The sequence below is a fragment of the Ralstonia nicotianae genome (genome assembly GCF_018243235.1).
Taxonomy (GTDB): domain Bacteria; phylum Pseudomonadota; class Gammaproteobacteria; order Burkholderiales; family Burkholderiaceae; genus Ralstonia; species Ralstonia nicotianae.
Map to the genome: position 1 here is coordinate 633,244 of NZ_CP046675.1, position 57,671 is coordinate 690,914.

At 67.9% G+C, this 57,671-nt stretch carries 44 protein-coding genes (2 of these 44 only partly in view); 26 read left to right on the forward strand and 18 right to left on the reverse strand.

What is annotated here, in order from left to right; all coding sequences use genetic code 11:
- From wecC to GO999_RS24835, 6 genes are all read right to left on the reverse strand, one after another.
- Positions 1-972, reverse strand: the 5' portion of a protein-coding gene (wecC, locus tag GO999_RS19100) for a UDP-N-acetyl-D-mannosamine dehydrogenase (RefSeq protein WP_011004306.1). 300 nt of this gene lie to the left of the window's left edge; the window shows 972 of its 1,272 coding nt (coding positions 1-972); its start codon is at positions 970-972; the stop codon falls past the left edge of the window.
- Positions 973-998: 26 nt separating this feature from the next.
- Entirely contained in the window at positions 999-2,126 is a 1,128-nt protein-coding gene (gene wecB, locus GO999_RS19105; protein WP_016724775.1) for a non-hydrolyzing UDP-N-acetylglucosamine 2-epimerase, read from the reverse strand.
- 241 nt (positions 2,127-2,367) lie between these two features.
- Complete coding sequence (locus GO999_RS19110) at positions 2,368-4,623, reverse strand: succinoglycan biosynthesis protein ExoP (RefSeq protein WP_016724774.1); 2,256 nt, start codon at positions 4,621-4,623, stop codon at positions 2,368-2,370.
- Positions 4,624-4,661: 38 nt separating this feature from the next.
- Positions 4,662-5,099 (reverse strand): low molecular weight protein-tyrosine-phosphatase, encoded by a 438-nt coding sequence (locus GO999_RS19115; RefSeq protein ID WP_011004309.1) that lies wholly within the window; start codon positions 5,097-5,099, stop codon positions 4,662-4,664.
- Positions 5,096-6,241 (reverse strand): polysaccharide biosynthesis/export family protein, encoded by a 1,146-nt coding sequence (locus tag GO999_RS19120; RefSeq protein ID WP_011004310.1) that lies wholly within the window; start codon positions 6,239-6,241, stop codon positions 5,096-5,098. Before GO999_RS19120 ends, GO999_RS19115 begins: the two co-directional genes overlap by 4 nt.
- Before the next feature lie 799 nt (positions 6,242-7,040).
- Positions 7,041-7,748, reverse strand: coding sequence for a hypothetical protein (locus GO999_RS24835; protein WP_225891708.1), 708 nt, complete (start codon positions 7,746-7,748; stop codon positions 7,041-7,043).
- Between GO999_RS24835 and GO999_RS19130 the strand changes: the two genes are divergently transcribed.
- From GO999_RS19130 to GO999_RS19145, 4 genes are all read left to right on the forward strand, one after another.
- Positions 7,747-8,982, forward strand: coding sequence for a gamma-glutamylcyclotransferase (locus GO999_RS19130; RefSeq protein ID WP_249215117.1), 1,236 nt, complete (start codon positions 7,747-7,749; stop codon positions 8,980-8,982). The genes GO999_RS24835 and GO999_RS19130 overlap by 2 nt on opposite strands.
- Positions 8,983-9,802: 820 nt before the next feature.
- Positions 9,803-10,684 carry a response regulator transcription factor gene (locus GO999_RS19135; RefSeq protein ID WP_011004313.1) on the forward strand — a complete coding sequence of 294 codons (882 nt, stop codon included), beginning with the start codon at positions 9,803-9,805 and terminating at the stop codon, positions 10,682-10,684.
- Between the two features lie 528 nt (positions 10,685-11,212).
- A complete protein-coding gene (locus tag GO999_RS25115) occupies positions 11,213-11,557 on the forward strand; it encodes a T6SS amidase immunity protein Tai4 family protein (RefSeq protein ID WP_226951864.1) in 345 nt (114 codons plus the stop codon).
- Positions 11,558-12,185: 628 nt separating this feature from the next.
- On the forward strand, positions 12,186-15,656 hold the full coding sequence (locus tag GO999_RS19145; RefSeq protein ID WP_249215118.1) for a hypothetical protein: 3,471 nt from the start codon (positions 12,186-12,188) through the stop codon (positions 15,654-15,656).
- Positions 15,657-15,760: 104 nt separating this feature from the next.
- Here GO999_RS19145 and GO999_RS19150 read toward each other — a convergent pair whose 3' ends face one another.
- The 4 genes from GO999_RS19150 to GO999_RS19165 form a co-directional block, all read right to left on the reverse strand.
- Positions 15,761-16,384: a LysE family translocator gene (locus tag GO999_RS19150; protein ID WP_011004315.1), complete on the reverse strand. Its 624-nt coding sequence runs from the start codon at positions 16,382-16,384 to the stop codon at positions 15,761-15,763.
- Positions 16,385-16,454: 70 nt separating this feature from the next.
- On the reverse strand, positions 16,455-17,105 hold the full coding sequence (locus tag GO999_RS19155; protein WP_081263840.1) for an ATP-binding protein: 651 nt from the start codon (positions 17,103-17,105) through the stop codon (positions 16,455-16,457).
- 91 nt (positions 17,106-17,196) lie between these two features.
- Entirely contained in the window at positions 17,197-18,297 is a 1,101-nt protein-coding gene (locus tag GO999_RS19160; RefSeq protein ID WP_011004316.1) for an ABC transporter substrate-binding protein, read from the reverse strand.
- Positions 18,298-18,589: 292 nt separating this feature from the next.
- Entirely contained in the window at positions 18,590-20,164 is a 1,575-nt protein-coding gene (locus GO999_RS19165; protein WP_011004317.1) for a methyl-accepting chemotaxis protein, read from the reverse strand.
- Positions 20,165-20,631: 467 nt separating this feature from the next.
- Between GO999_RS19165 and GO999_RS19170 the strand changes: the two genes are divergently transcribed.
- The 11 genes from GO999_RS19170 (at position 20,632) to GO999_RS19220 (ending at position 33,016) form a co-directional block, all read left to right on the forward strand.
- A complete protein-coding gene (locus tag GO999_RS19170; RefSeq protein ID WP_011004318.1) occupies positions 20,632-21,363 on the forward strand; it encodes a hypothetical protein in 732 nt (243 codons plus the stop codon).
- 56 nt (positions 21,364-21,419) lie between these two features.
- Positions 21,420-22,286, forward strand: coding sequence for a fatty acid desaturase family protein (locus GO999_RS19175; RefSeq protein WP_249215119.1), 867 nt, complete (start codon positions 21,420-21,422; stop codon positions 22,284-22,286).
- Entirely contained in the window at positions 22,276-23,028 is a 753-nt protein-coding gene (locus tag GO999_RS19180) for a metal-dependent hydrolase (RefSeq protein ID WP_211907118.1), read from the forward strand. The genes GO999_RS19175 and GO999_RS19180 overlap by 11 nt, the downstream gene beginning before the upstream one ends.
- Before the next feature lie 284 nt (positions 23,029-23,312).
- Positions 23,313-27,407, forward strand: coding sequence for a type III effector protein (locus GO999_RS19185; protein ID WP_249215120.1), 4,095 nt, complete (start codon positions 23,313-23,315; stop codon positions 27,405-27,407).
- 477 nt (positions 27,408-27,884) lie between these two features.
- On the forward strand, positions 27,885-28,952 hold the full coding sequence (locus tag GO999_RS19190) for a zinc-binding metallopeptidase family protein (RefSeq protein WP_016724761.1): 1,068 nt from the start codon (positions 27,885-27,887) through the stop codon (positions 28,950-28,952).
- 347 nt (positions 28,953-29,299) lie between these two features.
- Entirely contained in the window at positions 29,300-29,551 is a 252-nt protein-coding gene (locus GO999_RS19195) for an H-NS histone family protein (RefSeq protein ID WP_011004323.1), read from the forward strand.
- A 531-nt stretch (positions 29,552-30,082) separates the two neighbouring features.
- Positions 30,083-30,352 carry a BufA1 family periplasmic bufferin-type metallophore gene (gene bufA1, locus GO999_RS19200; RefSeq protein ID WP_011004324.1) on the forward strand — a complete coding sequence of 90 codons (270 nt, stop codon included), beginning with the start codon at positions 30,083-30,085 and terminating at the stop codon, positions 30,350-30,352.
- Between the two features lie 21 nt (positions 30,353-30,373).
- Positions 30,374-31,252 (forward strand): MNIO family bufferin maturase, encoded by an 879-nt coding sequence (gene bufB / locus GO999_RS19205; protein WP_118872701.1) that lies wholly within the window; start codon positions 30,374-30,376, stop codon positions 31,250-31,252.
- Positions 31,239-32,009 (forward strand): HvfC/BufC N-terminal domain-containing protein, encoded by a 771-nt coding sequence (locus tag GO999_RS19210; protein ID WP_211907119.1) that lies wholly within the window; start codon positions 31,239-31,241, stop codon positions 32,007-32,009. The genes bufB and GO999_RS19210 overlap by 14 nt, the downstream gene beginning before the upstream one ends.
- Positions 32,006-32,494, forward strand: coding sequence for a DoxX family protein (locus tag GO999_RS19215; RefSeq protein ID WP_211907120.1), 489 nt, complete (start codon positions 32,006-32,008; stop codon positions 32,492-32,494). The genes GO999_RS19210 and GO999_RS19215 overlap by 4 nt, the downstream gene beginning before the upstream one ends.
- Positions 32,495-32,578: 84 nt before the next feature.
- The gene (locus GO999_RS19220) at positions 32,579-33,016 is read left to right on the forward strand and encodes a BON domain-containing protein (RefSeq protein ID WP_211907121.1); all 438 of its coding nucleotides are present in this window, start codon (positions 32,579-32,581) and stop codon (positions 33,014-33,016) included.
- A gap of 102 nt (positions 33,017-33,118) precedes the next feature.
- Here GO999_RS19220 and GO999_RS19225 read toward each other — a convergent pair whose 3' ends face one another.
- From GO999_RS19225 to GO999_RS19235, 3 genes are read right to left on the reverse strand one after another with little or no spacing between them, the layout of a single operon-like run.
- Complete coding sequence (locus tag GO999_RS19225) at positions 33,119-34,576, reverse strand: efflux transporter outer membrane subunit (RefSeq protein WP_211907192.1); 1,458 nt, start codon at positions 34,574-34,576, stop codon at positions 33,119-33,121.
- 17 nt (positions 34,577-34,593) lie between these two features.
- Positions 34,594-37,710 carry an efflux RND transporter permease subunit gene (locus GO999_RS19230; RefSeq protein WP_011004330.1) on the reverse strand — a complete coding sequence of 1,039 codons (3,117 nt, stop codon included), beginning with the start codon at positions 37,708-37,710 and terminating at the stop codon, positions 34,594-34,596.
- Positions 37,703-38,851 (reverse strand): efflux RND transporter periplasmic adaptor subunit, encoded by a 1,149-nt coding sequence (locus tag GO999_RS19235; protein ID WP_019719606.1) that lies wholly within the window; start codon positions 38,849-38,851, stop codon positions 37,703-37,705. Before GO999_RS19235 ends, GO999_RS19230 begins: the two co-directional genes overlap by 8 nt.
- Positions 38,852-39,009: 158 nt before the next feature.
- Here GO999_RS19235 and GO999_RS19240 point away from each other — a divergent pair, with 158 nt between their 5' ends.
- The 4 genes from GO999_RS19240 (at position 39,010) to GO999_RS19255 (ending at position 42,771) form a co-directional block, all read left to right on the forward strand.
- Positions 39,010-39,693, forward strand: a complete 684-nt coding sequence (locus GO999_RS19240; protein ID WP_011004332.1) for a response regulator transcription factor — start codon at positions 39,010-39,012, stop codon at positions 39,691-39,693.
- Positions 39,686-41,086 carry a sensor histidine kinase gene (locus tag GO999_RS19245; RefSeq protein WP_019719604.1) on the forward strand — a complete coding sequence of 467 codons (1,401 nt, stop codon included), beginning with the start codon at positions 39,686-39,688 and terminating at the stop codon, positions 41,084-41,086. Before GO999_RS19240 ends, GO999_RS19245 begins: the two co-directional genes overlap by 8 nt.
- A gap of 28 nt (positions 41,087-41,114) precedes the next feature.
- The gene (locus GO999_RS19250; RefSeq protein WP_071093185.1) at positions 41,115-42,173 is read left to right on the forward strand and encodes a DMT family transporter; all 1,059 of its coding nucleotides are present in this window, start codon (positions 41,115-41,117) and stop codon (positions 42,171-42,173) included.
- Between the two features lie 154 nt (positions 42,174-42,327).
- Positions 42,328-42,771, forward strand: a complete 444-nt coding sequence (locus tag GO999_RS19255; protein WP_028854417.1) for an Hpt domain-containing protein — start codon at positions 42,328-42,330, stop codon at positions 42,769-42,771.
- Here GO999_RS19255 and GO999_RS19260 read toward each other — a convergent pair.
- Positions 42,768-44,144 carry an APC family permease gene (locus tag GO999_RS19260; protein ID WP_211907122.1) on the reverse strand — a complete coding sequence of 459 codons (1,377 nt, stop codon included), beginning with the start codon at positions 44,142-44,144 and terminating at the stop codon, positions 42,768-42,770. The genes GO999_RS19255 and GO999_RS19260 overlap by 4 nt on opposite strands.
- A gap of 429 nt (positions 44,145-44,573) precedes the next feature.
- On the opposite strand from GO999_RS19260, the gene GO999_RS19265 reads away from it, so the two are divergent.
- Genes GO999_RS19265 through fdhD form a run of 4 tightly spaced genes read left to right on the forward strand, consistent with a single transcriptional unit; the run spans position 44,574 to position 49,663 of the window.
- Entirely contained in the window at positions 44,574-46,223 is a 1,650-nt protein-coding gene (locus tag GO999_RS19265; RefSeq protein WP_011004337.1) for an OFA family MFS transporter, read from the forward strand.
- A gap of 34 nt (positions 46,224-46,257) precedes the next feature.
- Entirely contained in the window at positions 46,258-48,597 is a 2,340-nt protein-coding gene (locus GO999_RS19270) for an FdhF/YdeP family oxidoreductase (RefSeq protein WP_020829957.1), read from the forward strand.
- The gene (locus GO999_RS19275; protein WP_011004339.1) at positions 48,597-48,845 is read left to right on the forward strand and encodes a MarR family winged helix-turn-helix transcriptional regulator; all 249 of its coding nucleotides are present in this window, start codon (positions 48,597-48,599) and stop codon (positions 48,843-48,845) included. The genes GO999_RS19270 and GO999_RS19275 overlap by 1 nt, the downstream gene beginning before the upstream one ends.
- Positions 48,842-49,663 (forward strand): formate dehydrogenase accessory sulfurtransferase FdhD, encoded by an 822-nt coding sequence (fdhD, locus tag GO999_RS19280; protein WP_016724750.1) that lies wholly within the window; start codon positions 48,842-48,844, stop codon positions 49,661-49,663. Before GO999_RS19275 ends, fdhD begins: the two co-directional genes overlap by 4 nt.
- 9 nt (positions 49,664-49,672) lie before the next feature.
- Here fdhD and GO999_RS19285 read toward each other — a convergent pair whose 3' ends face one another.
- Together GO999_RS19285 and GO999_RS19290 are read right to left on the reverse strand one after the other, a co-directional pair.
- Positions 49,673-51,268 carry a sensor domain-containing phosphodiesterase gene (locus GO999_RS19285; RefSeq protein ID WP_211907123.1) on the reverse strand — a complete coding sequence of 532 codons (1,596 nt, stop codon included), beginning with the start codon at positions 51,266-51,268 and terminating at the stop codon, positions 49,673-49,675.
- A gap of 148 nt (positions 51,269-51,416) precedes the next feature.
- Positions 51,417-53,312, reverse strand: coding sequence for a potassium transporter Kup (locus GO999_RS19290; protein WP_049800498.1), 1,896 nt, complete (start codon positions 53,310-53,312; stop codon positions 51,417-51,419).
- Positions 53,313-53,667: 355 nt separating this feature from the next.
- Between GO999_RS19290 and GO999_RS19295 the strand changes: the two genes are divergently transcribed.
- Together GO999_RS19295 and GO999_RS19300 are read left to right on the forward strand one after the other, a co-directional pair.
- Complete coding sequence (locus tag GO999_RS19295) at positions 53,668-53,871, forward strand: cold-shock protein (protein ID WP_003265287.1); 204 nt, start codon at positions 53,668-53,670, stop codon at positions 53,869-53,871.
- 203 nt (positions 53,872-54,074) lie between these two features.
- Positions 54,075-54,281: a cold-shock protein gene (locus tag GO999_RS19300; RefSeq protein ID WP_011004343.1), complete on the forward strand. Its 207-nt coding sequence runs from the start codon at positions 54,075-54,077 to the stop codon at positions 54,279-54,281.
- A gap of 75 nt (positions 54,282-54,356) precedes the next feature.
- On the opposite strand, the gene GO999_RS19305 is transcribed toward GO999_RS19300, so the two are convergent.
- Both GO999_RS19305 and aptA read right to left on the reverse strand, forming a co-directional pair.
- Positions 54,357-55,892 (reverse strand): CoA-acylating methylmalonate-semialdehyde dehydrogenase, encoded by a 1,536-nt coding sequence (locus tag GO999_RS19305; protein WP_211907124.1) that lies wholly within the window; start codon positions 55,890-55,892, stop codon positions 54,357-54,359.
- A gap of 1 nt (position 55,893) precedes the next feature.
- Complete coding sequence (aptA, locus tag GO999_RS19310) at positions 55,894-57,231, reverse strand: omega-aminotransferase AptA (RefSeq protein ID WP_071013072.1); 1,338 nt, start codon at positions 57,229-57,231, stop codon at positions 55,894-55,896.
- Positions 57,232-57,388: 157 nt separating this feature from the next.
- On the opposite strand from aptA, the gene GO999_RS19315 reads away from it, so the two are divergent.
- Positions 57,389-57,671 carry the 5' end (the start) of an aminotransferase-like domain-containing protein gene (locus GO999_RS19315; protein WP_058908114.1) on the forward strand. Its footprint extends 1,121 nt past the window's final position, so only the first 283 of its 1,404 coding nucleotides appear in the window; it begins with the start codon at positions 57,389-57,391; its stop codon lies beyond the right edge, outside the window.

Genomic DNA, 57,671 nt, shown 5'->3' on the forward strand with positions numbered 1-57,671 from the left:
GAAGCACGCGATGACCGGCTCCTTGAACCGGCGCGCCGCCTGCTTGACGCGGTCCAGCACATAGTGCGGCTTGGCATCGTTGACCTCGCGCGCGGTGCGGATCAGGCGCGCGCTCTCCGGCGCCGCATCGACAATGAACCAGGGGTCGACGGCGATGCAATGCCCGCCTACGCCGGGGCCCGGCTGCAGGATGTTGACGCGCGGATGGCGGTTCGCCACGCTGATCAGCTCCCACACGTTGACGCCGATCTCATCACAGATCATCGACAGCTCATTGGCGAAGGCAATGTTGACGTCGCGGAATGCGTTCTCCGTCAGCTTGCACATCTCGGCCGTGCGCGCATCGGTCACGATGCAGCGGCCGCGCACGAACAGCTCGTACAGCCGTTGCGCCGCTTCGCTGCACTTGGGCGTCATGCCGCCGATGATGCGGTCGTTCTCGACCAGCTCGCGCAACACATGCCCCGGCAGCACGCGCTCCGGGCAATGCGCCACGCGGATATCGGACTCTTCGCCCTGCTGATGCGGGAACGACAGGTCCGGCCGCTGCGCCGAGAGCCAGTCCGAGAGCTGCTCGGTGGCGCCCACCGGCGAAGTGGATTCCAGCACCACCAGGTCACCGCGCTTGAGCACCGGCGCGATGGCCCTGGCCGCGGCCTCGATGTACGACAGGTCGGGCTGCTTGTTGTCCAGAAACGGGGTCGGCACCGCGATCAGGAAGGCGTCCGCCGGCTCGGGCTCGGTGGTGGCGCGCAGGTAGCCCTGCGAGACCGCCGCGCGCACCAGCATGTCGAGGTCCGGCTCGACGATGTGGATGCGGCCCTGGTTGATGGTGTCCACGGCGTGCTGGTTGATGTCCACGCCGATCACCTCGCGCTGGCGCGAGGCGAGCACCGTCGCGGTCGGCAGGCCGATGTATCCCAGGCCCACCACGGAGATGGTGCGGAAGTCGATATCGATTGCTCTATCCATGTCGGTTGCTCTCGGTTCAGGCGGAATCAGGCGAAATAAGCTTGGATGGCGCGGGTGATGCGCGCACTGGCAGCACCATCGCCGTAAGGGTTGTGTGCGCGGCTCATGGCCTCGTAGGCGGAGTCGTCGTTCAGCAGCGTGGTCGCGCTGTCGACCAGCGCATCGACCGAGGTGCCGACCAGCCTGACGGTGCCGGCCTCGACGGCCTCGGGCCGCTCGGTGGTGTCGCGCATGACCAGCACGGGCTTGCCCAGCGACGGCGCTTCCTCCTGGATGCCGCCCGAATCGGTCAGGATGATGTGGGCCTTGTCCATCAGGTAGACGAACGGCAGGTAGTCCAGCGGCTCGATCAGGTGGATGTTGTCGATGCCCTTGAGCAGGCGGCCCACCGGCTCGCGCACATTGGGATTCAGGTGCACGGGATAGACGATGTCGACATCCGGATGCGCACGCGCGATGCTGGCCAGGGCCTCGCAGATGCGCTCGAAGCCGTCACCGAAGCTCTCGCGCCGGTGGCCGGTCACCAGCACGATGCGGCGCTCGCCGATGCGATACGGGATCAGGCTGGCGGTATGCCGGCACAGGGCGGTGTCGGTCTGCAGGCGCTGCCGCACCGACAGTAGCGCGTCGATGACGGTGTTGCCGGTCACGACCACCGCGTCGGCCGGCACGCCTTCATTGAGCAGGTTGCGGCGCGAGCGCTCGGTGGGCGCGAAGTGCAGGGCCGCCAACGACCCGGTGACCTTGCGGTTGGCCTCCTCCGGCCAGGGCGAGTAGAGGTTGCCGGTCCGCAGGCCGGCCTCGATATGCCCGACCGGCACCTGCTTGTAGTAGGCGGCGAGCGTGGTCGCCAGCGTCGTGCTGGTATCGCCGTGCACCAACACCAGATCGGGCGCGAACGACTCCAGCACGGACTTCACGCCCGTCAGGATATTGCTGGTGAGCTCGTACAGGTCCTGTCCCGGCTTCATGACGTTGAGGTCATAGTCCGGGCGGATGTCGAACAGGCGCAGCACCTGGTCGAGCATCTCCCGGTGCTGGGCCGTCACGCACACACCGCACTGCATCGACGTATCGGCCTGCAGCGCCTTGACCAGCGGCGCCATCTTGATGGCTTCCGGCCGCGTACCGAATACAACCAGGACTTTTTTCATAGTGTGATCCACCGACTCCGCGCTTGCGCCGGCCGCGGCCCGGATCGGCCCGCGCGCGGCGCGACTCTCCTTGCCTCCGGCCCATCGTTCTGCGGTACGGATGCGTGACTGAACTCACACACCAGCAGCGCTGCCCGATGTGGGCAGCGCTGCGGCGGCGACTTCAACCGGCGGCTGTCAACCGCCATTCCCCTCCTGATTCGCAATCCCTGGCGGCGATCGGTTCGCCGCGCTGCAGCCGCTACGCGGATTCGGCCTCGGCCTCCGCCGATGGCTTGCTCGTGTACCCGTACTGCACGTAGCGGTAGCGCCCGTAACGCGAGCCGTATCCATAGCGATAGGTATTGGGGTCGAGCGCGTTGAACACCACGCCCCGGACCTCGACATTGGCGTGCTGAAGCTGCTTGATCGTCTCGCGGATCTCGCCCAGCGTGCTGCGCTCGAAGCGGGTGACCATCAGCACCGTTCCGGCGCGCGCGGCCAGGATGGCGGTATCGGTCACGGCCAGCACCGGCGGCGTATCGATCAGCACCAGGTCGTACTGCGCGCGGAAGGTATCCATCAGCTCGACCATGCGCGGATTGAGCAGCAGCTCGGACGGGTTGTGCGGGAACAGGCCCGTCGCGATGAAGTCCAGCCCGGGGACGACCTCGCGATGCACCACCTGCTCGATCGAGCGGTCGCCCGCCAGCAGATCCAGCAGGCCGGGCTTGCGGTCCTTGCCGAAATACTGGTGCAGGTAGCCCTTGCGCATGTCGGCGTCCACCAGCAGGACCCGCTTGCCGCCGGTCGCGATGACCGCGGCCAGGTTGGCGGACACGAAGGACTTGCCCACCCCCGGGGTCGGCCCGGTCAGCACCACCAGGTTGTTGCCCGAGTCCTGCATCGCGAACTGCAGCGCGGTGCGCAGACTGCGCAGGCTTTCGATCGACGGGTCGTCAGGCACCCGTCTGGCCAGCAGGTACTGGCCGCGCTTGTGCGTCGTCAGCTGGCTGCTCAGGTCGATCTGCACATCCGACAGCGGCACGGTGGCATAGACGCTCAGCCCGGTGTGCTCCTCGATGTCCTGCGGGTCAGTGATGCCGCCGAACAGCGTATTGCGCACGAACGCCGCCACCACGCCCAGCACCACCCCCAGCACGCCGGCCAGCGCCGTCACCGTCAGCTTCTTGGGCTTCACCGGCTCTTCCGGCACCGCGGCGCCGTCGACCAGGCGCACGTTGCCCACCTTGCCGGCCTTGACCAGCTTGAGCTGCTGCATGTCGTTGAGCAAGCTCACGTAAAGATCGTTGTCGACCTGGACGTCGCGCATCAGCCGCACGGTGTCCTGCTCGATGTTGGGCAGCGACTTGAGCCGGCGCGTCATGGCCCCGACCTTCCCGCTCATCACCGCGATCTGCTGATCGATGGCCTGCACGCCCGGATGGCTCGCGGTAAAGCGGGTCAGCAGCTCGGCGCGCTTCTGCTTGAGCTCCTGCAGGCTGGTCTCGGTGGTCACGCTCTCCTGCAGGAACGCCTTGCCCTCTTCGCTCAGGTCGAAGGTCCCGCGCAGATTGCGCATCTCGTTGTACTTCATTTCCGCGCGCTCGAGCTGCAGCTTGAGCTGCGGCAGCAGGCCATCCAGGAAGACCAGCGAGCGTTCCGCCTCTTCGGCCTTGCGCTTGATGTTCTGGGCCACGTACTCGGTGGCGATCTGGTTCATGATCGCAGCGGTCAGCGCGGGATTCTTGCCTTCCAGCGAAGCGCCGATGATGCCGCTTTGCTTGCCCTTCTCGGAGATCTTGAGCTTGTCCTGCAGCATCTCCAGCGTCTTGAGCCGCGAGTCGCGCTGCAGCTCGAAGGCGGCGCCGGCCTTGGCGGCCAGCGTATTGACCAGCAGCTGGATCGTCCCGACGCTCTGCTTCGCCTCGAGCGGCTCGCCGACCACGCCCTCGATGGGCGTATCCAGGCTCTTGTTTTCCAGCCGGTAGCGCCCGTTGCCCAGCGCGGTCAGCTTGAACGGCTGGCCCTCGAGCGCCTCCGGCACATCGAAGCCGTCCACGTCGATCAGCTCCGTGCCCCAGGTATAGCCGCCCAGGCCGAACAGCCCGGGCTCGGACAGTTGCTTCGCCCGGCTGGCAACCCACGCGCCGATCAGCGGAAAGTAGTGCGGCTTGGCCGTGATGTAGAGATGCAGATTGTCGACCGCCTTGCCCACCACCATGCGCGATCGCAGGATCTCGATCTCGGCGTTGGCATCGGTCTTCACATCGAACAGGCTCGACACATCGCCCAGCAGGCTCTTGGCGCTGTTGGGATTGTCTTCCACCTGCACCAGGACATCGGCCTCGTAGACCGGGCGAGCCAGGAAGGCATAGGTCGCGCCGAGCAGCATGACAACCGCGGCAATGCCCGCGATCAGCCAGCGATTGGCCACCAGAACGTCCAGGTAGCGAACGAGGTCGAGCTCGCTTTCCGGTGCGTTGACGGCTGGCGGCTGAGAGAGGTTCTGCGTCATCAGGGTCGTATTCCGTGCGTTCAATCAACCGGACTCGATCAACCGAGTGCCCGTATGCGGGGCACCCAGGCGTCGACACCGCGCTGGATCATTTCGAGCGCCTCTTCGAAGGCGGTCAGCTGCTTGCGGTACGGGTCCGCGATATCGAACTGCTCCATCTCGCCCAACCGGAACACGCTGCCGGTCTTGGCGGGGTGGCGCGATTGGATCTCTTGCTTCTGCGCACCGTCCATCACCAGGATCAGGTCGGCACGGCTGACCAGCGAACCGGTGAGCTGCTGCGCGCGGTGCTCGGAGATATCAATGCCGTGGTGGGCCATCACCTCGACGGCGCTCGGATCGGCCGGGTAGCCCGACAGCGCGCCGATGCCCGCCGAGATGACGCTCACGCCCGGCAGCGACTGCCGCAGCAGCGCCTGCGCCATCGGACTGCGGCAGATGTTGCCGATACACACGACAAGAATGGTCTTGATCATTTCGCGACAGCGGCCGCCCCGATCAGCGGGGTTGCGGTCGGCACCAAGAGGTTGATCACACGGCTCCAGCGCACCAGGCTGCCGGCATCCACGTACACCACGTCCTTCGGTTTCAGCTCGAAGCCTTCGGCCAGCGCCAGCGCCACGGGCGACTTGGCATCCAGGTGGTAGACCTGGGGCTCGCCCTCCGCGGCCCGGCGGATCACGTAGACATTGCGCGGATCGGACGACACCGGGCTGACGCCCCCGGCCTCGCCCAGCGCTTCGCTCAGCGTCAGCCTGCCGTTGCGCGGCAGCACGGTCGACGGTCTGACCACTTCGCCGGTCACGAAGACCTTGCTGTCCTCGCGCTGCTCCACGCGGACGATGTCGCCGCCGCGCAGCAGAATGTTGGCCGGGTCGATGCCCTGCTGCATCAGCGCGGGCATGCTCAGCGTCCATTGCTTGCCGCCGCGGGTCAGCCGGATCCGGCTGTTGTCCCCGGTGGTGGTGTTGATGCCGCCGGCGCGGTTCAGCGCCTCGACCAGGGTCATCGGCACGTCGTCGATGCTCTGCTGGCCGGGGGTCTTGACCTCGCCATCCACGTAGACCCGCTGGCTGCGGTAGGCCAGCACCCGCACCGTGACCTGCGGGTCCTTCACCACCCGGGCAATGCCACGCGAGATCTCGTCGCGGACTTCGTTCTGGGTCTTGCCTGCAACCTTGATGACGCCGGCATAGGGGAACTGGATGTCGCCACCGGTGCTGACCACATAGCCGGACACGCTGGGTGCCCCGCCAAAGCTGGCAAGATCGTATGTGGACCCGATCGAATAGGTCTGCGTCGGGAACACCAGTTCGGGGTGATCCCAGACCACGATCGACAGGATGTCGCCCGTGCCGATGCGATACGGCGTTGCCTTTGCCAGCAACGGCCCGACATCGGCATTCTCGTGCGACGCCTGCACCTGTGCCTGCGTCTGCCCGGCCCGCACAAGATCGGGCGTAATGGGCGTGATCTTCGGTACCGACGCGTTGTCGGCCGGATCCAGCGGGCGCTGCGGATCGAACCGCATGCCCGGGGCAAATGCGCATGCGGCCAGCAACGGCACCACGCTCAACGACACGACTGCTTTTCGGATATTCGGAATGCTTACGAACATGAATGCGTCCTGAAGACTCCTGGATGAAACGCGTCCATCGAATCCGGTTGCATTGTTGCCTTGCACAACCGCTTCGTCGGGAGTGGCAAAGTGTATGGCCGCAATTGGTGACGCTTCAATACCGGCAGGCGGCTTTATGCTCATTTCGTTTCCCTACTTCGGAGTGGATACGTTTTACAGTTGGGTGCGTTATTCGCACGCGCAGCGTCAATTCGATACAGAATTCGATTTCTTAAAAGTCTGGCTTACGGAAGTCAGACTGAACGGACGGCACGCAGGAGCTTGCAGCCCGTGCCACGCGCCGCCCCTCGCGGGCTTCTCGCGTGTGAAGAAGGGCGTGATACCTAGGGAAGCTTGAAAGAAAAAGGGTGTAGACGCGGAACCCGCCTACACCCTGAAGGGAAATAAGCAGAACGCAATGTTCTGCCGGCACGCATTATTTCAGTGACGCAAGGCCTGATGTAACCACGCTTTAGAGGGGAATCCCCAAAGCGATACATAGCGCTCTTTTTGAAAAAAATATCAAATAAAAATCAAATTATGGAAAATATTGAAAAAATGAAAACACATCAATCCGCCGTCATTGGCACGGGCAAATCAGAAAGAATGGGGCACCGGACGGGCGACAGGAGACCGCAGCAGCGCGCGGCAACCCTCGGCTCACGGTAGGGAAAGTCGACGGCAGCGCACGCGTTCGTCCGGAAAGGTGGTGGAATCCGGCCCGCCATGCGGGGTTCCGCCGCTCAGGCGAGCGCAACCGGATTCACTGCGGGATACCGACGATGAAGCGTAACTGGCGTTACAGGCTGGCAGGCCTGCCCGCCTGCTTCAGCAGCAGATCGGTGATGGCATCAAATGCCGCCAGACGGGCCGCCTCGACGGAGCGGAAGCCGTCGCCGCAGCGGCAGATCTCCGTTGCCCCGATTGCCCGCACTTCGAAGCGCCACGCCGCCGATCCCGCTTCGATGCGGGTGATGTAGCCATCGGCGCGCAGGTAGGAATGGCCTGCGACGGATTTGCGCCAGGGGCGCGACGTCCACAGATGTCGCTTCACATTGCGGGTACGCTGCAAAGTGGCCCAGTCGGTTTTTGAAGAAAGCGTGTTGTGTGTGGTTGCAGTCTCGCGATAAGAAGTCATGCGTTGCATGGCGTGTGTTGTCATTCGATCGATCATGCTAGCGGGAATCTGTTTTGAGTTCCCCTGAAAGATATTGAATGCAGATTTTCGTAAATACTCTGCAACAGCACGCATCCGATGCATCGAAACGAGACCGCCAGGGCCGCATCGTAACGCGCTGAGGCCAGCCGTCAAGCCCGCTCGCAGGCGGCCTCGCGCCCATCCCATTGCAGCTGGAATGGCATTTCGAGAAACCGCGAAAAACACATATCGATATTCGCCCGCGCCGTTCGTGACTTCGTCACCGGGCCGCCGCTTTCGCCGCCATCGAGCTTCCGAATCGTGGCGGATTGATTTAATCGCGCTTTCCCGATCGACGGTGCCAGCCATGGAAAGAATCTCGACAAATGCCATCTCCAAGACGGTTGCACGGTCGGACCTGAGCAATGGAAGCTCGGCGCCCCCCAGAAAGAAAAACGGCTCGCCGCCGAGACGCGCCCATGCACCGCTTCTCCCGCTGGCCGACCGCAGCCTGACGGCCATTTCGAAGCCCAACGAAACGCTCGGCAGCCGGCTCGCGCCTGTACCGCAACGCGCCGTGCACGCCAGCGCCGTCCCGAGCGCCGCCGGGAACTGGAACCCGCTGTCCCGCCTGAAACCGGAGGAACTGGCGGGCATTCCTGAAACGGTTGTCGAGAAGTTGGGGAAGGATCTGCACGACCTTTACGAAGATGTGCAAAGCAAGGGACTCAACTACGTACCGGTGTTCGGTTATCTGTCGCTGCGCTACAAGAATTTCCATGAACTCGGCAAGCGCAGCCAGGATGAAGTCCGCGAAGGAAAAGACTGGGTCCCGGCCTCGCTGGACAATCACGCCCTGGATTTCGTGATGAGCACCCGGTATCGGGGCCACCATCAACACCCCGGTGTCGTGGCGGGCCTGAGCCAAAGCGAGGGAAGCGCCATGGACGGGGTCATCCTGAAGCTGCCGGTCGGCAACGCAGAAGAGCTGCTCGCCCGTGTCATCCGCCGGGAACTACTGGACGAGAATGACCTGATCCACCCCGTGCCGGCGACCCCACCGGCGGGAACGGCCGGGCTCGCCGGTCCGGCAAGGCCGCCCTCCCCCAAGAAGCCGCGCTCCAACCTGATGTACAGCAGCGCCGTCAGACCGGTCACCCTGCCGGATGGCGCCAAGGTCAAAGCGCTGGTGTTCGTGACCAATCCCGACAGCGCCAAATCGCTGGCGAGCGTGTTCAAGGACCGCGAAGGTGTCTCGCCTCAGCGGTTGGCCTATCTGATGACGAGCGCGAGCAAGGGCGATCTGGGAGGACCGGCGATCGACTACTGGAAGCGCTTTGTCGAATCCTGCGAAACAGCCAAGACTGCCGTGTCGCCGATCGTGAGTCAGGCGATCCGGCTCGCCAGCGACTGGCCGGACGCATTCACCGGCGAGCCGGCAGCCCCGGACGACATGCCGCGACAGCATCAGGAAGCGGCATGGTTCCGCGCAATGGCCGGCGCCGCGGCCCCGCGCCGCGTCTGGCATGAGCGCAAGCCGGAGCCGAGTCCCGATGGCGCAAGCGCAGGAGGCACATTGGGCACGCAGCCCAAACCCGACTGACGCCACTCGCCATTCTCTCGCCCGGTCCGCTGCGCCCCTGAGCCGAACCTCCGACCCGCCCCCCCCCCCTGGTTGCATTGAAAGCGGCCTGACGCTCTCCACAGTGCGCCGCGGCAGTCCGGCCCAGGCTTTGCCACACGAAAGCCGCCGGCGCGAGCCCATCCGCCACCACCTGACGGCACACCGGCCATCGGGCCGTCCTGCCGTACCGCGGACGCCCCCGAGCCTCGACGCACGCGCACTGCGCCGACGGCCGGCCGCACGTCATCCGCATGACCCTCCCCTGAACGCCGCCCCCGACTCCGTCCGTGAAACGGAATCATCCCACATCGTGTCGACTTTACCGCGAAAAACGAATAACGAATCGCGGTTTCCAACTAACACATCACGATAATTTTCCGTCAAATCGACGACATTTTATTTAGACGCAAACCACAATGTGCCGCAATTAAACCCTGCGGACACAATTGCTATCCCTCCCACCCAAAACCCGATTTCTTGCCATTAAGTGTGTGCTTAATATCAAATAAACCAAGCAACCACGGCCGCTTCGCCAACCTTAACACACATATAAGAATAATGATGCACAGAAATACAGGAAGAGTCTTCCCGTCTCGATAAGTCGCCGCTACTATGCGCGCCTTATATTGCTTTCCGCTTGCCGCTCATCAGGAAATATTACAGAAGGCATTTATCTCCGAGCCCCATTCGCACAAGATGTAAATACCCAGGACATTATCGGCATCGGTCTGGATCGCCCCAACGGCACCGTTCCAGGCCGGCCCGCCCCATCACTCGCGATCTCAATGGAGAAAAGAACATGAAGTTTGCCGTGCTGACGTCCTCTCCCTCCAGCTTTGCGCTGATCGCCACCGCGCTCGCGAGCGAGCATATCGAATGCGTTCGCTTTGACGATGCCCTGGCGCTGCTGCGCGCGCGGCGAGGGGAGACCTTCCAGATGCTGATGATCGACGCGCTGCAGTTCCACACGGCCGGTCAGCTGGTGTTGTCGTGGCGGCAATGCAATGCTGACATGCGCTGGCCGACCATGGTGTTCGGGCAGTTTGCCGAGCGGGAAGACATGCTGCGCGTGTTCGACGCCGGCGTTGACGACATGCTGGTCGGGCATTTCTCTGCGGACGAACTGCGAGCACGGGTGCTGCGCCTGCTCCGCCATGCCGGACAGACCCTGCCCGCCGTCAGCATGAACGTGACGGTCGGCCCCTACCGGCTTTGCCGGCTCACGCACACGCTCAAACTTCACGGCGTGCCCATCCGCCTGACGGCACGGGAATTCGCCACGGCATGGCTGCTGTTCTCGTCCCCAGGCACCTTCCTTTCGCGTCAGCAGATCGCTTCCGCGGTGTGGGGGACGGATGCCAGCGTGGTAGGCCGCTCCATCGAGCAGCACATCTACCGGCTGCGCAAGAAGCTGCGGTGCGGCGAAGAGACGGGCGTGGAGATCAAGACGATTTATGCTCGCGGCTATCAGCTCACCATCCACCACAACGATCCGGCGCTGGAGCCCCACGCGACCCATACCGATCTCGCCGGTCATCCGGTGATCGCGCAGCGCGATACGCAGCCAGGGCAAGCCGCCCCGGCGCAGACCTGGATCCTGCCCGCGCATGTCGAATGGATGAACGCCACGCATCTGGTTTCCGCCGGCTCCGGCGCGCACCTGGCTGCGCTGGTGACCTGAGGCGGCGGGACGGCGCAGGCAAAGGCCGCATTTGAGACCGGCCGCCAGATGCCTAGGGTTGCGATGCAGGCGCGGCGGCCTCCCCCTGCGCGTGCATCGTCGCGGGGCGGCATCGCACCCTGACCGGCTGGGCGATCCACCAGGCGCCGGAAGTGGCCTGACCGGCCGGGTGCGCAACCGGAACCGTCCAAGGTGCCGGGACAGCAGTCTTCGCCGCGACGACATTCGAGCGTAAGGGGCCGATGCGTCGACCTTCCTTTGTCGTCGCCCGGGCGGCTGCGACACGGATCGATGCCGCTGGCGGCCCGGGCGCCGAAGTTACCCAGGTCATCGGGAGCCACGTCCGGAAAACCATCAGCAACCCGGCCCTGCGGTGACGCAACACGGGCCCCATGCGCAGCACGACACGGACATCGCGCTGGCCACCGGCATCGCCACCGCCTACCGCAACGACAAGGATGCCGCCTCGCACGCCGGCAGCATTGACCGGACGATCTGCCACATGGCAAGAACCCGGATGCGGTCCGGGTGCTGGCACGAAACTACGCCGATCTCCTGGCCGACGCGGACATCAGGGAACGGCGCTTCGGCCTCCTGAAATGCCTCGACCGGTATCACAGCCGGGAATTGGGGGCCCTGGCACGACAGCTCGGCAGCCACCCCGGGGCACAACAATCCATCGTGCCCGGCGCCGGCGTAGAGAGGCGCGTGCAACCGATCAGCGGCGCTCACGGCAAGCCGCGAGCATCCGCCTGCCCGCCGAGGCCTGAGCCGGTTGCCCCGAGCACGCGCGTGCACTCACCACGGCTGCGTGCCCCGGATGCAGCGCCGCTAAGGCCGGCCCCAACAAAGGCCGCGTTGCAACGCGGGTAAGACCGTCCGGCATGCGGTCCGCTGGCCGGCCTCCGGCATCGCCCTGCCGGCTCGCGACAGCGCCGGGGCTTCGCGTTGGCCCATCCCTCCATTCCGGAACCCCATCCCGATCCGCCGTCTCATCGCGTCGATACATGGACCGCATCCGCAGCCGTCTCACGCCCGGAATGCCGGCCGTGCTGCGGGGCGTAAACGTTGCTGGCCCGCGTGCTCATTATGCAAATCAGTGCAAGCCGCCGGGTCATTTCGTCAAAAAACGCATGATGCGCGGCGCCTCATATTCGCTTTGTGCACTTGACTTCGTACCTGTCCTCAATGTTTCGCATGTCAAGAGCAGCGACCCACGGCGCCCTCATAAGTTGTTGACATAACAATGATGAGAGGAGGGACAGCCTTGATATCAATAACTAGACGCCGGCCTGCGCAGCCCGTTGCGCCTGCCCATCATTTTTCACCCGGATCCGCAACCAGCGCGCCCGCCCCGGAAAACACGCCACGCCAGCAGCGCAGGGCTGGCAGCGCGCTGCAGCGCCTCGCGGAAATCCAAACGGCTCAATCCGCTTCCTGGCCGGTGGTGACGGGGCCTTCGGCTTCCGGCACGGGCGACGCGACGCGCGTGCGCCGGAGCATGAGGGATTTCCTTGCCGAGGCTCCGGAATTGCACGCAGGCGACACGGCTGGCGGCGCCTCCCCGGCTGAGCCAGCCGCGCCCCAGAAATCCGGCAAATCGGGCCTGGCCAAGTTCACCGGCAAGGTCAAGAAACTGGTCGGCAAGGCGAAGACGGCGGCGGACAGGAACTTCGTCAGCAGCCAGACCTCGGTGTTCGGCCTGCATACGGAGACCACCGTCGGCAAACCGGTCACGATGTCGGCGACCCGGCCCAGGCCCGAGGTGCTGCAATCGCGCCCCGTTCCCGCCGGCACGCGGCCCGAGGACCTGCCGAGCGTACCCGCCACCGGCCCGGCCCAGCCGGCAGCGCGCCAGCGCAAGATCGACGCGACCGTCAAGGCGGCCTTCAACCCATCCTCGTCGATTGCGGAATCGATGCGCAGCCACCTTGGCCTGGGCCAGGACAAGGTCGCCCGCCAGTCGGTATCGATTGCCGAGGCAATGAGTTCGGAGGCGGGCATGCGGGTCCACCTTGCGCGACTGCTCAGCCAGCCATTGCATGCGCCGGCCGTGCGCGCGCTCCATGGCGCCCTGCTCGACAGCCTGCCCCAGGCCACGGAGTCCGCTTCGGGGCGGGGGTTCGCCCAGCACGTCCTGCTGGCCGAGGCGCTCGTCAATGCGTGCGGGGGTGATACGGTCCGTGCGACCGCGGCGCTGCGCGCGCTGAAGGCCGGCGAATTCCTGCCGACCGCGCACGGTACGGGCGACGCCGCGTCGCCGCGGCCGAGCGATGCCGGCGCGGAGGATGCCGCCACCGCGCAAGCGGAGCCCGCCGGCCAGCACGCCCGCCGTATCGGCAACGCCAGCGCCAACGCGATCCATCCCACGCGCCAGACGCCCGTGGAACATGCCATGCTCGATGCCATGCATGCCGCGCAGGGGCTGGCCGGCATCGGCGATGTGGGCATGCAGGCGCTGCTGGCCGTGATGCCGCCGCTGCAGCCGGCCAAGCGCGAGCCGCTGGAATTCGTGCTGCAGGCCGCGGAGCAGGTTTCGGTGGAAACCAAGGGGGCCCAGGTCCTGCTGCCCGACATCATCGGGCATGCCGAGAAGATGGCCGGCACGCGCGATGACACCCTCGCCTGCAAGGTGCTGCGCGCCGAGGTCAAAGCCCTGCGCGCGGCCGATACGTATGACGCGCTGAGCCGCGCCGACAAGAGCGCCGTGTTCGCCTGGCGGCAAGGCTTCCTCACCGACGACAAGCACAGTCTGCTGAGCCAGACGCAGCAACGCCTGGCCAAGTTCCGCAAGTATGTGTCGCGAGCGGAAACGCGCAACGCGCTCAATGAGGCGCGCCAGGACCCGGCCCGCTCCACCGCCGCGACGGCGCGGCTGGTGGCGAACAATGTGCAACGCGCCTTCTCGCGCAAGAAGTCGCCGCTGCTGGCGATGGGCAAGTACGGCTCGCTGGCGGCCGGCACCAGGCACGTCCCGACGGACCAGGTCGAGCTGGACAAGCACATGCGCACCGCGATCGACGCGCTCAAGGACCGGCTGCAGACACGCAGCAGCGAGGCGAGATTCAGCCTCGGCCGGTATGGCGAGGTGCCCACCGTGGCCCTGCGCGGCGCCATCCTCGAGCATTGGTCGGCCGCCAGCGAGAGCAAGCGCCCGCAGGGGTATACGCTGGACGGCAATGCGATGGTGGACATTGCCGAGCGCCTGCACCGGGCCATCGGCGAATCGGTGGTGAGGGCGGACGGCAGGCTGCCGCAGCAGCTGGAGCGGCTGATCGGTACGCGGCTCAGCCATGCCACGCTGGCAACATGGGCACGCGATGCGGCCATGCCCCAGCGCACCGAAACCGGCGAGGAAACGGCCTTCAGCAGCGCCATGCGCCGCGCCCGCAACATCCTCGAGCCGGGCAAGGACAAGCCGGTCGACATGACCGCCGACAGCATGCGCGCGTTCCTGAAGAACTTCACGGGCGAGCACAACGTCGGCAACGCCATGACGTTCACCGACGGCGGCGCGCTGGGCGTCAATACCGGCGCGCTGACGCTCAACCTGGCGAGCCTCGTCAAGCGGTTCAAGGGCGGGTTCGCGCTGACCCCGGTGTTCGATGCCCAGGGTTCCGTTGCGCGCTCCGCTGCGTTCAACATCGGGACCACCGCGCACGGCGGCGAAATCTTCATCGGCCGCCAGCGCCAGGTTGTCGGACAGCTCGGCGGAGGCCTGACGGCCGGTTACACGACACCGACCGATGCGGACGAAAACAGCTTCTCGGCCGGCGTCGGCATTTCGGGCAACGTCACCCTGTTCGGGCTGGAGCACACCAACCCGACCGGGGTGCGGCTGCGCTTCACCACCCAGCGCAAGGACGACGGCAGCGCCATGAACTCGGACGCGATGCGCAAGCAGATGAGCGATATGGTCGACTACATGTTCGAGGCCTGCGGACCGGACAAGCGCCACCTGTCGCCGTCGGCGTTGTGGGAGGACTTCGCCGTCCACCACTTCGACCAGAAGAATCTCTCCGTCGCCTGGGAGGACTACGCCTCGGTCAACAGCAAGATGGGCGCCTCGGTCACCCTCACCGCCCGAGCGGGCGTCACGACGCAGGATGGCCAGACCGTACGCGCGGGCGGCTCGGTCGGCTACGGCTTCACCTGGAACCCCTTCACCATCGGCCAGCGCCAGGAGAAATCCGGCATCGCGCCCATCCTGCGCGAGGATCGCGGCTCCGCTCACCTGCATGCGGTGACCGTGGCCGCCAGCGTCCAGCTGCCGGCCGGACCGCTGCCGGATACGCCGGACGGGGCCGCCAACAGCCTGGGCGTGCCCAGCGTACCGATCGCCTCGGCCACCTACATGCTGGGCAACGGCGGCTTCAACGCCACCATCCGCACGCTGATGGAGCGCGGCCGCCTCTCGGAAGCCTTCACCTACCGCGATCTGAGCGAGCGCAACATCAACGACTTCATCAAATTCGCCAACGACCCGGCGCGCCGCAAGGAGTGGGAAGCCCTGTGCAGCGCCGAACAGGGCGCGTACGCGGCGCACGGCGAGGCCGACGCCGGGCCCGGCAAGAAGCGGCTGGACGACTTCCTGGACAAGATCCAGGAGATGGCCCGGCCCAACCAGGCGCACTACATGCGCTGGCGGCTCGGCGAACAGGAGCGGCTCGCCATGGACGACTACATGGCGGCCGCCAGGATGGCCGACCGCGGCGGGCGCGGGAAAGATGCCAAGGCGTGCCTGCAGGCGGTCGAACAGATCGCGGCCAGTGAGGCGTCGTGGCGGCCGGCTGCGCTCTTCACCATGCACGGCAACAGCAAGCAGACCGACACCGGCCTGAACTTCGGCCTGCAGGCCACCGCGCGCACCGCGGCCGTGAGCGACCGCGAGCTGATCTTCATCGGTCTGCCGCTGCCGATCTCGGACGCCTGGACGCAGGCTGCGCGCGACCAAGCCGACCCGACCGCGTAGCGATGCAGCAAACGCGCCCGACCGACGCCCGGGACCGTGCGGATGCGCGGCCCGCAGGGCACGGGTCAGCGTGGTCGGCACGAGCAGCGGCAGCACAGCGGCCATCACACCACCAACTCGATGACCGCCGATGCGCCCCCGATCCCGGCCAGCCCGATCTGCACGGCACCGGCGGCCTTCATCAGCCCGCGATGCGCGACAGGCCGGGCGACGCGGCTGATGAAGCCATAGATCGCCATCATCGTCAGGAACTCGAGGACGATCCAGAGCAGCATCAGCAGAAACAGGCTGTGGTTGGGGTTCGTGGTCACACTCATGAATTGCGGAAAGACCGATGCGAAGAACACGATGTCCTGCGGATTCGAGACGCTCGTCAGGAACCCCTTCGAGAACCCGCCGGACCGGGGCTTCGGCACCCCTGCGATGGCAGGCCGGGGCGCCGGCTGCCGCAGCAGCTGGAAGCCCACGTAGCCGATGTACAGGCACCCCAGCACCCGGATGGCGACCAGCACGGACGCATCGACGGACATCAGCCCCTTGATCACCAGGGTGGACATCAGGATCAGCAGCAAAGAACCGACGTTGGAGCCGAAAACCGTCCGCAGCGCCCGGTATGGACCACCGCTCAGCCCAGCGCCCGTCACCTGCAGCACCACGGGGCCAGGCACAGCGATGATGACGAGAATGGTCGCGATATAGAGACTCAGAATGCTGTAACTCAACTGCATGGATCAATTCACCCGGGTTCGTTGGCCGATTGCGTGGAGCAGGTTGCTTGCAAAGCGGATGAAACCTGTTTCAATGAATGGGCTGGCTTTCGAACCCGTTATCGCCGGGCTGGCCTTTTAAAACGGCATGCCGATCACTTCGGCTTTCCGGATGGTCACGGAAAGGGATATTTGGCGATATCACCCTCAATAAGTTCCTGAAAAAATGACAAAGGCGGACATGCATGCGTTCGCTTTTTTTCAACGGCCCGCAGGCCATCGCGTCCCAGCCGGCGTCGGGCGCCAGCCGTCGGCATGCGCTGATGCACGCCCACGGCAGGCAAAGGGTTTCTGCTTTGAACATGGCACCTCCTGATGCACGAGAATGGACCATAGGACAATATTGTGCCATGCACAAACCCGATGCATTCATGCACAAGAACGCAGCTGATTTCCAAAAAATCCTCAACGCAACACTACGTTTCAGGCACCAAACATTCGCATCCGATTGACCAAGCGCTTTTAAATGGTGCACCGTCGATGGATGAATCGAGCGCGTTTTAAGTAAACGCTGGATAACGTAAAACCTGCTCGTTTTCGAATTGAGGCCGAGGTGCGTGAGGCCGATGCCCGCCCCGGTGGCTTCGATTTCCAGCCGGACCGGGCGCGTGTCATGGCCCGTGCGCAACGTGATGCGCGCATGCGGCTCGATGGACCCTGCCGTGTTGACCGGCAGGTTCATGCATGCCCGGGCAGACGCCGGCATGCGGCACCGCCATCAGGCATCCGGACGATGCCCGTGGCGGGCGGCGGTGGCCCCGATGCAGCGGCCGTCAGGGCTTCCAGATATGCCGGTAGATATTCCGGTAACCGTTGTCGGGATCGTACTGGCCTTGCGGCCCGCCATCGAAGGCGATGTTGTCCTGGCTGACCAGATGCACGGGCGCCACGTAGCCCGACAGCGGCGCACGCGCGAGCAGCCGGTTCAGCTCGTCGACCAGTTGCCAGCCCTGCTGGCTCAGCGGCTCCGCGACCGTGCCGACCTGGAAGGTGCCCGCGCGGATGCGCGTGAAGGCCGCAGCGCTGCCATCACCCGCCGACAGCATGCGCATGCTCGCGGCCGGCCGGCCGGCCTTGGTCAGCTCAGTCGCGGCGTAGTCGAAGTAGATGTCGTTGATGGCCAGCGTGTCCGTCCAGTCGTCGCCGTAGCGGGCGAGCAGTTCGCGCGTGATGGCCGGCATCAGTTCCGCGCTCCTGGAGATGGCAACGTCCCGGACCTCGAGCAGTTCGCATCCATGGCAGGCGCGGATCACCTCCACCATGGCCGCCGACTTGGCCTTGGCGATCTGGAAATGGCTGTCGGTGAAGACCACGATGCCGGCGCGCCCACCGGAGCGGGCGATGGTTGCCATGGCCGTGACGCGCGCCACCGCGACCGGGTCGGTCGAGATGTTGACGGCGACGGGGCTGCTCGGGATCGGGCCGGCGAACGGGCTGACATGCCAACCGACCATGGGGATCCCGCGTTCTACGAACGGCTGCAGTTGGGGCTGCATCTCGCGGGCATCGACTCCGACCAGGATGACGCCGCCGGGCTGGAGCGCGAGCGCCGAGGCCACGGCGCGGGCGCGGCCGGCCGGCGTGCCGCCCGCGTCGTACAGGCGCGTGCCCCAGCCGATCGCGCCGGCAGCTTCCCTGATGCCTTTCGTCACGCCGAGGATGCCGCCGTTGCGCAGGTCTTCGCTGATCACGGCGACGGTCACGCCGGTCACCGCGCGCGGGCCGGACCTCGGGCCGCTCCATTGCGGATGACGCGCGCTGGCCGTGGCGAGCCATTGCTCCCAGACGCGGGGAACGGTCTGCGCCTGCGATTGCGGCAGGCCCGCCAGCCACAGGACGCTGGCGAGAAGGCACCCGCCGATCGCTTGCTTCATGAACCCCTCGAAACCGGATGAAAGGCGCAGTGTGCCGCATCGGCCCGCCAGCCGGAAGCCTCGCTTACCCCTGCCGCCGCATCGGCGCCACATGGGTCTTCGACGGCGACAGCCCGGCCCACCGGAGGCGTGCCACGCGCCATGAGATGAACGGCGGAGCGTGATGGCCGGCCCATTCGCGGAAACCCCTGGACGGCCGGCGCACACCGGCATCAGCGGCCGCCCGAACGCCGCGCGCCGGGGCAGACGAGGCACACAGGCCCGCCTGCCCCGGCGCGCGGCGTGAACGGCCTCAGGCCAGCGCGGTGCGCGTCGTGCCGTCCGGCAGGCGGAACACCGAGACCGCGCGGCGCAGGCTCGTGGCCTGCTCTTCGAGCGACTGCGCCGCCGCGGCCGCCTGCTCGACCAGCGCCGCGTTCTGCTGCGTAACCTCGTCCATCTGCGTGACGGCCTGGTTGACCTGCTCGATGCCCCGGCTCTGCTCGGCCGAAGCCGCCGCGATTTCAGAGACGATATCGGAGACCCGGCGGATCGCCTCCTTCACCTGGCCCATGTTCTGCCCGACCTCGACCGCCTGCTTGGAGCCTTCCTGCACCACGGCGACCGACGAGCCGATCAGTTCCTTGATCTCCTTGGCCGCCGCGGCCGAACGCTGCGCCAGCGTGCGCACCTCGCTCGCCACCACGGCGAAGCCGCGGCCCTGCTCGCCCGCCCGCGCGGCTTCCACCGCGGCGTTGAGGGCGAGGATGTTGGTCTGGAAGGCGATGCCTTCGATCAGGCCGGTGATCTCGGAGATCTTGCCGGAGCTGGTGCTGATCTTGTCGATCGTGCCGACCATCTCCTGCACGGCATCGTTGCCTGCCTGGGCCATGGTGCTCGCGCTGGCGGCCAGCGTATTGGCCTGGGCCGCGTTTTCCGCGTTCTGTTTGACCGTCTCGGTCAGCTGCGTCATGCTCGACGCGGTCTCTTCCAGCGAGGCCGCCTGCTGCTCGGTGCGCGCCGACAGGTCGACGTTGCCGGCCGCGATCTCCTGCGAAGCCACCGTCACCGATTCGGCCGAGGCCTTGATGCCGCGCACGGTATCGGCCAGTTGGCGGTCCATCTTGCGCAGGGCGATGAGCAGCTCGCCGAACTCGCCCTGCGAGTCGATCACGATCTCGTTCTCGAGCGTGCCGCCGGCGATGTGGTTGGCGACATCGACCGCGCGGCTCAGCGGGCGCGAAATCGCACGCAGCAGATACCACGACATGGCCCCGCCGACCACGATCCCCGCGCAGACCAGCGCGATGGTGACCAGCAGGATGCGCTGATACGTTGCAGCGCTGTCGGTCATGAAGTCCTTGGCCTGCTCCAGGTTGATCTCGATATCCTGTGCCAGCCATTCGCTGATCGACGTGCCGGTGGCCGAGTTGCCGTTGATGATCTGCCCGGCGGCGTCTAAATTGCCGGCCCGCAGCGCATCGACCGCCTTGTTCGCGGCGTCATTGAACTTGGGCAGCGTGTCGTTGATCTTCGTGGCGACCTCGCGTTCCTTGTCGCTCGTGATGCTGTCCGGGAAGTATTGCTTCCAGACTCGGTTGGTCTGCTCCACGTCCGTGCGGATGGCCTGGATCGCCGCCGTGACCTCGGCCGCATCGTCCTTGAGCGCCTGCGTGCGGCGCATTTGCAGGCGCAGGTCGAGCTGTGTTGCCCGCACTTCGGCCAATTGGGCGATGGGAATGGTATTGCCGGTATAGGCGTCCGTGATATTGCCGTTGAGCCGCATCAAGCCGCGCACGGCAAATATGCCGCTGATGGCCAGCAGCGCAATGCACACGCCGAAGGCACACAGAATCTTGAACCGCACCGAGTGCATGATGGCTTGCATTATTCCCCCTTTGTACATTCAGAAAATGTAAGCACTGATATCAGAAACTTTCATACGGGGTCTACGGCACGACGCTGGAAACCTGAAGAGGGACGCGGCGCCCGATGCGGAACACCTCCAATAGGTGGCGATCCCGGCACAAAAATTTGCCAATTGGGTCGGATTTTTGCCGGTACGACGCTGACCGCATCAATGCACCTCGGTGCATATCTGGCGATAAAAGCGGATTAATGCGCACATCCCCTGACTGAGCCGTCCAGCTCGGCAACCGTTGACGCAGCGCATCCAATCGATTATTCACCCCGCCTTCCATTATTCATTTCATTTCTCAAATAGATTTGAGAATCAGCCAAACATAATCCGATCCCGATTTTTGTCATGGCGGTGACATGCAGATTTGGCGAAATGGCGCCCGGTTTAGCCCCTGAATCCGCAACGGCTGTTCAGCCACGCCCAAACCGCTGCCCATGGATCGCGATCTCCTTTTCCCGGCCCCTGCCAATGCACGCTCCGCCGTCAAGCCGCCCGCCCACGCCAGGCTGCTGACCCATCGGGACCTTTCCGCGCTGCTCGAACTGGAACATGAAAAATGGGATACCCGCCAGGCGGCCTCGCGGGCCGATCTCGGGACGCGCATCGATGCCCACCCCGACCTCGCGGTGGGCGCGTTCTGCCCGGCCTCGGGTCGCATGCTCGCCTCGCTGTTCATGAAGCCCGTGGCGGACGATTTCCACCGCCACGTGCGGACCTGGAGCGACTGCGTCCGGACCCCGGCGCCGCGCAGCAGCACGTCGCTGTTCGGCATCAGCCTGAGCAGCCGCAGCCAGGCCGGCGTCGACGCCATCCTGCGATTCTTCTGGCCGCACGCGCTCAAGCGGGGGTGGCGCCATATCTATCTCGGCTCGCCGGTGCCCGGCCTGCGGAACTGGCTGCGCAGCCGCCGGCAGACCCCCGTGGAAGCCTACGTGCGCGCGCGCCGGGCCGGCCAGCCCATCGATCCGCAGCTGCGCTACTACCGGTCGCGCGGCTTCACGAAGATCGTCGCCATCAAGCCCGGGTACTTTCCGCACGAGCGCTCGCTCGACTACGGGGTGCTGCTGCGCGGCACGGTGCCCCTGTCGACGCTGGGGCCGCTGTGGGCGGCCTTGCCGCTGGCCTCGGTGCAGCGTGTGACGCGCCCGCTGGCGGCACTGCTGTGAGCACGCGCGCCCGGGTTGGCAGGCCTGGCCGTGTCCTGTCCGACCGGTTTGCCGATGTGCCAAGCCTGCTGTTCCTGGCCGGCGTCGTGGCCAATACCGCGCTGATCGCCTGCGCGGACACGCCGTGGCTGCCGGCGCTGCTGACGCTGCCGCAGGCCCTGCTCCTGGGCGGCTGCCAGGAAGCGAAGCACTTGTGCGTTCACGGCACCTTCCTGCGCAATCGCCGCCTCAATGACACCGTCGGCACGGTCTGCGCGGCGCTGTTCGGCGTGAATTTCGTGGCGTACCGGTCTTTCCACTACCAGCATCACCGCGCCACCTGCACCGACGCCGACCCGGAAGGCGGCCTGTATGCGCTCAGCTGGCGCACGCGCTGGATCTGGCTGCTCGCGCCGATCGAACTGCCCTGGGTGGCGTTCCACATCAACCGGATCGGCTGGCCGATGGTACCGGCCGGGCAGCGGCTGCGGCGCGCGGCGGCGCTGGCCTGGATGGCGGCCTTCGCGGCGCTGATCGGCCTCGCGGCATGCCACGCGCCGCGGGCCGTGCTCTTCGGCTACGCGATCCCGCTGGCGCTGTTCGCATGGTTCGACTTCGTGCTGACGCAGGCCGAGCATTACCAGGTCGACATCGCGCCCGCCGCGTCCGTGCGCGCGCCCGCAGCGCTCACGCATGACATCGTGCTGCCGCTGGGGCTGGGCTGGCTGACCCTGCATCGCACGCTGCACCGCGTGCATCACTGCCACCCCGGGCTGCGCTGGTTCGAGGCGCCGCGCCGGCTGCGCGCGGACCCGAGCGCCGCGCCGATGTCGTATGCGGCATTCGTGCGCCGCTGGCTGAGCGCAGGCCCGCGGCTATGGCTGCGGGCCGACGCCAGCCCGGCTGCGCCCAACCCCACCGATCACCCTGCCCATGATGCCTGAAGCAACCCGATCCGCCGCCGGCGATCGCCCTTACTGGAACGGAACGGCTGTCCGCAGCCGCCTGTTCGATGCGCTGTCGCTGCTGCTGCCCGCGGGAGAAGCCTTCCTGATCGAGACGCTGCAGGCGTGGCGCGCGCAAGCCTCAACCCCGCACGACGATGCGCTGCACGACGAGATCGACCGCTTCATCCGCGAGGAAGGCGCGCACCAGCGCGCGCATGCCCGCTACAACGCCGCGCTGATCGCCGGCCTGCCCGGCGCGGAGGCGGTCGCCCGGCGGGCGGAGTGCGTGGCTGCCGGCCTCGCGGATCTCGGCCTGCCGATGCAGGTCGCGCTGGCGGCGGCGTTCGAGCAACTGACCGCGCTGGTCTCGCGCGAGATCGTCGAGCATGACACGCTGCTCGTCGATGACGGCTCCCAGCCGAGCCGCCTGTGGCGCTGGCATGCGCGCGAAGAGCTCGACCATTGCGACGTTGCGCTGGCGGTTGCCGCGCGGGGCGCGCCGAGCCGCTGGCTGCGCCGGCTGGCGCTCGTGCTGGCCACAGGCTATCTGGCCTCCGACCTGGTGCGCTATACCTGGGCGCTGTGCCGCTGCGACATCGCAGCCGGCGCCAGCCGCCGGGCCCTGCTCGCCGATGGCATCCGCGTCATGGTGGGCAGTCTGCCCGCGCTTGCCCGCATGGCCCGGGGCTGGCTGGGCTTTGCCGTGTCGCCGCAAGGCCGGCTGCACGGACAGGCTTGACCCGTTCCGCTGCCCTGCGCCGCCCTTGTCCGTACCGATGCCAAGGCGTCATCGCACAGCGGATGACGCAGAACCGTATCGCCCCCGGACGCGATACGGCAGGCCACGCCGATGCGCACGCGCCGAGTCCGCTGAGGCATCCGCCGTCGGACGGCGGTGTGCGTCATCCGAGCGCACCAGCGGAACGGAGTTCGCCCGCGGCCACCGGGCTTCGCGCCGTCCCCGCTCACCGGCTTCCCGGGTCCGCTAGCCTGCCTGGGCCCCCAACGTCTCGCCGTCAGACCATGCCGCGTTTTTCAAACTGCTTCATTCCGACGGCACACAAGCCGTCGTCGGCCACGCCAGTCTCCGACACCGCCGCGCCCACCAGCGGCCCCGAGCCGACTCCCGCCGCCGCGCCCGCGCAGCCCCGCCCTCCGCGATCCGCCCGCGGCACGCTGAAAGACCGGCTCAAGCAGATGGCCCATCTCAAGCACGTGCCGCACAAGCCCGCGATCAGCGTCGATCACTGGGATGAGCATGCGACGCTCAAGCTCTGCGAGCAATGGCGCACCGGGCAGGCGCGGCAACCCTCGGTTCCGGACCTGGCCCGGCTGGCCGCGCTGAATTTCGAGCGCGCACATGCGAACAGCATCCCCGCAGACCAGAAGACGCGGCGGCTGTTGCCCGAAGGGACGTCGGAGTCGGTCTACTACCAGGCGATGATCGAGACCTTCCTCAAGGCCGTCGGCATCGAAGACAACGACGTGGCCGCCACGCTCGAGAGCTTCAAGAAGGTGGGCACGGGCGGCCTGCATCGCCAGCCGGTGAGCATTGCCTCCGCGGTGGGCGGCGCCGTCAGCACGGCGCAATACGCGGTGGCGGCGAACCTGCCCGCGAAGACCGCGCTCTCTGGCGTACAACTGCTGCTGACCCTGCTGACGACGCAGCTGGCATTCGATTCCGCCGATCTGCGGTTCCGCAATGCCGGCACGGAAGAGGTGATGCCGCTCGGCAGGGCGGACACCACGCCCAGCGCGAAAACCGGCCCCAACGTGCTGCGCACCACCGGACGGCTCGCCTGGGACCTGCGCAAGATCAGAACGAACGTGAGCCAGATGGAAAAAGCCCAGGCCGCGCTCGATGGTGCACAAAACGCATACGACAAAGCGCAGGCAACGATCGCGGCCGCACGCGAGGCACTCAAGGCGGCGCAAAACGCCCTCGCTGCCGCGCAGGCTACGCCTGCAGCGCCGAAGGTGACACTGTTCCAACACATGCTGGCAGAGTCCGCCATCACGCAGGCGAAGACGGACATCGAGCAGGCAACCCGGAAGATCGGGCAGGGGCAGGAAGCGGCCGGGCAGGCGGAGCACGCGATCCAAGCCGCGGGCGAGACGCTGAAGATCGCCTTCGCCAGGTTCTGCATGCGCAACGAGCTCAAGTCGGACTACAAGACCGCGTCCGAAAGCGCCAAGGTCGAGTATCACGGCAACAAGCGCTTTCTCGGCATCAGCGTTGCCACCGGCGCGGCCAACCTGACCGCCACCATCCTCGGCATTCTCACGCCGGTGGTGGTATCGGCCACGGTGACGACGGGGGTCACCGCCGCCGCCGCCGCGCTGGCCGCGGTGCTGTATGTCGGCTATCAGCTGAGCTCGGGGCCGAGCAAGGACGGCGAAGCGAAGGCCAAGCGCGCGATCGTGGCACTCGCCAAATCCCTCGATCTGCTCGCCGGCAATGCCGCCAAGCAGCAGAAGGCGCGCGCCGCCGCCTACCGGACCTATATCGCCGAGCGGCGCATCTGGAACCGGCCCGAAGTCCGCAAGAACGCCAAGCCCAAGCTCGTCGCCACGCTCGATGAGATCGCGCGGAAAGACACGACCGAGCACGATCTCGACCCCTTGAAGAACTGGCTCGGCTATGCCAAGCATCGGGAGGAGATGGAAGCCGCGGGCAACGACCATGACGCAGCGCGGGCCATCGAGGAAACCTTCTCGCAGGCGCATGGCGCGCGGTTCAGCGCGAAGACCGTCGCCGACGCGTGGAAAACGCCCGAGCGGATGCGTTTCGACAGCATGGGCCGCCTGCTGCTGGGCAAGCTCGGCAACGCAATCGGAGCCGTCCACAAGTTCAACGCGGAAACCGAGCGCGCCGCGCCCGGCGAATCCGCGCGGGAGGCGTTCGCGCGCCGCCAGATCCACGCCGGCAGGCTGGCCGACGTCAAGGCCTGCCTGCGCGACTGGATCAGCTTCGAGCAGGCGCAATCACAGATGAAAAGCGCGCTGCAGGAAAAAGACCCCGACCAGGCACGCACCCTCCTGCGCGGCGCCGCGCAAGCGCTGGCCGCCGTCCGCGACACCGACGCACAGAATCTGTTCAGCCGCGACGGCCGCAAGCAGGTCGAGGCCACCGAACTGGCCAAGCGGATGACGATCGGCGAGCGCGAGCGCTACACCATGACGAATGCCGGCCCCGCCGCGCTGGCCGGTCTGGTCAACATCGGCGGCGCGGCGGCGAGCCTTGGCCTGAACATCGAGAAAGTCGTCGCGGAAAGCCATGGGATCTCCATGCCGGCCCAATACGGCGACCAGAACGACGCACGGACCCTCGCCCAGGGCAGCGCGCCGGTGACGGCCCCCTACGTGGCGGCCGAGCGCGCCCGCTTCCAGAAGACCCGCATGGGGAAGACCGTCAAGACGCTTGCCCGCAAACAGGACGACCACGTCGCGCTCAAGCTGGAGCTGCCCGCCGGCAAACCGATGGCGCCCAATACGGACTACGCCGCCCCCGACATCGACCAAGCTCTCGACAAGCTGATCGGGCAGCTGGAAGACCTGCGCGACATCCCCGATGAAATCCAGCTCTCCATCGGCGGGAAAGCGCTGCCGTCGGGCAAGCTGAGCGGGACGACCGGCTACCTGAACTGGCGGTACGACAACGCGCCGCTGCAGACCAAGGCCAAGTTCCAGATGCGCATGATGGAGATGGTGGCCGACAACCTGGCCATCTCGGTGGCAAGCCCGATCGCGCAGGGCATCGCGCAGGTGCCGCTGTCGATGACCCGGGCCGCGGCCCATCGCGGCAACGCCATGAGCGCCGACGTGCGTGATCGCCTGACCCGCCTGGCCGGACAGCCGGCCGATCCGCAGCCCTCGCCCGAGCACCCGCCCGCCGGCACACAACCGGTGCCGCAAGCGGAACCACCGGCCTCCCCCCGTCGATCGACGCCCGTTGCCCAAGCCCAGCCGAAGCAACGCCAGCCCGCTCTGGGCCGGGTGCCCGGCGACTTCGACCCGTCCGCGGCCCGACACGCGCTGAGTGATGTGCCGATGCTGGGCGGAGAAGCACCCGCGGACGCGCCCGCCGCGCCCGCCGCACTCGCGGACGCCGTCTTCCAGCCCAGGCCTGCCGGCGATCCCCATGCCGAAGCCGTGGTGCAGCAGCGCCGCATGCTGGTCGGCAGCCAAGGTGCCGACGCAACGCACCAGTGGCTCGAGGCGCGCGGCATCGCAGCCGCGCCCAACAGCGGCGCCACCAGCATGGACTGCCTGATCATCTCGCTGCTGCAGCATGCAACCAGCCGCTACGATGCGGCCTCCGAACCGGCCCTGGCCCGCGAGGCGGCCCGGTATCGCACCGCACTGGCCCTGCAGCATCCGGAGATCCTGTCGGGTGACCGGATGCTCTACGCCGACGAGCCGGCCACCGGCGCGCTGATCAAGATGATCAACGAAACCCAGCAGGTCAGCCTGCAATTGCAGATGGTCTTGCCGACCGACGACGGCCCCGTCCAGTTGCCAAGCCCGAAGACCGGGCACGACCCGGTCGGCGTCGTGCTGTTCGGCAACCATTTCCAGGCGCTGCACCAGACGCACCGCGATCAGGATCGGACAGCGGATGCGCTCGGCGCGAATGCCGGCGCGCGCGACGCGCAGGACAGCGGACGGCGGATCGCGGGCGATGCGGTCGGCCAGCCCGTACCGTCCACGGCCGGCGCCTCACCGCAGCGGAACGCCGCCGGCACGCCACCGCGCGGGCCGCAAGGCGGAACACCCGACATCGGCCCCGGGGATGACGCGGTGTCGGACGACGATTTCTATTCCGCAACGGCGTCGCTGTCGAGCGTGGCATCCGGTTCCGAATCCGAACGCGACATCGAGGACGCCATGCGCCGCGCGGGCCGCCACGACAGCGCCGATACCGGCAAGCAAGCGCGCCCGGAACGCCCGAAGCCGCAGGCCGATGCAGCGCCGGCGCCGGCCACGGCCTCGCCCCCCGCGAAGCGGCCAAACCGCATGATCAGGTGGCTGTCCAAGACCTTGAAAGGCAAACCGAAACCCGACGTGCAGCAGACCGCCGCCCCCGCGGATCAACAACCGCCGTCGATGCGCCGATGACGGGCTGGCCGTCAGCTCGGCGCTTGCAGCACGGCAGTTCGGTCGAGCTGGCCCCAGCAACGGTGCATGGCATGCGAGCCGCGGTCTAGGCCGTGGACGAAGCCCAATGCCTTCACGCCGCCGAAAGTCGCGGCGCAAAGGTCCTCGGCATACGCGAAAGGCGGCAGCCCGACGCGCCGGCCATGACGATAATGGGTAACGTGTTCAGCGCGACTCGGAGACTCGGATCGACACACGGACGCTTCTATCGGGCGTTGGCTCGTTGATCCCGGCGAGGGCGGAGGGCGGGCGGTTCGAGCAAGGTTCGTGCCGCTTGCCCGGCCGTGCGAAATCCGTGCAGGAACGGATCATGCCGCCCGGTATCCGACGGCCGCATGCATGACAGGCGTCGCGGCACAGCCCATGCTGCGCCGCCCCACCCTGTTCTGTTGGACAGCCCCGACGCCAACCGCCACCGCCATCCTTTGCGCTCCGCCCATGAAAACGTTCCACTGCAACCGCTGCCAGCAGCTGGTCTTCTTCGAAAACGTCCGCTGCGAGCGCTGCGATGCGCTGCTGGGTTACCTGTCCGACATCGGCGAGATCAGCGCCTTCGAAGACGCCGGCGAGGGCCGCTGGCGCAGCCTGCACCCGCGGGCCGGCGGCGCGCTCTACCGCCAGTGCCACAACTACGCGGTCGAGAACATCTGCAACGGGATGGTCCGGGCCGATGCGCCCGACACCCTGTGCCGCGCCTGCCAATTCACCGCCACCATCCCCGACCTCCGCGTGCCCGACAACCGCTTCTACTGGTACCGGCTGGAGACCGCCAAGCGGCGCCTGCTCTATACCCTGACCGCACTCGGCCTGCCGCTGCGCACCCGGCGCGAGCAGCCCGAAACCGGGCTGGCGTTCGCCTTCCTGGAAGCCACGCCGCAGGGCGAGGCCGTCATGACGGGCCATGACCGCGGCATCATCACCCTCAACATCGCCGAGGCCGACGACGCCGCGCGCGAACAGGCCCGTACCGCGCTCGGTGAGCCCTACCGCACGCTGCTCGGGCACTTCCGCCACGAGACCGGTCACTACTTCTTCGACCGCCTGATCGCCGGCACCCGCTGGCTGCCGTTGTTCCGCCGGCGCTTCGGTGATGAGCGGGCCGACTATGCCGCTGCGCTCCGGACGTACTACGGCAGCGGCCCGCCGGCCGACTGGCCGCAGACGCACATCAGCGCCTACGCCACCATGCACCCGTGGGAAGACTGGGCCGAGACCTGGGCCCACTACCTGCACATGGTCGACACGCTGGACACCGCGGTCTCATGCGGCCTCGTGCTGCGGCCGGATCACCCGCAGGAGCCCGCCCTGACCGACCAGACGCCCGTCGAGGCGGCCGGCTTCGACAGCCTGATGCAGCGCTGGTTTCCGCTGACCTACGTGCTCAACAGCCTGAACCGCAGCCTCGGCATGCCCGACGGCTATCCCTTCACGCTGGCCACGCCGGTGATCGACAAGCTGCGCTTTGTGCATCGGGTCATCGCCGCATCGGCGGCCAGGGCGCCTTGAGGTGTCCGAAGGCGCCATGCGGCATCGTGCGACGACGCACCAATCCTGTGCCGGCCCGATGCCGGTCCATGCGGCGGGCGGCAGCGCCCCGGCGATGTGTGCGCTGTGGCGCGGGAACAGGGGTCCTCGCGGCCCTTAATAGGCGGCACCTGCGCGCGCGGATTCATCGCCGCGGGATCCTGCCGACCCACCGCGCAAAACCCGTTCGCCAGCATGCAAAAAGGATCGACCGGCCGTCTGCTGTTATTCTTGTGCGTTTTCTGCCAGCGAGACCCCCCGCTCGCCGTCCAATGTTCCTCTCCCGGACGGTGCTCAGGCAGACACGGCAAGCCTACGACACGCACGACATGAAGGAAGGACAACAGCCGGATCCGGGCCGCGAAGCCGCGATCGACTGGATCCAGGAGCAGATGGAGACATACGGGCTCACGGTGGAAGACCTGCAGGCGCTGGGGTGTTTCGACGCCCCGCCCAAGCCCGCCGCCCCCGTCTATATGAACGCCGCCGGCCAGGTGTGGGACGGCACCGGCGTCATGCCGGACTGGCTCCAGCGCGCGGTCAACGCCGGCCAGAGCATCGAGCATTTCCGGGTGAACTGAGCCCCGCCTGCCCCGCGCGGGCACGGCGGCATCGAAACCGGCGCCTGCCGGGCTGACCCGGCATCGCCCGGCGCCATGGCGGACGCCGTCCTGCCGGATCGCAAGATCCGTCGGACACCCGCGACGAAACGGCGACCTCGCTTCCGGCCGAGAAAGCGCCTGCCGCGCTGCGAGGGCCGGCATGGCGCGCAGCACACCCGACCAGCCATCGCGATCAGGCCCGCCTGGGCACGCCGCGTGCGCATGGCTGCCACCCTGCCGGGCAAAGCACCGGCGGTTCGCGCCCGGACACACGCACGCCGGGTCGGTCCCTCCCGCAAACCATTGCGCGCGCCAGCCTCGGCGCATGCCGGGGCCGCTGCCTGCCCCGGCAATCGGCCGCCTCAAAAAAATTTTCGTTCTCCTTATCAGGAACGCCCGGGTGCCGCGACCAAGTTGCACGGAATGCGCTCGCGCCCGATCGCGAGGCCCGTGCGGCAAGGGCAACCGTGCCCTGCCGCCCCAACGACACCTGCACGCAAGGAGAACACCATGAAACAACACGCCATGATCGCCGCGGCCCTGGGCAGCCTGCTCGCGCTGGGCGCGGTGTCCACGCCGGCCCAGGCAGCGGACCCCGCCGCCGGCAAGGAAAAATGCTACGGCGTGGCCAAGGCCGGCCAGAACGACTGCGCCAGCCCCGGCAGCGCTCACGCCTGCGCCGGCCAGTCCAAGATCGACAAGGACCCGATGTCGTGGAAGTTCGTCCCGGCCGGCACCTGCACGCAGATGGGCGGCATGCTGCAGCAGCCTTCCAAGTAAGCCGCGCACCGGGTGACCGCCATGCAGACCGCATCGCCCCCATTGCCGGTGAGCGCCGGCGCGGGCCTGCGCGCCCCGCACTTTCCCGCCCTGCTGGACGGGCAGGCGCGCTTTCGCTGGGTGGAAGTCCATAGCGAGAACTACCTGTATGGCGGTCCGGCCCGCGCCGCGCTGCTGGCGGCCCGGGCACACCAGCCCGTCAGCCTGCACGGCGTGGGCCTGGGACTCGGCAACGCGGACGGCCTCGACGCCGATCATGCGCGCGCCATCGCCGCGCTGGCCGATGCCGTGGAACCCGCCGCCGTCTCCGAGCACCTCTGCTTCAATCGCAGCGGGGCGCGGGTCGTCAATGATCTGCTGCCGCTGCCGTATGCGCGCGAGTCGCTCGACCTCGTCGCCGCCAACATCGGGCGGGCGCAGGACATCCTGAAACGGCCGCTGCTGATCGAGAACATCGCCACCTACATCGATTGCCGCGCCCTGGTCGACCCGCGCGAGGCCATCCCGGAGGGCGCGTTCCTGACGGCGCTGGCGCGGCGCACCGGCTGCGGCATCCTGCTCGACCTGAACAACCTGTACGTCAACAGCGTCAACCACGGCGTGACGGTGGAATCCGTGCTGGCCGACATCGACCCGCGCTGCGTGCACGAAATCCACCTGGCCGGCTACAGCGAGGAAGACGGCCTGCTGATCGACACGCACAGCCGGCCGGTCCATGCACCGGTGTGGGCGCTGTACGAGGCCTATATCGCCGCGCACGGCGCGCGCCCGACGCTGATCGAGTGGGACGCCGAGCTGCCGCCGGTGCAGGTGCTGCTGCAGGAAGCGGACCGCGCCCAGGCCATCCTCGACCGCCTCGCCGCCCCTCATGCCACGGAGGCCTGCCATGCGCCTGCATGACTGGGAAGCCCGGCTGGTCGGCCAGCTCACGGCCGCCGAGCCCGCCGACGAGACACGCGGCGTCGCCGTGTATCGCAACGCCCGCCGGGCCATCCTGCGCAACGCGCTGGCCGGCGCCTATCCGGTCTGCCGCGCGCTGGTCGGCGAGGACTGCTTCGACGCGCTGGTGCAGGGCACGCTGCTGGCCCAGCCGTCGCGCTCGCCCAACCTGCATCACTACGGCGATGCCTTGCCCGCCGTCATCGCGCGCTCGCCGCTGGCCGACAGCGTGCCGTATCTGGCCGATGTCGCCATGCTCGAATGGCGCGTGCACTGGGCCCACTACGCACCCGATGCCGAGCCGGACACGCCCGATGCGCAAGCGCTGGGCCAGTTGCTGGCCCAACCGCCCACGCAGATCCGCGCGGGCCTGGCGGCGCTCGCCTGGCTGGTGCGCTCGCCGTGGCCGGTGGTGTCGATCTGGCGCGCGCATCAGCCCGGCGCCACCATCCGCCTCGGCGGCATCGCCCTGGCCGGGTCCCCTGAAGCGGCCGTGGTGGCGGTGCGGGCGCAGCGCGTCGTCGTGCTCGATATCGATGCCGCCACCGCGACGTTCCTCGCCGCCTGCGAGGCGTCCGACTCGCTGGATGCGGCGGTAACCCGCACCCTGGCCGACCTGCCCGCCTTCGACCTGTCGGCAAGCTTCGCCACCCTGTACCGCGCCGGGCTGCTCAGGCTCCGCGCGCGGCCGTCCGTCCCTGTCCGAGACCCATCATGAACACCGTCCCGCTTTCACCGCTCACCCGCATCCGCACCACGCTCGACCGCCTGGCCGGTCCGCAAAGCGGACTGTGCGCGCTGATCCTGCTGATCGCCCGTGCGTATCTCTTCTATGTGTTCTTCCGCTCGGGCCTGACCAAGCTGCACGACTGGCCGACCACCGTGCTGCTCTTCAGCGAGGAATACAAGGTGCCGCTGCTGCCGCCCGCGCTGGCCGCCGCCCTCGGCAGCTTCGGCGAACTGGTGTTCCCGTCGCTGATGCTGATCGGCATCGTGCCCCGGCTGGCCGCGGCGGGGCTGTTCTTCGTCAACCTGGTCGCGGTCGGCTCGTACTGGGCCAGCCTGTCGGCGTCGGCGGTGGAGTTTCACTTCGTGTGGGGCGTGCTGATCGCCATCGTGGCGACGGTGGGGCCGGGCCGGCTGGCGCTGCAGACGCTGTGGCAGCGCAAACGCCGGCGTGCGGTGCAGGGCCGCGCTTACTGAGCCCGGCCTCCGGGAAACCGTGCCCCGAAAACGGCCCCGGCACGCACTATCATGGGAGCCTGTCGTCCTTCGCCAGGAGCATCGATGCGCCTCTCCCGATTGGCCCTTGGAGTTTCCGCCGGCATGGCGCGCCGCCCGGCGCGGATGCTGGCCACGGCGTGCGCCGCGCTGGCGCTGGCCGCGTGCGGCTGGGGCATCTCCCCGAACAGCACCGGCGCCCGCATGGCCGACGATGCCCTGCTCACGTACCAGGTGAAAGCCGCCCTCGACCAGGACAGCGCGCTGGATGCCCGCCAGATCCGCATCGCCAGCACGCCGGACGGCCACGTCATCCTGACCGGCTGGGTCGATACCCCCGAGATGGCGCGCCGCGCCGGCGAAGACGTCAAGCGCTTCGTCGACCGCGCCAAGCTCGACAACCGCCTGCGCGCCCTGTCGCATCCTCCCGGCATCAACAGCGGGCCGATGATCGCGCCGGGCCTGTCGCCCGATCAGCCGGCCAGCGCGCCGGCCGCGCGCTGACACGCCGGCGCGGCGACCGGTTCAGCGCTTGCGCGCGCGGGCCCCGTGGCGTGGCGCCCACGCACCCGTAGCCTGCCCCCGGCCACCGGGCCGGCGCGTGCGTCAGTCCTGCCGTGCGCCGGCGGGCGCGCGGTTCCACCAGCCCCCGCCCAGCGCCTGCAGCAGCGCCACGGAATCCGCCAGGCGCCCCGCGCGGGCCTGCGCCAGGCTGACCAGCGACTGCTGATAAGCCTGCTCGGCCTGCAACACGGCCGGATACGCGATCAGCCCGAGCGTCCACTGGCGCTGCGCGATCGTCAGGCTCTTGCGGGCGGCGTCCGCGGCATGGCTGGCGGCCTGCAGCGCCCTGGCATCGGCGTCGATGGCGTGCAGCGTATCGGCAACGCTCTGGAACGCCGTCAGTACCGTGCTCCGGTACTGCGCGGCGGCCTGGTCGTAAGCGGCCTCCGCGGCGCGCTGCTGGTGCAGCAGCGTGCCGCCGCGGAAGATCGGCTGCGCGATCCCGCCCGTCAATCCCCAGAACCCGGTGCCCCCGGTGAACAGCTTCGAGAACGCGAGCGCGGAGCTTCCGAGATCGGCGCTCAGCGTGATGCTCGGCAGCCGCGCCGCGGTCGCCACGCCGATCTGCGCACTCGCCGCGTGGAGCTGGGCCTCGGCCGCACGGATGTCCGGCCGCTGTTCCACCAGCCGGGAAGGCAGGCTCAGCGGCAGCGCCTGCGGCAGCTGGAGCGATTCCAGCTCGAACGTCTGCGTGATCGTCTCGCTGGGGAAGCGGCCGGCCAGCACGGTGATCAGATCCCGCTGCAGGGCGAGCTGCTTTTCGAGCGGCGGCAGGGTGGCCTCGATCTGCGCCAGCGCCGACTCCTGCGCGGCAACGTCCGCGGCGCCGAGCTGCCCCGCCTGCCGCTGCTTGCGCACCGCCGCCAGCAGCCTGGAGGCCACGGCGACGGCCTCGTGCGTAGCCTGGACCTGGGCCCGCAGCGACGCCTCCTGGATCGCGGCGGCAACCACGTTGGCGGTCAGCGTCAGGTAGGCCGCCTCGCGCTGGAACGCCGCCACCTCGGCCTGCGCCGCGCTCGCCTCGACCTCCCGGCGCACGCCGCCGAACACATCGGGCGCGTAGGACACCGTCAACTGCGCGGTGTGCAGCGAATACAGCAGATTGCCCGAGGCCAGGGGGCTGGCCAGCACCGCGGCGGTCTTCTGGCGTGTCGAGGCCATCTGCGCATCCACGCTCGGGAAGAAGCTCCCGCGCGCCGCCGCCAGGTTCTCCTGCGCCACGCGCAGCGCCGCCTCGGCCGATTGCAGGTCGGGATTCGCCTTGAGCGCGGCTTCCACCAGTGCATTGAGCGCGCCCGATCCGAACATCGTCCACCACTGCCCGGCCACCTCCTGCCCTTCGACCAGGCGCTGGACCTGTCCGCCCTCGACCGGTGCCGATGCGGTCGGCGCCGGCGGCGTGGGCGTGTAGCCCTCCACGGCCGGCGCGGCCGGCCGGTGAAAATCAGGGCCGACGGCACAGCCGCCCGCTGCCGCGGCGAGCAGCACGCTCACAGCCATTCGCGTCATCCCGCGCATCACGATTCCCCTTGGATTGGCTTGTCAGCGGCCGGGCCGCTTCCGTTCTGCCGTCTGCCGACGCGCGCTTCGATCAGGTAGTACAAGGCCGGCAGCAGCACCAGCGTGAGGGCGGTCGCCGTCACCAGGCCGCCCACCACCACGGTCGCCAGCGGACGCTGCACGTCGCTGCCGAGCCCGTGCGCCAGCGCGGCCGGAATCAGGCCGAGCGCCGCCACGGTGGCCGTCATCAGCACCGGGCGCATCCGCTCGCGCGCGCCGGCCACCACCGCATCCTTCAGGCTGATGCCGGGCTCCTGGGTCCAGCGGTTGAGGTTCGACACCATGATGATCGCGTTGAGCACCGCCACCCCGAACAGCGCGATGAAGCCGACCGCCGACGACACGTTCAGCGTCATGCCGCGCAGGTGCAGCGCGATCAGCCCGCCCAGCGTCGCCAGCGGCACCGCCGAGAGGATCAGCGCCGGCTGCCGCAGATTCTTGAACTCGGCGAACAGCAGCACGAACATCAGCGCCAGCACCATCGGCAAAATCACCGCCAGCCGGGCCTGCGCGCGCTGCTGGTTCTCGAACTGGCCGCCCCAGGCGATCTGGTAGCGCGTATGGTCGTAGCGGATCTCCTGGTCGATGCGCCGCTTGGCCTCATCAAGGAACGACGCCAGGTCGCGCCCGCGCAGGTTCAGGCGCACCGTCAGGTGGCGCTTGTTCATCTCCCGCGTGATGGTGGTCTCGCCCTCGGCGAAGCGGATCTTCGCGATCTGGGCCAGCGCGATATGCGCGCCGTTGGCCGCCGTCAGCATGAGATTGCCGATCGCCTCCGGGTTGCTGCGCGACGCGCCGGCAAAGCGCGCGACCACGTCGTAGCTGCGCTCCTCGACAAAGACCTGCGTCACCGGGCTGCCGCCGATGCCGGTCTGGATCAGCGCCATCACGTCGGCGATGTTGATGCCGAGGCGGGCGGCGGCCGCGCGGTCGACATCGATGCGCACCTGCGGCAGCGGCGGCTCCTGGTCGATGATCACGTCCTGCGCGCCCGGCACGGTCTTCAGCAGATGCTCGACCTCGGTGGCCAGCTGCCGCGTCTCGCCGAAATCGTTGCCGTAGACCTTGACCACCAGGTCGCTGTGCGCGCCCGCCAGCTTGTCCAGCACGCCGTCGATCATCGGCTGCGTGAAGCCGACGTCGATGCCCGGCAGCTGCCTGAAGCGCTCGGCCATCTTGGCGATCAGCTGCTGCTTGTCGCGCCCGGTCTTCCACTCGTCGTACGGATGCAGCGTCACCGCGCTCTCGATGTGCGACGGCGTGAACGGATCCGTGCCGTCGTCATTGCGCCCGACCTGGGTGACGATGTGCTCGATCTCGGGAAACTCCAGCGTCGCCGCGCGCAGCGTGTCGGCCATCCGGCTCGCCTTGTCGAGCGAGAGCCCCGGCGGCAGGGTGACCTGCAGCCAGATCGACCCTTCGTCGAGGTACGGCAGGAAGTCGCGCCCGATCGATCCGCCCAGGATCACCACGCCGGCCAGGGTCGCCACGGCCAGGCCGATCACCGTGCGCGACTTGCCCACCAGCCGGGACAGCAGCGCCTGGTAGCGCGGCACCAGCCAGTGCAGCACCGGGTTCTCGAACACCTTGGTCGGCTTGCGATAGGCCCAGTACGCCAGGCCCGGAATCAGCAGCAGCGCCACCAGCAAGGCACCGAACAACGCAAAGCCGACCGCGAACGCCATCGGCGAGAACAGTTTGTACTCGATGCGCTGGAAAGCGAACAGCGGCAGGTAGGCGATGATGATGACCAGCATACCGAAGAAGATCGGCCGCGTGACCTGGCGCGCCGCCGCCAGGATGTCGTTGCCGTGCAGCTCGCTTTCGGCATCCTCTTCGCGCCGGCGCAGGATGTTCTCCATCACCACGATGGCGCCGTCGACGATGATGCCGAAGTCGATCGCGCCCAGCGACAGCAGGTTGGCCGGAATCTTGAAGTGGTGCATCAGGATGAACGCCGTCAGCAGCGACAGCGGGATCGTGATGGCCACGATGATCGCCGCGCGCGGGCTGCCCAGGAACAGCAGCAGCACGATCGACACCAGCGTCATGCCCTCGATGAGCGTCTTGCCCACCGTATGCACGGTGGCGTCGACCAGCTTGCTGCGGTCGATATACGGCACGATCTTCACGTCCTTGGGCAGGATGTGCTCGTTCAGGTCGCGCACGGCGTCGTGCACGCCGGCCATCACGCGCGACGGGTTCTCGTTCTTGAGCAGCAGCGTGATGCCCTCGATGGTGTCCGGGTTGTTGTCCATGCCCAGGATGCCGTGCCGCTCGCGGTTACCCAGCACCACGCGGCCGAGGTCCTTGACCAGCACCGGCACGCCGTTCTTCTGGCTGACGACGACGTTGCCCAGGTCGTCGAGGTTGCGGATCAGGCCCACGCCGCGGATCACCAGTCCCTGCTCGCCGCGCTGCATGACGCTGCCGCCCGCGTTCGCGTTGTTGGCGGCAATGGCCTGCGTGATCTGGTTCAGCGAGAGGTTGTACTTGGACAGCCTGGCCGGATCCAGCTCCAGCATGAACTGCGTGGTCATGCCGCCGAAGTTGACCACGTCCACCACGCCCGACACCTGCTTGAGGCGGGGGATGACCTTCCAGAACTGCAGCTCGGACAGCTCGCGCAGGTCCCGCGTCTTGGACTGCAGCGTGTAGCGGAAGATCTCGCCGATCGGCGAGGTCAGCGCATCCAGCCCGGGCTGGGCGCCGTACGGCAGCGACACGCCGCTGATGCGCTCCTGCAGCCGCTGGCGCGACCAGTAGTCTTCGGCGCCGTCCTGGAACACCACCGTGATCAGCGACAGGCCGAAGGTGCTCTTCGAGCGCATCACGTGCATGCCGGGCGTGCCCATGATCTCGCGCTCCAGCGGGATCGTGATCTGCTGCTCCACCTCTTCCGCGGCCAGGCCGTTGACCTGCGTGACCACCTGCGAGGTCGTGTCGGCGATGTCGGGGTAGGCCTCCAGCGGCAGCTGCGTCCAGCTATGCCAGCCATAGAGCGCCGCGAACAGGAACACCAGGACGACAATGCCGCGCCGGTTGAAGCACAGGGTGACGAGGCGTTCAATCATTGAGCAGCACTCCCTCTTTGACCACCACGCGGTCGCCGGCCTTCAGACCCGAGACGATTTCGACATGATCATCGAGCTGCGCCCCCACCTTGACCACGCGCGCCTCGAACTGCCACGGCGCCACCTCGACGAAGGCGCGGTTGTAGAACCCGCTCTGGATCACCGCCGTCATGGGTACCGTGATGCCATCGTGCGGCCGCGCCAGGAACGTGGCCTGGGCGAACATGCCGGGCTTGAGCCGCCCCTCCCGGTTGTCGAACGCCATCCTGACCTTGACGGTGCGGGTATCCGGATCGAGCATCTCGCCGACGAAGCGAACCTTGGCCGGCAGCACATCGGCATAGGCGTCGAGCTTGACCGTCGCCGACTGCCCCGCGTAGACCTGGGCCAGGTCCTTCTCCTGCGCGCTCGCCGTCACGAACACGCGGGAAAGATCGGCGACCGTCATGACCGGCGCCGTGGCATCGTTCCAGTATCCGCCGATGGCCGCGTTCAGATCGACGACGCGCCCGGTGATGGGCGAGCGCACCGCCAGGATGTGGCCGCCCGTCACCTGCGTGCCGCCCTTGGCGCCCAGCTGCGCCAGCCGGTTGTTCGCGCGATCCGCCTCGCTCACCGCCTGGGCGTAGTCGTTCTGCGCCTGCTCGAGATCGCGCTTGGCGGCGATCTCCGACTTGTCCAGCTCCCGCAGCCGCTCCAGGTTGCGCCGGGTCAGCGCCAGCGTCGACTGGGCCTTGGCCGCATCGCTCGTGGCCTGCGCCAGGTCCGCCGAGTCGATCGAGAACAGCACGTCGCCGGCCTTCACCGCGTCGCCGAGCTGCTTGTTGAGGCTGACGATGCGGCCTGTGAGCGGCGGCAGGACTTTCATCAGCTTGGCCGGATCCGCCTCGACCACCGCCGGCAGGGTGAAGGGCGCGGCAATCTGGCCCTGGACGACCGGCGCCACCGCCAGCGTGCGCCGCAGCGCCGACTGCTCGGGCACGATCACGCGCTCGCCCTCGTGCCGGACGGAGACCGGAGCCTCCGGCGCAGCGGCCTCCTTGGCATGCAGGGACACCGTGCCCCACACGGCCACGCTGATCGCGGCCAGCACGCCGGCGCCGGTGATGAGTCGCTTGGCGGATATCGATTTGACTTGCATGATGGGCTCCGATGCATGCGGGTTGCGTCTTTTGGTGGCTGCTCCGTCCGGATGCGGGCGTTATGCTACGCAAGCATGCTGCAGCGCACCCTGAATTCTTCTTCAGAAAAACGACATCCCGACGACTGCTAGAATGCCGCCGTCGGTTGGGGCACCCCATGCACATCCTCCTAATAGAAGACGATCAGAAAGCGGCCCGCCTGCTGGCCAGGGGCTTGCAGGAGGAAGGCTTCGAGGTGGCGGTCGCGCATTCCGCGGAAGAGGCCGATGCCTCGCTTCTGGTGGCATGCCAGTTGATCATCCTGGATTGGATGCTCCCGGGCAAGGACGGCATCGCCCTGTGCCGCGAGCTGCGCGAGCGCGATCTCCAGACCCCCGTCCTCATGCTGACCGCCCGCGACGCGACCGCCGATCGCATCGCCGGCCTGGATACCGGCGCCGACGACTACCTGACCAAGCCCTTCGTCTTCGATGAGTTGCTCGCCCGCGTCCGCGCGCTGTTGCGGCGGGCCCGGCTGGCGCCCGCCGCGCCGCGGGTCATCGGCGACCTCGTGCTCGATCCGAACGCGCGGGCGGTGACGCGCGGCGGCCAGGCGCTCGATGTCACGCCCAAGGAATACGCGATCCTCGAATACCTGATGCGGCATGCCGGGCAGATCGTCAGCCGCCTGCAGCTGGCCGAGCACGTCTGGCGCGCCGACCTGATCGCGATCGACAACCTCATCGACGTGCACATGAAGAACCTGCGCCGCAAGGTCGATCCGCCCGGCCAGCCGGCCCTCATCCATACGGTGCGGGGCCAGGGCTTTCGCCTCGCGGCGCCGGAGCGCCGGCATGCTTAGCGTCCAGCGGCGCCTGATGCTGGTGCATCTGGCCGTCATCGCGGTGATCGTGGCGAGCGCGGCATCGGCGGCGTGGTGGCAACTCTCGCGCTCCGTTCACCGGCAGCTGGACGGCGCGCTCCTCGCCCTGGCGGAAACCGAGGCCGGCATGCTGCTGGAGAACCGGGGGCAGCCCGTGCGCGTGCACGAAAAACCCGTCGGCACGGCGCCGCCGTCCCTGGTGCGCCTGGACCGGCTGGTCCAGATCGTCGATGCGCATGGCGAGGTCCTGGCGCACAGCGCCAACCTCGGCGCGACCCGGCTGCCCACGCCCGCCAGCCTGCTGGCCCGGCTGGCGGCGGGGGAAACCGTCTTCGAGACCCTGCCCAGCTTCAGCGAGGAGCCCCTGCGCATGGTGTCCCTGCCGGTGCAGACCGGCGGCGCGGCGCCCGTTGCCATCCAGGTGGCCGGTTCGCTGGACGACGTCAACGGGGTGCTGGACTCGGCCGCCCTGCTGTTCGCCTGCCTGGCGATCGCCTTGTCCGCGTCGGTGGGCACCGCCGGCGCCCTGCTGACGCGCCGGGTCTTCCGGGCCATCGACAACGTCGTCAAGCAGGCCCGCCGCATCGGCGACGCCAACCTGGACGCGCGCCTTCCGCATCCGGGCACCGCCGACGACATCGGCAGGCTGGTCGACACGCTGAACGACATGCTCGACCGCCTCGAGCATGCCTTCGACGCGCAGCGGCACTTCACCGCCGATGCCTCCCACGAGCTGCGCTCGCCGCTGTCGCGGCTGCGCACGGAAATCGAGATCACGCTGCGGCGCGAGCGCAGCCGCGAAGACTATGTCGAGACCTTGCGCTCCTGCCTGGAGGAGGTGGCGCGGCTGACCCTGCTGGTCGAAGAACTGCTCATGCTCGCGCGGCTCGATGCCGGCCAGGAGCGCGGCAGCCAGGACGCGGTGTCGGTGGCGACGCTGGTGGAAGACAGCGTGCGCAGAATGCAGCCGGCCGCGCACGAGCGCCTGATCCGGCTGGTGGTCGGCGCCGGCTCCGCGCCGGCCATCAAGGTTGCGCGGGGGCCGGCGAGCCTGGCGCTGGCCAACCTGCTCGACAACGCCGTGAAATTCTCGCCCCAGGGGAGCCAGGTCGACATTTCCTGGACGATCGATCGGGAGCAGGCCGTGCTGAAGGTGTCCGACCACGGCCCCGGCATCCCGGACCACGAGCTGCCGCACGTCTTCGACCGCTTCTATCGCGGCGCCGGCGCCCGCGCGGGCACCGCCGAGGGCACCGGCCTCGGGCTGGCGCTGTCCAGCGCCATCGTGCTGGCCCACGGCGGCCGCATCGATGTCGAGAACGCGCCGGCCGGCGGCGCGGTCTTCCAGGTCAGACTACCGCTGGCCACGTAGCGCCGGCCGCCCCGCCATCCCAACCGCCATGTCCCTCCGATCCGCCGCCCCCGCCCTCGGTGCCGCTCTGCTGTTCGGCGCGAGCACGCCGCTTGCCAAGACCTTGACGGGCACGGTCTCGCCCATCCTGCTGGCGGGCCTGCTGTATCTGGGCAGCGGCCTGGGCCTGGCCGGCTTCCTGCTCGCGAGACGGCTGATGAAGCGGGGCACCCCGTCCGCCGCCGGCTCGCCGCCGATTCCGCGCCATGAAGTGCCGTGGCTGCTCGGCGCCATCGCGGCGGGGGGCGTGGCGGGCCCCGCCCTCCTGATGATGGGCCTGGCCGGCACGGCCGCCGCCCCGGCTGCGCTGCTGCTCAACGTCGAAGGCGTGCTGACCGCGCTGATCGCCTGGATCGTGTTCCGGGAACACACCGACCGGCAGATCGTGCTCGGCATGATCGCCATCGTCGCCGGCGGCGCGCTCCTCTCGTGGCAGCCCGGCGCCGCGCGCTTTTCGCCCGGCGCGCTGCTGATCGTCGCGGCCTGCGCCTGCTGGGCCATCGACAACAACCTGACGCGCAACGTCTCGACCAACGACGCCGTGCTGGTCGCCTGCCTGAAGGGCCTCGTGGCCGGCGGCTGCAACACCGCATTCGCCTTGGCCGCGGGCGGCAGGCTGCCCGCGGGATGGCCGCTTGCGTCGGCGATGCTGATCGGCTTTGCCGGCTACGGCGTCAGCCTGGCGCTGTTCGTCATCGCGCTGCGGCATCTGGGGACGGCGCGCACGGGCGCCTATTTTTCCGTGGCCCCGCTGTTCGGCGTCGTGATCGCGCTGCTGATCTGGCCCGAGATGCCCGGCGCCCTGTTCTGGCTAGCCGCGGCGCTGATGGCCCTCGGCCTCTGGCTGCACCTGCGCGAGCGGCACGAGCACGAACACGCGCACGAACCGATGGAGCACACGCACGCGCATCGCCACGACGAGCACCATCAGCACACGCACGACTTTCCGTGGGACGGCCAGGAGCCGCATGTCCACCGCCACCGGCACGAAGCGCTGATCCACAAGCACCCGCATTACCCGGACATCCACCACCGCCATCCACATTGAGCGGCCATGCCCGGCGGTGTCCGGGGCGCGCCGACCATCCCGCGCCCTTCCCGCATCCGGGGCGCCGGGGCCAGAATCAGAATCGTCCGATGGCGGCGGGCGCTACCAGCGTGCAAAGTCTGCGGTGCATCCACACGCCGCCCGCTCGCCCACCATGCAACCGCATCCCGCCACCGCCATCGCGCCCGCGCCTCGCGCGGCAGTCCACCCTGCCATCGCCGACACCCTGCCGGCGCAGATCGTTATCGTCCTCACCGAGCTGTTCGGCACCGACCTGCGGCAATGGCACTTCCTCATCGATCTGTTCTGCGACACCGTCATGCAGGACCTCGCCGACCTGGAAGCCGCCATTGCCCGCGGCGCGGCCGCCGACGTCGCCACGGCCGCCCACCGGATCGCCGGCTCGGCGCGGATGCTCGGCCACGGGGCCATCGGCGACGCGGCACACGCCGTGGAACGCATCGCCCTGAGCGACGACAACGGCCGCGCCCACCCGGCCGACCTCCAGCACGCCTTCGTCGGTCTGCGCATGCAGATCGACACGTTCCGCCGGCACGCGTGCCGCTGCGCGTGGCCGGACGCCGGCGCCCCCGGCTAGCCCGCTGCCGCGCGCGCGGCCATGCGGCGGTTGAGCATCAGCGGCACCACGCCAAGCGCGATGCCGCCCAGGCCCACCACGTTGGTCGCCAGATCGAAGGTCGGCACGCTGTAGACCGCGATGAACCACAGGAACAGCGCACTGAACAGCGGCCATACCAGCAGGAACACCAGATTGAAGACCGACCGCAGCGCCTCGCGGCGAAAGCGCCATGCGCAGGCAAAGCCCGCCAGCCCGTAGTAGAAGGCCACCTGGAAGCCGATCGCGTTCACCGAGTCCTTGATGATGGCGCTCACGCTCGGAAAGTACGACGCGCCGAACAGCAGCAGCAACCCGATCGCCGTGATCATCGCCGTGGCCACCCATGGCGTGCGCCACCGCTTGTGCAGGATCGCGTAGCGCGGGTGCACGATGCCATCGCGCCCCTTGGCGTAAAGCGTGCGCGTGAACTGCAGAATGGACGTCTCCAGCGTGCCCACGGTGCTGAGCATGACCGCGATCACGGCCACGTAGCTCCAGGGGCGCGGCAGCAGCTTGTCGGCAATCGCAAAGACGACGTTGGTGCTCGATTGCTGGATCTCTTGGTCATTGAGCACCAGCAGGATCACCACCGCAAAGCCCATGAACAGCGCCAGCACGATCAGCATCGCCCACAGGGCCCCGTGGCCGGGCGCGCGGCTGGCATCGCGCGTCTCCTCGGTCAGGTTGACCGTCACGTCCCAGCCCCAGAAGAAGAACAGCGCCGTCAGTGCGCCGGTGGCGAACAGCTGCGGCGTAAAGCTGCCGGGCGACAGCCACACCAGCGAAAACCCGTGCGCCGGATGCGCGCCGTACTTGGCCAGCGCAAGCAGCATCAACGCCAGCAGGATCGCGGCCTCCGTCACCGTCATGACGATCTGCGAATAGCTGGTCAGCTTGATGCCCTTGACGATGACCGCGCTCACCACCAGCAGCCACCCGGCCGCCACCAGCGCCACCGCCGCCGGCTGCACCGCCAGCCCGGGCGCGACCAGCGTGAGTGTGGCCGTCGCCGCCGGAATCGTGCCCGACACCATGAACACCACCGACGCCACCAGCAGCGCCCAGCCGGCGAAGAACCCGAGCGTGCGATTGAAGATCGCGCCCACCCAGGCATACGCGGCGCCGGCACTGGGGTTCAGCCGGTTCAGATGCAGATACGCGAAGGTCACGCCGAACATGATCAGCCCGCAATACAGCAGGCTGGCCGGCGCCAGCAGGCCGACCGCGCCGATCAGCATGGCCGTGGTGGCGGCAATGCTGAAGGCCGGCGCCGTGCCGGCCACGCCCATCACCACCGATTCGGCCAGGCCCAGCGCCTGCCCCTCCAATTCCGCCGGAGCGTTCGTCGTCATGGTCGCCACCCCCAATCGTCGACGTCGACCTGGATGCCCGGCCGGGCAGCAGCGTCCGGCAGGCACTTACAGTATTGGCCGCCAGTGCGGCAGCACCAAGCACGTTGGCGACACCATCAAGTGACACAAACCTCCCCCAACGCACCCGCCGCATGCACGACGAACGCTGTCGATGTGATGAATATCCCTCTTCTTTACTCGGTTTATTTGTGTCGCTAAGCATATTCCGACCCCAGTTCTGCTATATGTTGCTGTTCACGCAATACAACGGTGTTCGCCAACTATTGATGTTACGCACACCTCACTACTATCTTCGCGTGCAACGTCGGCGCAGTCCGGGCTAGCGCCGCGACAACGCAACCGTCATGCGCCGGTTGCGCACACCACTTCGCAACAACAGGGCACATCAACATTTCCGGGGGGATTACGATGTCCGAAGCTGTTCTTCATCCATTTTTTTCGCGCGAGCGCACCGTCGCCGCGGTTGGATTCAACCGCTGGCTGGTACCACCCGCCGCACTGGCCATCCATCTGTGCATCGGCATGGCCTATGGTTTTTCCGTCTTCTGGCTGCCGCTGTCGCGGGCGCTGGGCATCACCCAGTCGCACACCTGCGGCGCCGATGTCTCGCTGATCGCTGAGCTGTTCACCACCTCGTGCGACTGGCGCATTTCCAGCCTCGGCTGGATGTACACCCTCTTCTTCGTATTCCTGGGCGCCTCCGCGGCGCTGTGGGGCGGCTGGCTGGAGCGCGTCGGCCCGCGCAAGGCCGGCGTGGTCTCCGCGGTGTGCTGGTGCGGCGGCCTGCTGATCTCGGCATTCGGCGTGCAGACGCACCAGCTGTGGATGCTGTGGATCGGCTCCGGCGTGATCGGGGGCATCGGCCTGGGCCTGGGCTATATCTCGCCCGTGTCGACGCTGATCAAGTGGTTCCCGGACAAGCGCGGCATGGCGACCGGCATGGCCATCATGGGCTTCGGCGGCGGCGCGATGATCGGCGCTCCGCTGGCTGACCGCCTGATGAAGCTGTTTGCCTCGGCCGATTCCGTGGGCGTGTCGCAAACGTTCATCGTGCTGGCCGCGATCTACTTCGTGTTCATGATGGCCGGTGCCCTGGGCTACCGCGTGCCGCCCGCAGGCTGGAAGCCCGCCGGCTGGAAACCGTCGCCCGCCAAGGCCAACGACACCATGGTCACGCAGCGCCACGTGCACGTCAGCCAGGCCGTCAAGACGCCGCAGTTCTGGCTGATCTGGGCCGTGCTGTGCCTGAACGTGTCGGCCGGCATCGGTGTGCTGGGCATGGCCTCGCCGCTGCTGCAGGAAGTGTTCGGCGGCAAGCTGCTGGGGGTCACCACCGCGTTCACCGAACTGACCGCCGCGCAAAAGGGCCAGATCGCCGCCATCGCCGCGGGCTTCACCGGCCTGCTGAGCCTGTTCAACATCGGCGGCCGCTTCTTCTGGGCCTCGCTGTCGGACCGGCTGGGCCGCAAGCTGACCTACGCCGTCTTCTTCGCGCTGGGCTTCGTGCTGTACGCCGCGATTCCCTGGACTTCGCACACCAGCAACATCGCGCTGTTCTCGCTGGCCTTCTGCGTGATCCTGAGCATGTACGGCGGCGGCTTCGCCACCGTGCCGGCCTACCTGGCCGACATGTTCGGCACCCAGATGGTGGGCGCCATCCATGGCCGCCTGCTGACAGCGTGGTCGACGGCCGGCATCCTGGGCCCCGTGCTGGTGAACTACCTGCGCGAATACCAGATCGCCCACGGCGTGGCCCGCGCGGCGGTCTACGACATCACGATGATGGTGCTGGCCGGCCTGCTGGTGCTCGGCTTCATCTGCAACCTGCTGGTGCGCCCGGTCGACCCGAAGCACTTCATGACCGAAGCACAGCTGGACGAGCAGCGCCACGCCGCAACCGCCGCGACCCCGCAAGCCAACGCGCCGGAAACCTCGCTCGAGTGGCAAGCTCACCCGGGTTCGGCCGTGGCCGTGGTGCTGGCCTGGGCCGCCGTGGGCCTGCCGTTGGGCTGGGGGGTTTGGATTACACTCCAAAAAGCTGCCGTGCTGTTCTCCTGACCCGACGCACCCAACGCTCCAGCCGCCCCGCCCCATGAAACACCAGAAGATCGAGTTCTACCGTCATCCGGCCGGTGGCTGGGGCGCGCTCAAGAGCGTTGCGCACCAGTTGCTGTCGCAAGGCATCGCCGCCAAGGGCGCCAAGACGCTGCTGTCGGCCAACCAGCCGGACGGCTTCGACTGCCCCGGCTGCGCCTGGCCCGACCGCGACCATGCCTCCACCTTCGAGTTCTGCGAAAACGGCGTGAAGGCCGTGGCGGCCGAAGCCACGGCCCGCCGCACCACGCCCGAGTTCTTCGCGCAGCACACCGTGCGCGAGCTGGCCGGGTGGTCCGATTTCGCGCTGGAAGACCAGGGGCGCCTGACGCACCCGATGGTCTACGACGCGACCACCGACAAATACGTCCCCATTGAATGGGACGCCGCCTTCGCCCTGATCGCGCAGCACCTGCGCGCGCTGCCCGATCCGAACCAGGCGATCTTCTACACCTCCGGCCGCACCAGCAATGAGGCGGCCTTCCTCTACCAGTTGTTCGTGCGCGCGTACGGCACGAACAACTTCCCCGACTGCTCCAACATGTGCCACGAGCCCTCCGGCACAGGCATGCGGAGCAGCATCGGCGTCGGCAAGGGCACCGTCACCCTCGACGATTTCACTCAAGCCGACGCGATCTTCATCTTCGGCCAGAACCCGGGGACGAACCACCCGCGCATGCTCGGCGAGCTGCGCGAGGCCGCCAAGCGCGGCGCGGCCATCGTGTCGTTCAACCCGCTGCGCGAGCGCGGGCTGGAGCGCTTTGCCGATCCGCAAAGCAAGATCGAAATGCTCACGCTGGGCTCGACGCGCATCAGCACCGAATACCACCAGGTCCGCATCGGCGGCGACCTGGCCACCGTCAAGGGCCTGATCAAGCACGTGATCGAGCGCGACGACGCGGCGTGCAGCCGCGGCGAGCCCGCCATCATCGATCACGACTTCGTGGCCCGGCACACCGGCGGCTACGACGCCTTCGCCGCCGACGTGCGCGCCGAATCGTGGGCCACCATCGAAGCCGAATCGGGCCTGCCCGAAGCCGAGATCCGCCAGGCCGGCGACACCTACATCAACGCCGGCAGCGTGATCGCCTGCTGGGGCATGGGCATCACCCAGCACAAGCATTCGGTGGCGACCATCCAGATGATCGTCAACCTGCTGCTGCTGCGCGGCAACATTGGCCGCCCGGGCGCCGGCGCGTGCCCGGTGCGCGGCCACAGCAACGTGCAGGGCGACCGCACCATGGGCATCTACGAGAAGCCCGCGCCGGCCTTCCTCGACCGGCTGGAGAGCGTCTTCGGCTTGACCGTGCCGCGCGAACACGGCTACGACACCGTCGGCGCCATCGAGGCGATGCGCAACGGCGCCGCGCGCGTGTTCTTCGCCATGGGCGGCAACTTCGCGGCGGCCACGCCGGATACCGCCGCCACCTGGGCCGGCCTGCGCCAGTGCGACCTGACCGTGCACGTAACCACCAAGCTCAACCGCAGCCACGTCGTGCACGGCAAGGCCGCGCTGATCCTGCCGTGCCTGGGCCGCACCGAAATCGACCAGCAGGCCGGCGGCGCGCAGGGCGTGACGGTGGAAGACTCGATGAGCATGGTGCACATGTCGGCGGGCATCAATCCGCCGGCCTCGCCGCACCTGCTGTCCGAGCCGGCCATCGTGGCGCGCCTGGCCGAGGCCACGCTGCCCGGGAGCACCGTGCCGTGGCGCTGGCTGGTCGAAGACTACGACCGCATCCGCGAGCGCATCGAAGCGGTGTTCGATGACTTCGCCGGCTTCAACGAGAAGATCCGCGTGCCGGGCGGCTTCCGCCTGCGCAACACGGCTTCGGAGCGGATCTGGAACACGCCCTCGGGCAAGGCGCTCTTCCACACGCACGGCATCCCGACCGACACGCCCGTGCACCGCGCCCGCGCGCGCCATGCCGATGCCACCGTCTTCACGCTGGCCACAGTGCGCTCGCACGACCAGTACAACACCACCATCTACGGCATGGACGACCGCTATCGCGGCGTGTTCGGCCAGCGCCGCGTGGTGTTCGCCAACACCGAAGACCTGCGCGCGATCGGCATGAAGGACGGCGACTGGGTGGACATGGTCACGCTGTCGGAAGATGGCGCCACGCGCCGCGCGGACGGCTTCCGCCTGGTGGCGTACGACATCCCGCGCGGCTGCCTGGCGGCGTATTACCCCGAAACCAACCCGCTGGTGCCGCTGTCCGCCGTGGCCGACCAGGCCCGCACGCCGACGTCCAAGTCGATCCCGGTGATGCTGTTGCCGAGCCAGGCTGCGCCGCGCGCCGAAGCGGACACGGCGGCCACCGCCGAAGCCTGATGACCGGAACTCCCGGCTGGTCGGCGCTGCAACTGGCGCTGCTGGCGGCATTGCAGGAAACCGAGGCGGGCAGGCCGGTGTCGCTGCCCTGGCTGACCAAGCGTGTGGGCGAGCGCGGCAGCACCGTGCTGCGCGCGCTGCATCCGCTGGCGGACGCGGGCCTGCTGCGCGTGACGATGGACGATACGCGCTGGCTGGTCGTGCTGTCCGATGCCGGCCGCCATGCGTACAAGGACGCTGCCGCATGACCGCCCTCACCCGCCATCCCGCCGGCCTGCCGGTCGTCTCCACCTCGGCGACGCGGCGCACGCGTGCCGGCACGCAGGAAGACACCACCACCGCCGTCGCCGACGAGGCGCCCGTCGCGCTGGTGTTCAACGGCATCACGCACGCCGTGATGATGGCCTCGCCGACCGACCTGGAGGCGTTTGCGCTGGGGTTCGCGCTGTCCGAGGGCATCATCGACAGCCGTGCCGACTGGCGCGGCGCCGACGTGGACGCGCATCCGCACGGCCTGGAAGTGCACGCCGAGATTGCCACGCACTGCTTTGTCCGCCTAAAGGCACGCCGGCGCGCGCTGGCCGGGCCCACCGGCTGCGGCCTGTGCGGCATCGAGAGCCTGCAGACCTTCGAGACCGCGCCCGTGCCGCTCGCACCGCCGGCGTGGGTGTCGACGCTGCCCGATGCGCTGGTGCTCGACGCGCTGAAGGCGCTCACCGCCGCCCACCAGCCCGCCAACGCGCTCACCGGGGGCCTGCATGCCGCCGGTTGGGTGCCCGCCAACGGCAACGGCATGCCCGCGCACGTGCTGGAAGACGTCGGCCGGCACAACGCGCTCGACAAGCTGATCGGCCGGCTGGCCCGGCTCGGCATCGCCCCCGCCGACGGCTTCGTCGTGATGACGAGCCGCGCGAGCTTCGAACTGGTACGCAAGTGCGTGCAGACCGGTGTGCCGCTGCTGGCGACCATCTCCGCGCCGTCGTCGCTGGCCATTGCGCATGCCAGGACGGGGCAGCTGACACTGCTGGCGTTCTGCCGCGGCGACAGCGTCACGCGGTTTGCCTAGACAGCGGCTTCAGGCATGCCCGCGGTAGCCGTCGAGCTGGCGCTCCAGGACGGCAATCCGGTGCTCCAGTGCCTTGCGGCCGGTGATGTCGACGATCAGGCCGTACCAGCGGTCGATCGCGCCGTCGGCGCCGTGGTGGGGCCGCGCCCGGCTGCTCACCCAATGCCATGAGCCGTCCGGCCACTTGATGCGGAACGTGGTCTCGAACGGCTGACCGCTCGGCAGCCAGGCGAGCCATTCCTGGCGCACCCGCACGCTGTCTTCCGGGTGCATGGTCCCGTACCAGGCCTCGATGCGGTCCTCGACCGACATGTTCCGGGCCGCGCCGAAGGTCGGCCCCATGTAGTTGACGGTGCCGTCCGGCCGCGCCGCCCAGGCGATGTCGGGGCTGAGCTCGCTCGCGCAGCGGAAATGCTCCTCGCTTTCGCGAATCGCGCGTTCGGCCCGCCGCTGCTCGGTGACGTCGATCATGATGATCGAGGTGCCGATGCGCTCGCCCACCTCGTCGTGGACCGGCTGGACGAACGCCAGATAGCAGGTTTCCCCCTGCCCCTCGATCTCCACCGGCGCGGGCGACCTCCCCTGCGCGATGTCGCGCACCGCCGCCTGCAGGCCGCGCAGCCGGGCCTTGCAGCACGCCATATCGGCCAGGCGCCGCCCGATGAACTGGCTGCCCGCGCACGCCAGGATCTCCAGGAAGCGGTTGTTGGCACTGACGCAGCGCTCCGCGCCGTCCACGAAGCACAGCGCGACGGGCGCATGCCGGTACAGCGCCTCGAGCTGGTGCAGCCGCTGAAAGGGCGATGCCTCGCTCAGGGCCTCCGCGGGGGCCGGCTTGCCGAAGCCGCGCCGCAGGGCCGCCGCCGCGTCGGGCGCCGGCACGGGATACCCGAACAGCCACCCCTGCCCCAGGCCGCAGCCGAGCCCGCGCAGGATGTCGGCCTGGGCGCGCGTCTCCACCCCCTCGGCCACCACATCGACGCCCAGGCTTTGCCCCAGCCCGATGATGGACGCGACGATCTTGCGGCTGTCGCGGTCGCCCTCCATGTTCTGGACGAAGCTGGCGTCGATCTTGATCTTGTCGAAAGCCAAGGCGTGCAGCCGCTCGAGATTGGAAAAGCCGATGCCGAAATCGTCGAGCGCGATCCGGATGCCCGCGCGCTTGAGCTCACCCACCAGCGCCGCCGCGACCCCGATGTCGCCCACCAGCGCGCTCTCGGTAATTTCCATCTGCAGCCGCTCCAGCGGAAAGCGGCCCGCTTCCGCCGCCGCCCGGATCAGGCTGAACAGCCCGGCGTTCTGCAACTGCTGGGGCGATAGATTGAAGGCAAGGAAGAAGCTGCCGTCCCAGGCGGCGGCGGCCCGGCAGGCCTTGGACAGGACGCGCACGAGCAGCATATCGATCAGGCCATGACGCTCGGCCACCGGGATGAAGACCGTCGGCGGCACCTCGCCGAGGTCCGCCTCCGTCCACCGCGAAAGGACCTCGAACCCCTTGAGGTCGTGATCCCGGAGATCGACCAGGCACTGGAACGCCGGCTCGATGGCGTCCCGCGCGAGCGCGTCCAGCAAGCGCTCGCGGGTGATGGAGGCGGCGTCGATCATCTTCTCATCCAGATTCCAGGCAGGCTTGTTGGCTGACCAGCATACGCCCAAACGCCGTCATGCCTGGAACAGAAACGGCCGAGTGCCCCTGAATCTTAACGGCGGCAGCCTTGCCGCACATGGATTAGACCGGTCGGCGTAAGCGCGCCTAGATCTCGACCTTGCTCCCCAGTTCCACCAGCCGGTTGGCCGGTATCCGGAAGAAGTCCGACGGCTTGGCGCTGTTGTGCTGCATCCAGGCAAACAGCGCCTCGCGCCACATCGCCATGCCGGGCAGCTGCGATGGCACCACCGTGGCGCGCGTGATGAAGAACGATGTCTCCATGTCTTCGAAGACGATGCCGAGCCGTTCGCCGACCATGCGGACGATCTCGTCCACGGCCGGGGTCTCCTTGAAGCCGAAATCCGCCGCGACCGCATAGAGGTTGTCGCCGATGGTCTTGACGACCAGGCGCTTGGCGGGCTCCACGTACGGCACCGCCTGCGTGCGGAAGTGGATGAACAGCACGCGGCTGTGCAGCACGTGGTTGTGCTTGAGGTTGTGCAGCAGCGCGAGCGGCACGAACTCGATGCTGGGCGTCAGGTAGACGGCCGTGCCGTCCACCCGGTATGGCGGATGGCTCAGCAGGCCCTCCATGAACGGCTCCAGCAGGATGCCGCCCTCCACGTTGCGCGCCTTCAGCAGTTGCGTCCCGGTGTGCCACGTCACCATCAGGAAGAAGATCAGGCCGCCCAGCAGCAGCGGAAACCAGCCGCCGGCCGCGACCTTCAACAGGTTCGCGCCGAAGAACGACAGGTCCACCGCCAGGAACACCGTCCCCAGCAAGGCCACCGCCGGCAGGCTCCACTTCCAGGCATTGCGCATCACCACCGTGACCAGGCCGGTGGTCAGCAGCATGGTCGTCGTGACCGCAATGCCATAGGCCGCCGCCAGGTTGTCGGACTTGCCGAAGGCCAGCACCACCGCCACCACCAGCAGCAGCAGCGCGTAGTTCACCACCGGCACATAGATCTGGCCGATCTCGACATCCGACGTGTACAGGATCTTCATGCGCGGCGCGTAGCCGAGGTGGACGGCCTGCGCCGTCATCGAGAAGGCCCCGGAGATGACCGCCTGCGAAGCGATGACGGTCGCGGCGGTGGCCAGCACGATCGTCGGCGCCACGGCCCAGGTCGGCATCAGCAGGAAGAACGGATTCTGCAGCGCCGAAGGCTCGCGCAGCAGCAGCGCGCCCTGCCCGAAATAGTTCAGCAGCAGGCAAGGCATGGCGATGTAGAACCACGCATAGCGGATCGGGCGGGCGCCGAAGTGCCCCATGTCGGCATAGAGCGCCTCGGCGCCGGTCAGCGCGAGGAACACCGAGCCGAACACGATGAACGCCTGCACCGCGTGCCGGAACATGAATTCGATGGCGTGGACCGGGTTCAGCGCCACCAGGATCTGCGGCGAGCGCAGCACCGAAAACAGGCCGATCAGCCCGAGCAGCACGAACCAGAACAGCATCACCGGGCCGAACAACCGCCCCACCACATGCGTGCCATGCTTCTGCAGCAGGAACAGCCCGACCAGCACGATCAGCGACAGCGGCAGCACCCAGGGCTGCAGCGCGGGCGTCATCACTTCCATGCCCTCGACGGCCGACAGCACGGAAATGGCCGGCGTGATGACGGCATCGCCGTAGAACATGCTGGCGCCCAGCAGGCCGAGCAGCATCAGCGTGCGGGTCGTGCGCGCCCCGCCGCTGCTGGCGCGCATGGCCAGCGCCGTGAGCGCGAGGATGCCGCCTTCGCCATTGTTGTCGGCGCGCATCACGAACACCACGTACTTGATCGATACCACCAGCGTCATCGACCAGAACAGCATGGACAGGACGCCGTAGACGGTCTGCGTCGAGAACGGCACCCCATGCTCGGGGTTGAAGCACTCCTTCAGGGCATAGAGCGGGCTGGTGCCGATGTCTCCGAAAACCACGCCGATCGCACCGAGCATGGTGGCCATCAGGGCGGGCTTTCTTGTGATTGTGCTGCCGGTGGCTGTCGTCATGGTGATCTGTTGCGCGGATGACGAGGGGCGCTGACGCAAATTCCGTGCGCCGTCTGCCGCGAACCATGGAACCGCCGGAGTGCGGCAGAAGCCACTGAAGCTTAGGTGAAATTCCCCGTGTCTGCGCGAGTGTTTGCACCAATGGCAGGCAGCCCCGAAGCCTGAAGCGCCCGGCGGCGGCCACGGCACACCGCATGCATGCATCCCCGGGCGAAACTGGGGGAAAACAGACTTTGACTGGGAGACGCGCCAAGCATATATTCACCAAACGATCGTTTGGCCGGATTGGCCTCGTCTGCCTGCTGCGTTTATCGGGCCGGCGGCCGATCGATTTCTCAACTTCACGTTCAAGATCATGGCTACTGGTACCGTCAAGTGGTTCAACGACGCTAAGGGTTTCGGCTTTATTACCCCGGATGAAGGCGGCGAGGACCTTTTCGCGCATTTCTCTGCGATCAACATGCAAGGGTTCAAGACCCTGAAGGAAGGTCAACGCGTTTCGTTTGAAATCACGCAAGGCCCGAAGGGCAAGCAAGCCTCGAATATCCAGGCGGCTTGAACGCAGAGCCGGGGCACTGACTGAGCCGAGATCGGTCCCTCGATTGCAGGACAGCGCGCCACGCTTGCGGGCAGAGCGCGCGCTGGTCGAAAGCCCCAAGGAAGGGGTCAGTTGTTGGGTTGTTCTGTACGTGTTTGCCAGAAGCTGTCGGTGGACCGCCGGAAACGGCGTCCGGTTTCACGAACCCTTTTTGGGAGAATGCCATGGCCAGCCGAATCGAAGCGAACGCCGAGCACTATGATCCGCCCACCGGGGCAGCCACGGACACCGAGGCTGCCCCGTGTTTCATACGGGATTCGGAAATCCAGCTGTTGCGATTGCAGCGGCTCCATGAAGGCCAGCGCGTCAGCTTTGACGTCGTCATGGGGCCGGACGGCGAGCCGATCGCCGTCAATATCAAACCGATATGACAGCCGTGTTTCCGCATCGCGTCGACACAAAAAAAGGGAGGCCATGCCTCCCTTTTTCATGAGCGCCGCCGAGGCTCACTTCGCCGTCGGCATGACGAATTCCGCACCCTTGGCGATCGAATCCGGCCAGCGCTGCATCACGCTCTTGTAGCGCGTGTAGAAGCGCACGCCCTCTTCGCCATAGGCGTGGTGATCGCCGAACAGCGAGCGCTTCCAGCCGCCGAAGCTGTGCCACGCCATCGGCACCGGGATCGGCACGTTGATGCCGACCATGCCGATCTGGATCTGCCGCGCGAACGCCCGCGCGATGCCGCCGTCGCTGGTGTAGCACGACACGCCGTTGCCGTATTCGTGCGCGTTGATCAGGTCCACCGCTTCGGCAAAGTCGTGCACGCGCACCACCGACAGCACCGGGCCGAAGATTTCTTCCTTGTAGATCGTCATGTCGGGCGTGACGTGGTCGAACAGCGTGCCGCCGGTGAAGAAGCCTTCGGCGTGGCCTTCGACGGTATGGCCACGGCCATCCACCACGAGCTGCGCGCCCTCCTCCACACCCTTGGCGATGTAGCCTTCGACCTTGACCTTGTGCGCGCCGGTCACCAGCGGCCCCATTTCGCTGCGCGGCTCCATGCCGTTGCCGATCTGGAGCGCCCGCGCGCGCTCGGCCAGGCGCGGCACCAGCCGGTCGGCCACGCCGCCCACCGCCACCGCCACCGAGATCGCCATGCAGCGCTCGCCGGCCGAGCCGTACGCTGCGCCGATCAGCGCGTCCACCGCCTGGTCGAGATCGGCATCGGGCATCACCACCAGGTGGTTCTTGGCGCCGCCCAGGGCCTGCACGCGCTTGCCGCGCCGGGTGCCTTCCGCATAGATGTATTCGGCGATCGGCGTGCTGCCGACGAACGACACGGCCTGCACGTCCGGATGGGCCAGCAGCGCGTCCACCGCCTCCTTGCCGCCCTGCACGACATTGAACACGCCGTCGGGCAGGCCAGCCTGCTTGAGCAGGTCGGCGATCATCAGGCTGGGGCTCGGATCGCGCTCGCTCGGCTTGAGCACGAAGGTGTTGCCGCACGCCAGCGCGACCGGGAACATCCACATCGGCACCATCACCGGGAAGTTGAACGGCGTGATGCCGGCCACCACGCCCAGCGGCTGGCGCAGGTTCCAGTTGTCGATGCCGCCGCCGATGTTGTCGGTAAATTCGGTCTTGAGCAGGTTCGGGATGCCGCAGGCGAACTCCACCACCTCGATGCCGCGCGTGACTTCGCCCTTGGCATCGGAGAACACCTTGCCGTGCTCGCGCGTGATGGCGGCCGCGAGCGCGTCATGGTGCTGGTCGAGCAGCTCCTTGAACTTGAACAGGATGCGCGCGCGCTTGAGCGGCGAGGTCTCGGCCCAGGCCGGCGCGGCGGCGCGGGCGGTGGCCACGGCGGCATCCACCTCGGCCTTGCCGCCCAGCAGCACCTGTGCCGACACGGCACCGGTGGCGGGGTTGAACACGTCGGCGCTGCGCGTGGCGGTGCCGGCATGGCGCTGTCCGCCGATGTAGTGGCTGACCACAGCATCAGCCACGGAAGCGGTCACAGCGGGATCAATCGGTCGATTCATCTCAGGCTACCTCTTGCAGGACGGTACGGACGGTGTCGAAGATGCGGGCGATTTCCGCCTCGCTGATGATGAGCGGCGGCGAGAACGCCAGCGTGTCGCCGGTGTAGCGCACCAGCACGCCGCGCTCCAGGCACTTCAGGAACACCTCGTAGGCGCGCGCGCCTGCGGCCCCCGGGCGCGGCTCCAGCTCGATGCCGGCCACCAGCCCCAGGTTGCGGATGTCCTTGACGTGCGGCGCGCCCTTGAGCGAATGCGCCGCCGCCTCGAATGCCGGCGACAGCGCGCGGGCGCGCTCGAACAGGCCCTCGGTGCGGTACAGGTCGATGGCGGCCACGGCGGCGGCGGCGGCCAGCGGATGCGCGGAATAGGTATAGCCGTGGAACAGCTCGATCGCCCCCGGCGCGCCGGCCTCGATCACGGCATCGTGCAGCGACTGGCGCACCGCCACCGCGCCCATCGGCACGGCCGCGTTGTTGATGCCCTTGGCCATCGTCAGCAGGTCGGGCGTGACGCCGAAGAACGCCGACGCGGTGGCCGCGCCCAGACGGCCGAAGCCGGTAATGACCTCGTCGAAGATCAGCAGGATGCCGTGCTTGTCGCACAGCGCGCGCAGGCGCTCCAGGTAGCCCTTGGGCGGCACCAGCACGCCGGTGGAGCCGGCCAGCGGCTCGATGATGACGGCGGCGATGGTCGACGGGTCGTGCAGCGTGACGATGCGCTCCAGCTCATCGGCCAGATGTGCGCCCCAGGCCGGCTGGCCCTTGGAGAATGCATTGTGCTCGGGGGCATGCGTGTGCGGCAGATGATCCACGCCGGGCATCAGGTTGGCCGAGAACGCCTTGCGGTTCGGCGCGATGCCGCCCACCGAGATGCCGCCGAAACCCACGCCGTGATAGCCGCGCTCGCGGCCGATGAAGCGGGTGCGCTGCCCTTCACCGCGCGCGCGGTGGTACGCCAGCGCGATCTTGAGTGCGGTATCCACCGCCTCCGAACCGGAGTTGACGAAGAAGATGCGGTTCAGCCCCGCGGGCATGATCTCGGCCACCTTCTCCGCCGCGCGGAAGGCCACGGGGTGGCCCATCTGGAAGGTCGGCGCGAAATCCATGGCGGCGGCCTGCGCCGCGATGGCGTCGACGATCGCCTTGCGGCAATGGCCGGCGTTGACGCACCACAGGCCCGCCGTGCCGTCCAGCACCTCGCGGCCGTCGGCGTCGCGGTAGTACATGCCCTGCGCGGAGACCAGCAGGCGCGGCGCGGCCTTGTACTGGCGGTTGGCCGTGAAGGGCATCCAGAAGTAGGACAGATCGGTGGTTTCCAGCGGGTGCGGGGCGGGTTTCATCGGCAACTCCAGGCAAAAGGGGACCGGGCCAGATCGAGCGTTCCGGCAAACTGTACAGAGCGGGATGCACATCGGACATGCACAGATTGCGCGATTCGCCGAAACTGTATAGGTAGTACGGCAGACCGCACGCCGCCGGCTCACCTTGCACCGCACCATGCAACTCGAACTCGATCCCCACCATCCTCAGCGTACGTTGGTCGACCAGATTGTCCAGGGCATTCGCGCCGCCGTGGACAACCACAGCCTGCCGCCCGGCACCCGGCTGCCCTCGGTGCGCAAGCTGGCGCAGGCGCACGGCATCAGCACGTTCACCGTTGCCGAGGCCTATACCCGGCTGGCGGCGCTGGGCGCCATCGTCGCGCGGCCGCGCTCGGGCTACCTGGTGGCGGCGCGCGCACCGGTCCAGCCGGTGCCGGTGGCGCCCCGCTGGGAGCCGC

Excerpts from the sequence above, each read along its gene's own strand:
- GO999_RS19235 (WP_019719606.1), bottom strand. The coding sequence starts at position 38,851 with ATGCAAGTCAAATCGATATCCGCCAAGCGACTCATCACCGGCGCCGGC.
- GO999_RS19110 (WP_016724774.1), bottom strand. The coding sequence starts at position 4,623 with ATGACGCAGAACCTCTCTCAGCCGCCAGCCGTCAACGCACCGGAAAGC.
- GO999_RS19285 (WP_211907123.1), bottom strand. The coding sequence starts at position 51,268 with ATGATCGACGCCGCCTCCATCACCCGCGAGCGCTTGCTGGACGCGCTC.
- GO999_RS19300 (WP_011004343.1), top strand. The coding sequence starts at position 54,075 with ATGGCCAGCCGAATCGAAGCGAACGCCGAGCACTATGATCCGCCCACC.
- GO999_RS19275 (WP_011004339.1), top strand. The coding sequence starts at position 48,597 with ATGACCGGAACTCCCGGCTGGTCGGCGCTGCAACTGGCGCTGCTGGCG.
- GO999_RS19160 (WP_011004316.1), bottom strand. The coding sequence starts at position 18,297 with ATGAAGCAAGCGATCGGCGGGTGCCTTCTCGCCAGCGTCCTGTGGCTG.
- GO999_RS19120 (WP_011004310.1), bottom strand. The coding sequence starts at position 6,241 with ATGTTCGTAAGCATTCCGAATATCCGAAAAGCAGTCGTGTCGTTGAGC.
- GO999_RS19180 (WP_211907118.1), top strand. The coding sequence starts at position 22,276 with ATGATGCCTGAAGCAACCCGATCCGCCGCCGGCGATCGCCCTTACTGG.
- GO999_RS19185 (WP_249215120.1), top strand. The coding sequence starts at position 23,313 with ATGCCGCGTTTTTCAAACTGCTTCATTCCGACGGCACACAAGCCGTCG.
- GO999_RS19225 (WP_211907192.1), bottom strand. The coding sequence starts at position 34,576 with ATGGCTGTGAGCGTGCTGCTCGCCGCGGCAGCGGGCGGCTGTGCCGTC.
- GO999_RS19115 (WP_011004309.1), bottom strand. The coding sequence starts at position 5,099 with ATGATCAAGACCATTCTTGTCGTGTGTATCGGCAACATCTGCCGCAGT.
- bufB (WP_118872701.1), top strand. The coding sequence starts at position 30,374 with ATGCAGACCGCATCGCCCCCATTGCCGGTGAGCGCCGGCGCGGGCCTG.
- GO999_RS19135 (WP_011004313.1), top strand. The coding sequence starts at position 9,803 with ATGAAGTTTGCCGTGCTGACGTCCTCTCCCTCCAGCTTTGCGCTGATC.
- GO999_RS19265 (WP_011004337.1), top strand. The coding sequence starts at position 44,574 with ATGTCCGAAGCTGTTCTTCATCCATTTTTTTCGCGCGAGCGCACCGTC.
- GO999_RS19210 (WP_211907119.1), top strand. The coding sequence starts at position 31,239 with ATGCGCCTGCATGACTGGGAAGCCCGGCTGGTCGGCCAGCTCACGGCC.
- GO999_RS19230 (WP_011004330.1), bottom strand. The coding sequence starts at position 37,710 with ATGATTGAACGCCTCGTCACCCTGTGCTTCAACCGGCGCGGCATTGTC.
- GO999_RS19220 (WP_211907121.1), top strand. The coding sequence starts at position 32,579 with ATGCGCCTCTCCCGATTGGCCCTTGGAGTTTCCGCCGGCATGGCGCGC.
- GO999_RS24835 (WP_225891708.1), bottom strand. The coding sequence starts at position 7,748 with ATGGCTGGCACCGTCGATCGGGAAAGCGCGATTAAATCAATCCGCCAC.
- aptA (WP_071013072.1), bottom strand. The coding sequence starts at position 57,231 with ATGAAACCCGCCCCGCACCCGCTGGAAACCACCGATCTGTCCTACTTC.
- GO999_RS19165 (WP_011004317.1), bottom strand. The coding sequence starts at position 20,164 with ATGCAAGCCATCATGCACTCGGTGCGGTTCAAGATTCTGTGTGCCTTC.
- GO999_RS19150 (WP_011004315.1), bottom strand. The coding sequence starts at position 16,384 with ATGCAGTTGAGTTACAGCATTCTGAGTCTCTATATCGCGACCATTCTC.
- GO999_RS19170 (WP_011004318.1), top strand. The coding sequence starts at position 20,632 with ATGGATCGCGATCTCCTTTTCCCGGCCCCTGCCAATGCACGCTCCGCC.
- GO999_RS19155 (WP_081263840.1), bottom strand. The coding sequence starts at position 17,105 with ATGAACCTGCCGGTCAACACGGCAGGGTCCATCGAGCCGCATGCGCGC.
- GO999_RS19270 (WP_020829957.1), top strand. The coding sequence starts at position 46,258 with ATGAAACACCAGAAGATCGAGTTCTACCGTCATCCGGCCGGTGGCTGG.
- GO999_RS19255 (WP_028854417.1), top strand. The coding sequence starts at position 42,328 with ATGCAACCGCATCCCGCCACCGCCATCGCGCCCGCGCCTCGCGCGGCA.
- GO999_RS19130 (WP_249215117.1), top strand. The coding sequence starts at position 7,747 with ATGGAAAGAATCTCGACAAATGCCATCTCCAAGACGGTTGCACGGTCG.
- GO999_RS19260 (WP_211907122.1), bottom strand. The coding sequence starts at position 44,144 with ATGACGACGAACGCTCCGGCGGAATTGGAGGGGCAGGCGCTGGGCCTG.
- GO999_RS19215 (WP_211907120.1), top strand. The coding sequence starts at position 32,006 with ATGAACACCGTCCCGCTTTCACCGCTCACCCGCATCCGCACCACGCTC.
- GO999_RS19250 (WP_071093185.1), top strand. The coding sequence starts at position 41,115 with ATGTCCCTCCGATCCGCCGCCCCCGCCCTCGGTGCCGCTCTGCTGTTC.
- GO999_RS19290 (WP_049800498.1), bottom strand. The coding sequence starts at position 53,312 with ATGACGACAGCCACCGGCAGCACAATCACAAGAAAGCCCGCCCTGATG.
- GO999_RS19190 (WP_016724761.1), top strand. The coding sequence starts at position 27,885 with ATGAAAACGTTCCACTGCAACCGCTGCCAGCAGCTGGTCTTCTTCGAA.
- bufA1 (WP_011004324.1), top strand. The coding sequence starts at position 30,083 with ATGAAACAACACGCCATGATCGCCGCGGCCCTGGGCAGCCTGCTCGCG.
- GO999_RS19245 (WP_019719604.1), top strand. The coding sequence starts at position 39,686 with ATGCTTAGCGTCCAGCGGCGCCTGATGCTGGTGCATCTGGCCGTCATC.
- fdhD (WP_016724750.1), top strand. The coding sequence starts at position 48,842 with ATGACCGCCCTCACCCGCCATCCCGCCGGCCTGCCGGTCGTCTCCACC.
- GO999_RS19295 (WP_003265287.1), top strand. The coding sequence starts at position 53,668 with ATGGCTACTGGTACCGTCAAGTGGTTCAACGACGCTAAGGGTTTCGGC.
- wecB (WP_016724775.1), bottom strand. The coding sequence starts at position 2,126 with ATGAAAAAAGTCCTGGTTGTATTCGGTACGCGGCCGGAAGCCATCAAG.
- GO999_RS19305 (WP_211907124.1), bottom strand. The coding sequence starts at position 55,892 with ATGAATCGACCGATTGATCCCGCTGTGACCGCTTCCGTGGCTGATGCT.
- GO999_RS19195 (WP_011004323.1), top strand. The coding sequence starts at position 29,300 with ATGAAGGAAGGACAACAGCCGGATCCGGGCCGCGAAGCCGCGATCGAC.
- GO999_RS19240 (WP_011004332.1), top strand. The coding sequence starts at position 39,010 with ATGCACATCCTCCTAATAGAAGACGATCAGAAAGCGGCCCGCCTGCTG.
- GO999_RS19145 (WP_249215118.1), top strand. The coding sequence starts at position 12,186 with ATGAGGGATTTCCTTGCCGAGGCTCCGGAATTGCACGCAGGCGACACG.